Raw genomic sequence first — 57671 nt, 5'->3', positions numbered from 1 at the left:
CGCATGGAGCTGGCCGACCTGCCCGCCGACGAACTCGCCGCCGTGCTCGCCCCGCTGAAAAACCGCGACAAGATCATCGTGATTTCTTCGTGCTACTCCGGCGGGTTCATCCCGGCGCTGAAAGACGAGCGCACGCTGATCATGACCGCCTCGCGCGCAGACCGGGTGTCCTTCGGCTGCTCGGAAGAAGCCAACTTCACCTACTTCGGTGATGCGCTGTTCGCCCAGGCGCTGAACCAGACCGATGATCTGGAGCAAGCCTTCAAACTGGCCAAGGCCAACGTCGCCGAGCGTGAACTGGCGGACAATTTCGAGGCGTCAGAGCCGCAGATCTGGGCGCCGAAAACCGTGCTGGCGCACTGGCAACTGCTGCGCAAACAGCAAGCAAGAAAAGCTTTGCAAAGTGCTGCATTGAACGACGGGGCGATAAAGAGCAACTAAGCTGAACAGTATCAAGGGAGAGACACTATGTACTTGACGCCTCAGCACGTACTGCTTGCCGGAGCCACCGGTTTGACCGGTGAACATCTACTCGACCGTTTGCTCAACGAGCCAACGATTTCGCGCGTGCTCGCCCCTTCGCGTCGCCCCTTGGCGGAACATCCGCACCTGGAAAACCCGGTGGGAGATCCGCAGGCTTTTCTGCCGCAGCTCAGTGGTCGTGTCGATATCGCCTATTGCTGCCTCGGTACCACGATCAAGCAGGCCGGTTCGGAAGCGGCGTTTCGCGCGGTGGATCTGGACATGGTCGTGGCGTTCGCCAAACGCGCGCGGGAAATGGGCGCGCGGCATCTGATTGTGATCAGCGCGATTGGCGCCGATCCGAAATCGTCGGTTTTCTACAATCGGGTCAAAGGCGAAATGGAGCAAGCATTGCGTGCGCAGGACTGGCCGCAACTGACCATTTGCCGGCCATCGCTGTTGCTGGGTGAGCGGACTGAACCGCGTCTGGCCGAGCAACTGGCCGGGCCGTTGTCGAAGCTGATTCCGGGAAAATACCGGGGCATCGAAGCGTGCCAATTGGCACGGGCGATGTGGCGATTGGCGCTGGAAGAGCAGGATGGTGTGCGGGTGATCGAGTCGGATGAACTGCGCAAGCTCGGCAAATAATCTATAGCGCCCGGAAGAAAGCTTTCGCGAGCAGGCTCGCTCCCACATTTGCACCGCGTCCCCCTGTGGGAGCTAGCCTGCTCGCGAATGGAGTGCGCAGCGCTTCCCTACAATCCGCCAGTTGCCTGAAAACTCACGCCAATCACCGTGAGCAACGACAGCGGCAACAACAGCGTATCAAGCAAAGCACTCGCCGGCAGATCTACCCCCGGATAACTCGGCGCTTCAGCCCCGAACCGATCCATCGCGCAGCACCCGCCATTCATTGCGTACAAATCCAGCCGCGTCCCGGAGTACACCACTGGTGCCCCCGGTTTGGCCGCATCCAGCGTGCGTGCCGTGGCGCACCCGCTCAGCAACAACGCCAGCCCGATCAACAGCAGCTTATTCATCACTGCTCAGATGATGCTCGCCCCAACGCGGCAGCATGTCCTGAGGAATACCGAGCAGATTGAGAATTCGCGCCACGACGAAATCGATCAGGTCGTCGATGGTCTGCGGCTGGTGATAGAACCCCGGCGAGGCCGGCAGAATCGTCACGCCCATGTTCGACAGCTTGAGCATGTGCTCCAGATGAATGCTCGAATACGGCGCCTCGCGCGGCACCAGAATCAACTGGCGACGCTCCTTCAAAGTGACATCGGCGGCGCGTTCGATCAGGTTGTTGCAGGCGCCCGTGGCAATCGCCGATAGCGTGCCCGTGGAGCACGGCACCACGACCATCGCCGCCGGAGCGCCCGACCCCGAGGCGACCGGCGACATCCAGTCTTCCTTGCCGTACACGCGGATCTGCCCGGCGGCGGCCCCGGTGTATTCGGTCAGGAATGCCTGCATCATCTGCGGCTTGGCCGGCAGCGTGACATCGGTCTCCGTAGCCATGACCAGTTGTGCAGCTTTCGAAATCAGGAAATGCACTTCGCGGTCTTCCCGCACCAGACAATCGAGCAGGCGCAAACCGTACTGCGCACCGGACGCGCCGGTCATCGCCAGCGTGATGCGTTCGGGGCCATTGCTCTCAAAACGAGTGTTCATTGCAGCGCCTCGGCGAGTTTGCCGTGCAGGCCGCCGAAGCCGCCGTTGCTCATGATCACCACGTGCGTGCCTGGCTGCGCCTGGCTCTTCACGCGTTCGATGATGCCTTCCAGCGAGTCGCTGACAATCGACGGCACTTTGCACAGCGCGGCGGTGCCGGCGAGGTCCCAGCCGAGGTTGGCCGGGGCGTACCAGATTACCTGATCGGCATCGACCACACTGTCCGGCAAACCGTCACGGTGCGCGCCAAGCTTCATCGAGTTGGAGCGCGGTTCGATGATCGCGATCAGCGGTGCGTCGCCGATGCGTTTGCGCAGGCCGTCGAGGGTGGTGGCAATCGCAGTCGGGTGGTGGGCAAAGTCGTCGTAGATGGTGATGCCGCGGACTTCGGCGACTTTCTCCATGCGGCGTTTGACGTTCTTGAACGCACTCAACCCGGCGATGCCCATCGACGGCACCACACCAACATGACGCGCCGCCGCCAGAGCGGCCAATGCGTTGGCGACGTTGTGCTGACCGGTCAGCTCCCACTCGACGGTGCCTTGCGACACGCCTTCGAACATCACCTCAAACGCCGAACCGTCTTCGCTGAGCAGTTTGACTTGCCACTGACCGCCGGCACCGGTGGTTTGCACCGGGGTCCAGCAACCCATTTCGATCACACGTTGCAAGGCCGGCTCGGTAGTCGGGTGGATAACCAGGCCTTCACTCGGGATGGTGCGCACCAAGTGGTGGAATTGCCGCTCGATCGCCGGCAGATCCGGGAAGATGTCGGCATGATCGAACTCAAGGTTGTTGAGGATCGCGGTGCGCGGACGGTAGTGAACGAATTTCGAGCGCTTGTCGAAGAAGGCGCTGTCGTACTCGTCGGCCTCGATCACGAAGAACGGCGTGCCGCCCAGACGTGCCGATACCGAGAAATTCTGCGGCACGCCACCGATCAGGAAACCCGGGCTCATGCCAGCATGTTCCAGGACCCAGGCGAGCATGCTGCTGGTGGTGGTTTTGCCGTGCGTACCGGCAACCGCCAGCACCCAGCGACCTTGCAGCACGTGGTCAGCCAGCCACTGCGGGCCGGACACATACGGCAGGCCTTTGTTCAGCACATATTCCACCGCCGGATTGCCGCGCGACATGGCGTTGCCGATCACCACCAGATCCGGCGCCGGATCGAGCTGCGCCGGGTCATAACCCTGCGTCAGCTGAATGCCCTGGGCTTCAAGCTGTGTGCTCATCGGTGGATAGACGTTGGCGTCGGAGCCGGTCACGTGATGGCCCAGCTCTTTGGCCAACACCGCCATGGAGCCCATGAAAGTCCCGCAGATACCCAGAATATGAATGTGCATAGTCGACCTCGTAAAACATGGCCGCAGGTTAGCGTAGGGAGGGGGAAATCGCACTCTTTAGCTGAGGGGCGGGGCTGGTTTGGCCTGGCATTTGGGTTCGCCTGTAGATTGCGGCCCCTCACCCCAGCCCTCTCCCGAGGGAGAGGGAGCCGATCTGCGTCGTTTTCAAATCCTGAGTTCGGCTCGATATTTCAGGTCGGCGTAGATCAGTAGATCTGACTCGGCCAGTCCACTTTTCGGCGGGAGAGGGAGCCGATCTCGGTCGCGTTCAAATCCTTGAGTTCGGCTCTGTAACTCAGGTCGGCGTAGATCAGTAGAGCGACTCGGTCAGTCCCCTCTCCCTCTGGGAGAGGGCTAGGGTGAGGGCCTTCTAACTGACTCGCCGCTCAATCCCATGCTTACGCAGCTTTCTATAAAGGGTATTGCGGCTGACCCCAAGCTGCTCAGCCGTTTGCGTCATATGCCACCGCGTCTGCTCCAAAGTTTTAAGCAGGGCAATCCGCTCGGCGTCAGCCAGTGGGTGTTCGCCAGACTCGGTTGGCGGAAGGACTGGACGCCCCTGCCGAATCATCACCGGCAAATCCTCAATCCCGACCCGCCCTTCATCACACAACGCCGCCAACGTGCGCAGCACATTGCGCAACTGCCGCACATTGCCCGGCCAATTAAAGGCAAGCAAAGCCTGACGCGCCGGTTCCTCGATGACTATCGTTTCACCGCCCGCCTCCTCGGCCAGCAGAAAATCCAGCAACTGCGATTTATCACTACGCTCGCGTAATGCCGGCAACGCCACTTCCAGGCCGTTGAGCCGGTAATACAAATCCTCGCGGAAGCTGCCATCCGCGACCCGCTCCAGCAGATTGCGGTGGGTGGCACTGATGATCCGCACGTTGACCGACTCCGGCTCGCCGCCGATCGGCACCACCTGACGATCCTCCAGCACCCGCAACAGCCGAGTCTGCAAGGCCAGCGGCATGTCGCCGATTTCATCGAGGAACAACGTCCCGCCATCGGCCTGCTGCAGCTTGCCGCGCATGCCGTCCTTGCGCGCGCCGGTGAAGCTGCCGCCGCGATAGCCGAACAGTTCGCTCTCGATCAGGCTTTCAGGAATGGCCGCGCAGTTGAGCGCAACGAAGGCTTTGGCGGAGCGTTGGCTGGCCTGATGCACAGCCTTGGCGAAAGCTTCCTTGCCGGAGCCGGTTTCGCCGTTGATCAGCAGCGGTACATCACGTTCGAAGACGCGCAGGGCTTTGCAGAAGTCTGCCTGCAACGCCTCATCACCGAGACAGATACCCGACAGGCGCGGCGCCTGCGCCACAACCGGCCTCGCGGCCATCGGTACAGCTTTGCGCGACTCACCGCGCAGCACGGCAAACAAATGCCTCCCGTCACGAGTGCGCAGCGGCCAACTGGCACTGGCATGGGCACTGGCGCGGCCAAGCAACTCATCCAGCGAACAATCGAAGAACGCCTCGACCGGTTTACCGAGCAAGCCGCCACGAATATGCCCGAGCAGGTTTAGCGCACTCTGGTTGACCGCGCTGATCCGCCCTTCCCCGTCAAACGCCAGCAAGCCCTCGCTGAACAACCCGACCGATTCGGCTTGCAGATGAAAGCGCAGCAACCATTGGTTATCGAAACAGCGCAGGAAGTAGCAGCTCTCGATCATCTTCGCCGACAGATTGACCAGCGCCATAGTGTGGAACTGGCTCTGCCGCGAAACGTCGTGGCGCGCCGACGACACGTCGAGCACCGCCAGCAGTTCGCCATGCGGGTCGAACACCGGGCTCGCCGAGCAGGTCAGGCCGGTGTGGCGACCGCGAAAGTGTTCATCCTGATGAATGGTCAGGGCCTGACGTTCAACCAGGCAGGTGCCGATGCCGTTGGTGCCTTCGCAGGCTTCGCTCCAGTCGGCACCCAGCCAGAGACCGGCGCGTTCGAAGATCTTGCGTTCGGCCGGCGCGGTGACGCAGTTGAGGATCACCCCGCGCGCGTCGGTCAGCAATACCGCGTGGCCGGCGCCGGAGAGTTGTTGATGCAGGCTGCTCATTTCATTGCCGGCGATCTGTAGAACCTGCTGCAGACGTTCGCGGCTTTCCAGTACCCGGCCGTGTTCGAGCACGGTTGGCGCCATGCTCAGCGCCGGGTCGAGGTGGTAGTCCTCCAGACAGCGCAGCCACGAACGGGCAATCGACGGATCGGCACCGGGTCCGTACAGGTGCGGTTTGCCCTGGGTTGCGGTGAGAACCTGTCGGGCATGGCGACTCAAATGGTTGTCGTGCATTTCTTATTGTTCTCCCCGAGGCTCGACGGCCCAATGCTGAGGTGACGCCCAGCATCCTCCAGCCACCGACGCATTGCAATGCTGGCAAGACTGCCCGGTCATCAGCTGTACCGAAAGCGGTACAAACCGTCACCCCAACTGTACCGAAACCGTCACAGGCAAAATCCACTCGTCCGAGGAAAACCTGCCAAGCCCTTGATTTACCTGCGCTGCACGGCAGTGGCCCGACCTTTGCTCTACGCTTATAGCAAGCGCACTTGCGCGTTTCTCTAATAAGTACAAAGCCAAGGAGAACATCATCATGCGTTACGCTCACCCCGGTACTGAAGGCGCCAAAGTCTCGTTCAAAGCCAAGTACGGTAACTACATCGGCGGCGAGTTCGTCGCGCCTGTCAAAGGTCAGTACTTCACCAATACCTCGCCAGTGAATGGCCAGCCGATTGCCGAATTCCCCCGCTCCACTGCCGAAGACATCAACAAGGCACTGGACGCCGCCCACGCCGCTGCCGACGCGTGGGGCGCGACCTCCGTGCAGGCGCGCTCGCTGATCCTGCTGAAAATCGCCGATCGCATCGAACAGAACCTCGAACTGCTGGCGATCACCGAAACCTGGGACAACGGCAAAGCCATCCGCGAAACCCTTAACGCCGACATCCCCCTGGCCGCTGACCATTTCCGCTACTTCGCTGGCTGCCTGCGCGCCCAGGAAGGCAGCGCCGCCGAAATCGATGGCAACACCGTGGCGTATCACATTCATGAACCGCTGGGCGTGGTCGGTCAGATCATCCCGTGGAACTTCCCGATCCTGATGGCCGCGTGGAAACTCGCGCCAGCGCTGGCAGCGGGCAACTGCGTGGTGCTCAAGCCTGCCGAGCAAACCCCGCTGGGCATTACCGTGTTGCTGGAACTGATCGGTGATTTGCTGCCGCCAGGCGTGCTGAACATTGTTCAGGGCTATGGCAAAGAAGCCGGCGAAGCGCTCGCGACCAGCAAACGCATCGCCAAGATCGCCTTCACGGGCTCGACCCCGGTCGGCTCGCACATCATGAAATGCGCCGCCGAAAACATCATTCCGTCGACCGTGGAACTGGGCGGCAAATCGCCGAACATCTTTTTCGAAGACATCATGCAGGCTGAGCCGACCTTCATTGAGAAAGCCGCTGAAGGTCTGGTGCTGGCGTTCTTCAACCAGGGCGAAGTCTGCACCTGCCCCTCCCGCGCACTGGTACAGGAATCGATCTACGACGAGTTCATGGCCGTCGTGATGAAGAAAGTCCTGCAAATCAAACGTGGCGATCCGCTGGACACCGACACCATGGTCGGTGCGCAGGCGTCCGAGCAGCAATTCGACAAAATTCTTTCGTACCTGGAAATTGCCAAGGGTGAAGGCGCTGAGTTGCTGACCGGTGGCAAGGTAGAAAAACTCGAGGGCAATCTGTCGACCGGTTATTACATCCAGCCGACCCTGCTCAAGGGCACCAACAAGATGCGCGTGTTCCAGGAAGAAATCTTTGGCCCGGTGGTGAGCATCACCACGTTCAAGGACGAAGCCGAAGCGCTGGCGATCGCCAACGACACCGAGTTCGGCCTCGGCGCCGGTCTGTGGACCCGCGACATCAACCGCGCCTACCGCATGGGTCGCGCGATCAAGGCTGGCCGCGTGTGGACCAACTGCTACCACCTGTATCCGGCGCATGCCGCGTTTGGCGGATACAAAAAGTCTGGTGTTGGGCGTGAGACGCACAAGATGATGCTCGATCACTATCAGCAGACGAAAAACCTGCTGGTGAGCTACGACATCAATCCGTTGGGCTTCTTCTAAGCGGATCGGGGGCGAGGCAGTCGTTTCTGCATCGCCCCTCAGATAGCTTTCGCGAGCAGGCTCGCTCCCAAAGGGAACTGCGTGCACCTGCAATGTTCGACTCGACACAACGCCAATGTGGGAGCGAGCCTGCTCGCGAAAGCGGTGTGCCTTTCAACCCCATGATTCCTGACGGAATGATCGGGCCAATAAAACAATAAGAACGGTGAAACCTATGCCTAGCGAATCCCCGGCTGGCGCTCCGGCGACCGGCGCCTCCGTCGACTTTGAAAAAGTCGGATCGGATTACTTTCAACAACGCGAACTGAAAAAAGGTGCCGCCGGCTGGGTACTGCTAGTGGGCCTGGGCGTTGCCTACGTGATTTCCGGTGACTATGCCGGCTGGAACTTCGGCCTCGCACAGGGTGGCTGGGGCGGCATGTTCCTGGCGACGCTGCTGATGGCCACCATGTACCTGTGCATGTGCTTTTCTCTGGCCGAGTTGTCTTCGATGATCCCTACCGCTGGCGGTGGCTACGGTTTTGCCCGCAGTGCATTCGGGCCGTGGGGCGGGTTTCTCACCGGCACCGCGATTCTCATCGAATACGCCATTGCCCCTGCGGCTATCGCGGTGTTCATCGGTGCCTACTGCGAATCGCTGTTCGGCATCGGCGGCTGGATGATTTATCTGGCCTTCTACATCATTTTCATTGCCATCCACATTTTCGGGGTCGGCGAAGCGCTCAAGCTGATGTTTGTCATCACCGCCGTCGCCGCGCTGGCGCTGGGGGTGTTTCTGGTGGCGATGGTGCCGCATTTCGACGTCGCCAACCTGCTCGACATTCCGGTCACTGCCGCGGCGGGTGCCAGTCCGTTTCTGCCATTCGGTTATGTTGGCGTCTGGGCGGCGATTCCCTATGCGATCTGGTTCTTTCTTGCCGTTGAAGGCGTGCCGCTGGCCGCCGAAGAAACCAAAAACCCCAAACGTGACCTGCCGCGCGGCTTGATCGGCGCCATGTTGGTGCTTCTGATGTTTGCCCTGCTGATTCTGATCGTCGGTCCCGGCGGTGCGGGTGCCAATTCGTTGCTGACCTCCGGCAACCCGTTGGTCGAGGCGTTGAGCAGAGCCTATGGCGGCTCGACCTGGATGGGCAGTTTCGTCAACCTCGTGGGGCTGGCCGGACTGATCGCGAGTTTCTTCTCGATCATCTACGCGTACTCGCGGCAGATTTTCGCGCTGTCCCGGGCCGGCTACCTGCCACGCAAACTGTCCGAAACCAATAAAAGCAAGGCACCGGTCCTGGCGCTGGTGATTCCCGGCATCATCGGTTTCGGCCTGTCGCTGACCGGCCAGGGCGATCTGCTGATTCTGGTAGCGGTATTCGGCGCAACCATTTCCTACGTGCTGATGATGGCCGCGCACATCACCTTGCGGATTCGCCGCCCCAAAATGGACCGGCCGTACCGCACACCGGGCGGCATCTTCACCTCCGGCGTGGCCTTGGTGCTGGCGTGCATCGCCGTGGTCGCGGGCTTCCTGGTCGACCCACGGGTGGTAATCGGTGCCGCCGTCATCTATGGAGTGTTAATTGCTTACTTTGCGTTCTACAGTCGACATCACTTGGTAGCAGGCACGCCGGAGGAAGAGTTCGCGGCGATCCAGAAGGCTGAGCAAGCCTTGCACTGAGTGCCGACAATCCCGGCGCAGGCTCGGTCTGCGCCGTCACGGAGAATTGTGTATGGCCAGTTTCGCTCACACGGTCGGCGCCCAGACCTATCGCTTCGACAGCCTCAAGGACGTCATGGCCAAAGCCAGCCCGGCGCGTTCCGGGGACTTTCTCGCAGGCGTCGCCGCCCTAAACGACGGCGAACGCGTGGCCGCGCAAATGGCGCTGGCCGACATTCCGCTCACGCATTTCCTGCAAGAAGCGCTGATTCCCTATGAGACCGATGAAGTCACTCGGCTAATCATCGACACCCACGACAAACAAGCCTTTGCCGTGGTCAGCCACCTCACCGTGGGCGGCTTTCGTGACTGGCTGCTCAGCGACGCCGCCGACGAAACCAGCCTGCGCAACCTCGCCCCCGGCCTGACCCCGGAAATGGTCGCGGCGGTGTCGAAGATCATGCGCGTGCAGGATCTGGTGCTGGTGGCGCAAAAGATTCGCGTGGTGACAAAGTTTCGCGGCACCCTCGGTTTGCGCGGACGCCTATCGACCCGCCTGCAGCCGAATCACCCGACCGACGAACCGTCCGGCATCGCCGCGAGCATTCTCGACGGCCTGCTCTACGGCAACGGCGATGCGATGATCGGCATCAACCCGGCCACCGACAGCATCGCCTCAATCTGCGCAATGTTGGAAATGCTCGACGCGATCATCCAGCGCTACGACATCCCGACCCAGGCCTGCGTGCTGACCCACGTCACCACCTCCATCGAGGCGATCAACCGTGGCGTGCCGCTGGACCTGGTGTTCCAGTCGATTGCCGGTACCGAAGCGGCCAACGCCAGTTTCGGCATCAACCTGAATGTCTTGCAGGAAGGCTATGACGCCGGCCTGAGCCTGAATCGCGGCACTCTCGGGCAGAACCTGATGTATTTCGAGACGGGTCAGGGCAGCGCGCTGTCGGCCAACGCCCACCACGGCGTCGACCAACAGACCTGCGAGACCCGAGCCTACGCGGTGGCGCGACATTTCAAGCCGTTCCTGGTGAACACGGTCGTAGGATTTATCGGCCCGGAGTACTTGTACAACGGCAAACAGATCATCCGCGCCGGCCTCGAAGATCACTTCTGCGGCAAGCTGCTCGGCGTGCCGATGGGTTGCGATATCTGCTACACCAACCACGCTGAAGCCGATCAGGACGACATGGACACCTTGCTAACCCTCTTGGGTGTGGCCGGGATCAACTTCATCATGGGCATCCCCGGCTCCGACGACATCATGCTCAATTACCAGACCACTTCGTTCCACGACGCGCTCTACGCTCGGCAGACCCTGGGCCTGAAACCGGCGCCGGAGTTCGAACAATGGCTGGCCAACATGGGCATCTTCACGCAAGCGGACGGCAAGGTTCGCTTTGGCAACAACTTGCCGCCGGCCTTCCGCCAGGCGCTGGCGCAACTGGGATGAGTCACATGGAAAAACCGCCCGTGGACCCGCAAAACCCTTGGCTGGAACTGCGCCGCCTGACGCCTGCGCGGATCGCCCTCGGCCGCACCGGCACCAGCCTGCCGACCACTGCGCAACTGGATTTCCAGTTTGCCCATGCTCAGGCGCGGGATGCCGTGCATCTGCCGTTCGACCATGCCGGGCTCAGCGCGCAGCTGAGCGAGCGCGAGCGCGACTCCTTGTTGCTGCACAGCGCGGCAGTAGACCGCAACAGCTACCTGCAACGCCCGGATCTGGGGCGCAAACTGAGCGATGACTCGGCCCGGCAATTGCGCGATTACGCGGCCGCGCATCCGGGCGGCGTCGATCTGGCGATCGTCGTGGCTGACGGCTTGTCGGCGCTGGCGGTGCATCGGCATACATTGCCGTTTCTGACCCGACTGGAAGAGCAAATGAGCGCTGACGGCTGGTCGATGGCGCCCGTTATCCTGGTGGAACAGGGTCGCGTTGCCGTCGGTGATGAAATCGGCCAATTGCTCGGCGCAAAAATGCTGGTGATGCTGATCGGCGAACGCCCGGGACTCAGCTCGCCAGACAGCCTGGGTTTATATTTCACCTACAATCCAAAGATCGGCCTGACCGACGCCTACCGCAACTGCATTTCCAATGTGCGGCTCGAAGGCTTGAGCTACGGCATGGCGGCGCACCGCTTGCTGTACTTGATGCGGGAAGCGTGTCGCAGACAGCTGTCGGGCGTGAATCTGAAGGACGAAGCACAGGTTCAGACGCTGGAGTCGGACGCCGGTGCGGACATGAAAGGAAATTTCCTACTCAGCCCGCCCCCTACCTGAACCGTTTCCGCATTGCGTTTCTGCGCCGGTTTCAGGCAGGATCGATGCACGGCCGCACGGGTTTCCCATCGCCGTCAGAGCAGTTGAAGACAGCCACTTGAAGACGAGACCTATCATGCGGATTATTCAAGCGACCCTCGAACATCTGGATTTACTGACTCCGTTGTTCGTCAAATATCGCGAGTTCTACGGTTCCCTGCCTTACCCGGATTCCTCCCGCGCCTTTCTTGAAAAGCGTCTGCGTCGCAAGGAATCGGTGATCTATCTGGCCTTGGCCGATGATGACGACAAGAAACTCATGGGCTTCTGTCAGCTCTATCCAAGCTTCTCCTCGTTGTCACTCAAACGCGTGTGGATCCTAAATGACATCTATGTCGCCGAAGATGCACGCCGCCAACTGGTCGCCGACAACCTGATCCGCACTGCGAAGAAAATGGCCAAGGAAACCCAGGCCGTGCGCATGCGTGTTTCCACCAGCAGCAACAACGAAGTGGCGCAGAAAACCTATGAATCCATCGGATTCAAGGAAGACACCGAGTTCAAGAACTACGTGCTGCCGATCAGCGAAGAACTCTGACTGCAAGTGCAACGTGTGATGAGGGAGCCCGCTCCCTCAGGCACCCCGAATGCTTCCTGACAATTGTTCACACCTCGACATCCCTCGCTACAAAACCGACGCGCTTTTCATCCTTCAGACCGTATAATCCCGATCTTTCCGGCTTGTAAGAAAAACTACACCCCGCTGTAGGCTTACACGAAGTCATCCGCACATGCCTGCCGAGTCGGGCCGTCAAACAGGTGCCCCCATGGATTTCAACCCGCTCGACCTTATCCTGCATCTCGATGTATACCTCGATTTGCTGGTGAACAACTATGGGCCATGGATCTACGCCATCCTGTTTCTGGTGATCTTCTGTGAAACCGGACTGGTAGTGATGCCGTTCCTGCCGGGTGATTCGCTGCTGTTCATCGCCGGTGCCGTTGCGGCGGGCGGCGGTATGGATCCGGTGCTGCTGGGCGGACTGTTGATGCTCGCGGCCATACTGGGCGACAGCACCAACTACGTGATCGGACGAACGGCTGGCGAGAAACTGTTCAGCAACCCGAACTCGAAAATCTTCCGTCGCGATTACCTGCAAAAAACCCACGATTTCTATGACAAGCATGGCGGCAAGACCGTGACGCTGGCGCGCTTCCTGCCGATCATCCGTACCTTCGCGCCGTTCGTCGCCGGCGTAGCGAAGATGCCATACCCGCGTTTCTTCGGTTTCAGCGTGTTGGGCACCATCCTATGGGTCGGCGGTCTGGTGACGCTGGGTTACTTCTTCGGCAACGTGCCGTTCATCAAGAAAAACCTGTCGTTGCTGGTGGTGGCGATCATTCTGCTGTCGCTGGTGCCGATGATCCTTGGCGTGGTTCGCAGCCGTTTCGGCGGCACCAAAGCGCAATCGCACTAGGCCGATGTGGTCGCTGAGCGCCTGGCGTCGCCGGCGCATTCTGGCGAAGCACCCGATTGCCGACAACATGTGGCAACGGGTGCGGCATCACCTGAGCTTCCTTGATGGCATCAGCGCTGCCGAAGATCAGTGGCTGCGCGAAGCCTGCGTACTGTTCCTCGAAGACAAACACCTGAGCGCTCTGCCCGGCGTCGAACTGCATCAGGAACAACGCCTGCTGCTCGCCGCCCAGGCACAATTACCACTGCTCAATCTGGGCGATCTGAACTGGTATCAGGGTTTCCACGAGATCGTGCTCTACCCCGACGACTTTCTCAGCCCGCAACGTCATCGCGACGCCAGCGGTGTCGAGCACGAATGGGACGGCGAACACAGCGGCGAGGCTTGGCAGCAGGGGCCGATCATCCTCGCCTGGCCGGGCGTGATGGCCAGTGGTGGCTGGGAAGGCTATAACCTGGTCATCCACGAACTGGCGCACAAACTCGACATGCTTAACGGCGACGCCAACGGCCTGCCGCCACTGCACGCCGACATGCGTGTCAGCGACTGGGCAGACGTCATGCAAAAGGCTTACGACGATCTCAACCGTCAGCTCGACCATGACCCTGACGCCGAAACCGCCATTGATCCCTACGCCGCCGAGAACCCGGCCGAGTTCTTCGCCGTCACCAGCGAGTACTTTTTCAGCGCCCCGGATCTGTTGCACGAGGCTTATCCACAGGTGTATGCGCAGCTGCAGCTTTTCTACCGTCAGGACCCGTTGAGCCGGTTGCGGCAACTTCAGGCCACAGACCCGGTCTATCAGGCTCACGACTAAGGTCTGCACGACTTTCGGTACATGGCATCGACGGCAGAATATGCCTATAATCGCCGCCACTTTTTGGTCAATCCGGCCAAGTGTTTTTGGTCAACTACGGGGGCAACGCCCAATGAGCTACAGCAAGATTCCGGCTGGCAAAGACCTGCCGAACGACATCTACGTCGCGATCGAGATTCCGGCCAACCACGCGCCGATCAAATACGAAATCGACAAAGACAGCGATTGCCTGTTCGTTGACCGTTTCATGGCCACCCCAATGTTCTACCCGGCCAACTACGGTTACATCCCGAACACCCTGGCTGACGACGGTGATCCCCTCGACGTGCTGGTTGTGACCCCTTACCCGGTTGCTCCAGGCTCGGTGATCCGCGCGCGTCCAGTCGGCATCCTGAACATGACCGACGACGGCGGCGGCGATGCCAAAGTCATCGCAGTCCCACACGACAAGCTGTCCCAGCTGTACGTCGATGTGAAGGAATACACCGACCTGCCGCCACTGCTGATCCAGCAGATCGAGCACTTCTTCGCGAACTACAAAGATCTCGAAAAAGGCAAATGGGTCAAGATCGAAGGTTGGGCCGGTGCAGACGCCGCCCGCGAAGCGATCACCAAGTCGGTTGCCGCCTACAAAGGCTAAGCACCTGCGCCACGCGTGAGGCTTGAAGAAAACCCCGGTTGATCCGGGGTTTTTTGTGCTCGGGAAAAGTTGTCTTAAACAGAGTGTTTATGACGGACTACAGAAAAGTTTTAGCCTGTGTAATTTCCCACAAGATCGCCTTACATCCCGTCGCAAAATTCAGCCCGTTTTTGAACGTCCGGTTTATTCAAACCGCTCTGGCACGGCCGTAGACTCCGTGTTTATGAGAAAGAACACTAGCGGTCCAAGATTCAAGGCACTCCTGGAAGCTGCGAACATCTCGACGACGGGTTTCGCAAAGTTCTGGGGCACGGAAGCCCAAAATGTCCACAACTGGTACACCCGGGGCGTCCCGGCGTATCGCATGGAAGAAGTCTCACGCCTGCTGTCCGTCAACAGCGAATGGCTGAAAACCGGCCAAGGCACAAAAGAGCTGCCAAGCCTGACTCCGCCTGCCAGCAACGGCGACAGCTTTGACGCCCATGATCCACAGGGCGCGTATAGATTCATCCATCCCAACGACATCGAACTGGCCTTCTTCAAAGAAACGCCACTGACCAACGGTTCCGACAAAACCCACGTCATTCAGGACCCGGACCTGTCCATCCGCCTGCTGCGTGCACAGGTTGATCAACTGGAGATCCGCCCCGCCGATGCCATCTGCGCGCACATGATCGGCAACAGCATGGCCGAACGTATCGAGGACGGCTCCGTCGTCGCGATCGACCGCGGCCTGACCCAAGTCGTCGATGGCGAGATCTACGCTATCGAACACGACGGCATGCTGCGCATCAAATACCTGCACCGCATGCCCGGCAACGGCCTGCGCCTGCGCAGCCACAACAGCGCGGAATACCCGGACGAAGTGTTCCGCCCGGCGCAGATCGAAGAGCAACGGATTCATATATTGGGCTGGGTGTTCTGGTGGTCGACCGTGAGCAAGCGGCGGCCGGTGGTGCCGTTTCTCTGACTTGATGCGGTTTGTCGACCCTGCACAGAACCCTGTGGGAGCGAGCCTGCTCGCGAAGAGGCCCGGACAATCGGTACAAATCCCGGATTTCTGGCGTAGAAGTCGCTCTAAACCGCACTTCAGACTGGGAATCCCAAGCAAAACTCAGTATCCTGCGCCCCACATTTGCGCATCGACCCGCCCCGCGGCTCAGAGAGCGCCCGACGCGGCAGACCAACGTCTGACCAAGTCCCACAGCCGGACGCAGATCCGGATGTACGTTTTGAAGGCTGGCAAGGCTTACCAAAAATAGGCCAAGCCAGTCCCCGAGAAGCCGGCCACAAGCCGGCTTTTTAATGCCTGCAAAAAAACACGTTTACCTTGGCGAGCTTGACTCAACACTTGCCAACCCTAACCCCCTCAGTGCTAAATCCTGCCCAACACCCACCCCCTCTTTTTTTACCCGCATCCCCGACCCCGGCCGGATTCCGGTATTGAGCCTCACGGGAATCCATGGAATGGCCCTGCATATCCCGACCCTGCTGGTCGTTTCGGTCTTCGTCTTCTTTTTGATGGGGCTTTTGACGCTGCACGCCTGGTATCGCGAAACCCGCGAGCCGCCACTGGCGTACCTCGGCAGCATGATGCTGCTGGGCGCCTTGGGCGTGGTATTGGTCAGTTGGCGTGATCGAGGGGTCGACTTCATTCCCATTGTGTTCGGCAATGTTGTTCTATTGCTCAGTGCAGCGCTGAACTGGACGGCCATGCGCACGCTGGTCGGGCGCAGACCGTCAGTGTCCGGCATTCTGGCGGGGGCGTTCGCCTGGCTGACCTTGTGTCTGATTCCCGCCTTCTACGAGTCGATGCCAAATCGGGTTCTGATCTACTCCTTGCTGGCATTCGGTTACGGCGTGCTGACAACGCTGGAGCTCTGGCGCAGCCGCCACACTCTGAACGTCGCGTTTATGCCGGCGCTGGTGCTGACCGTTCTGCACACTGTGTTCTACGCCGTTCGCAGTGCGACCGATGAAGGGCTGCCGGTGACAAAGGCGCTGCTGGGCACTGGCGAGGGTGTGCCGTTTTTCTCGTTCATGCTGTTCGAGTCGATGCTGTATGTCATCGGCATTGCCTACATCACCCTGGCGATGGTCAAGGAACGTGCAGAGCTCAAGCTCAAAGCGGCGGCGTTCAGCGATCCGCTGACGGGCATTGGCAATCGTCGCGCGTTCATGATGAACGCCGGGCAGTTGCTTACTGAAAGCCAGCAACACGCAGAACCGGCGGCGTTGCTGCTTTGTGATCTGGATAACTTCAAGCGTCTGAATGACACCTATGGCCATCCCGTTGGGGATCAGGCGTTGATCGCGTTCGGCCGGATCGTGGCCGAGAGCCTGCGTAAGGAAGATGTTTGCGGGCGGATTGGCGGTGAGGAGTTTGCCTGCCTGCTCAACAATTGCGATGAGCAGACTGCACTGGAAATTGCCGAACGGATCCGCCGTTCGTTCTCGCAATTGTCGATTCTTGAGCCGGGGCTGCTCAGCGTCAGCATCGGAGTCGTGACTACCCGTGAATCCGGATACGACTTGTCACGCCTGCTATCGGAAGCGGATCAGGCGCTGTACGGCGCCAAGGATCAGGGGCGTAATCGTGTACAGACTTTGCGTTCGCTGTACTTGAGCCTTACCGATAATTAGTGCCCAACCACCGACCATTTCAATAAGCCATTAGCACATCCGCCCTAATTGCCCCTGCCGGCACCCGCCACTAAATTTCCATTCTGTTTTTGTGCACTACAAAAGCGCCAAGGAATGGAGCAGCACCATGTCATCGTTTTTCAAACCGAGTAAATCCCTCGCTCTACTGACTGCACTCTTGATGGCCACTTCAGCCTCAGCAGAAGAGCCTAACCCCGTCGGCGACTGGTGGATCATTTACGGCAACGGTGTCCCGCACAAAAACATCATGTATGTCGCCGACAAAACTTCTGTGGTGCCTTCGACACGCACCCAGGGCGCGCAGATGTTGGCAGTGACGCTGGTATATGAAGAGCCTGGCAAGCCAATGATCGATGCCTACAACCTGGAAGTGCAGTGCAAGACCAACAAGCTGCGGTTTGTGAATGGCCAGTCGGTGGATCGAATTGCCTACATGCTGCGGCACCTGAAAGTGAACGAGCAATGGCAGCAGCCGAAGGAGTTCTGGGTGCAGCGCGCTTTGGCTTTCGTTTGCACTCCGGAGAAAAAAGACATGATTGCCGTGGGCAAGATGGAGCATTTGCAGATGATCCAGGGCATGCAGCAAATGTTCTTCAAACTGGCACCGATTCAAGAGAAAGGTCAAATGATGGACAACCTTGACTCGATACTGGGCAACAAGTAACAGCCTGATTTCTGGGCGCTGCAGCGCGCTATTTCGTCTCGCACATGACACCGGGAGTCATGATGAATCAATGGACTAAAACGTTACTGACGTTGCTGATAACAGCCACAGTCTCAATGATTAATGGCTGCCACCTGATTGCACAGTCGCGCTGGGAAGGACGGGATGTTCAGGAAGCACTCGATCTGTTCGGCAAACCCGACTCAATGAAAAAACAGACCGGTGCCAACGGCGAAAATCTGGCCGTCCTGACCTGGTTCAAATCCTCCAGCTGGACCACCACCGAAGCTGCCGGCACGTCCATGAATCACACCGGCAACGGCATGGTGTACACCGAGTACTACGAGACGGTCGGACATAGCTCTGACTGCAAACTTGAAGCGACCGTCAATAAAGCCAAAAAGATCGTGCTGTTTCGTATCGAGGACGGAAAGATCATTCACGGCAAGTGCATCAACGTTCCGTTCGTACCCGGTTACATTCCGCCCGGCTTCTAGTGCTGTCCCTGAGCAAGTATTTGCTCAGGGATAACTGAATGACTTCACCAGCGTCAGCTCTCCCACCGCGCGCATAGGGATCAGAAACGTCTCCATCTTCTCGCTCGGCGTGCCCTCTTCGGTAATCACCGTCACCTGCGCCGTGGTCAGCGCCTGCACCGCCTCATCGCCGCCCTCGTCATCCCCACGATAGCCACCGCCGTAATAATTCACGTACACCAGATACTGGCCCTTGATCGGCGCCGGCATGGCGAAGATTTCCGGGCCGTAACCGGTGGTGACGTCGACGTCGAGCGCGGCGCCGTTGGCGGCGCTGCGGTTGCCGTACCAGATGTGTGCGCCGTCGGGGGTGACGAGGTGCAGGTCGAGGTCGGTGCCGTCGCTGTCCCACGCCAGCAGTACGCGCAGTTTGGCCGGGGTGGCGCCGCCGCTGGTGTTGAGGAATTGCGTGCGGTGGCGTTGTTGGCCGTCAGGGCTGCGCACTTCGACGCTGTTACTGCCGTTGGGGAACGAGAACGGGCGGTCGAAGTGGCCGCTGTCGTCGATTTTCAGCGGCATGCTCACGCCGTTGACGATCAGGCGGCCGGGGTCGTTGTCCTTCCGCGCCGCTTTGATCTCGCCGCTGATGCGCGCGGTGTTGGCCTGGCCGACCGGGGTGTTGACCGATGAGGCCGGGTAGTTGACGGTCTGGCGGAAGCTTTCGCCCTCGCCTTCCGGTGCGCCGCTGCGCCAGCCGCCGACCGGGGTGTCGAGTTTGACGCTGTCGGCGGCCATCGCCGGCGATAGCGCGGTCAAGGTGCAGAGCAGCAGCAAGACCTGTGGATAACGGAGTGTCATGGTCTATTCCAGCAAAAGGTGACGGGCAAGCCCTTCGATGTAGGTTTCATCCTGGCCGTTGGGATGCGCTTCAAAAGCCAGGTGCAGATATTCGTGGGTCAGGTCGAGGCGATCCTGCAAAGTCAGCACGCCGCGTACGTAAATGCGTTGGCGTTCACGGTCGACGAAGGGACGGCCGAAGGCGAGTTTGCACACGGCGAAGGTGCTGACTTCGTTGTAGCCGGTTTCGCTTTCCAGCTTCGGGCGCCAGCCACGTCGCTGTTTCTGCAGCCAGTCTTGCGCGGCGGGCAGCGCTTCGCAGGAAGCGACCGGGTTGTCCCAACGGCTAAGGCTGGCGCGCGGATAGGCATGTAGCAGAATCGCGTCGTAACGCTGACCGGCATTAGCTTGCGCGACGGCTTGTTGCCAGGCGAGTTTGTCCGGGCCGGGTTGATCGGAGTGATAGGTGACGGTGCTGCCGGCCAACACCAGATCCGCCGTCCACGCCGCGATGTTGCGTGATTCCACCGAAGCTGGCCGTGGTGCGACACGCTGGCGATTGCTGCTGTCATCGATGTTCAGGCAATCGCCGTTGCGCGTGGCGTTTTGCAGCAGATAGGTGCGGATTGCCACGGCCAGTGCTTTGGCCGCTTCGGCGGGTTCGGGTTTGGCTTCGCGCTCCAGTACGCGGGCGACGTACTCTTCGCGATCAAGCCTTGCGACGAGTTTGTCGTTGAGCAGAAACAGTTCGCCATCGCTGTGGATATCCAACGCGTTGCCGTTGGCGAACTCGACGCGGTAGTCGCCCTGCAACGGGCCGGATGTCGCGAGGCGATCACCCGCTAACACCTTCGAAACTGGGTACTTCGAAAACAGGCTGACTTCGACACAACGCCCCGCCTCCGCGGGCCAGGCTGCCGGCAACACGGTCGCCAATGCTTGGCCGTAATGCCGCAAGACCATCTGACTGGTGCCTCGCCCACCCGCCCATACCGGCGCGCCATCTGCCGTCCAGCCAGCAAACCCACCCTGCCGCGACTGCGGATCCTGATCGCCAAGCCAGCTCCAGGTTTTCACCCGCAAGCGCCCGCCCAGTTCACCAACGACATTGCCGTCCGCCGCGTTCAGCACCACGTCGAGTAGCACTCGACGCGCCTGATCCTGCGCCGGTAGCGAGGCCAGGACCTTCAGCAAATCAGCCACGGAAACCCGTTGAGCCGGTTGCACCGACGGCAAATCCAGCAACCACAATGGCGCTTGGCGCGCTTGCCAATACGCTCGCCAATCCGCCGCTGCAATCCCCAACCGCGCCGGCTCAAAATACAACCCGCAGGATTTCACCAGCGCCTGATCGCGCTCGATCTTGCCGCCCGACGAGCAGCAATAAACCTCTTCCTTCGACTGCCCGCGACACTCATACGCCGGCTCCCGCGCGCCGGTGTCCACCAGCCACGCGTAGACAAACAATTTCCACAGACTGCCCAACGGCGTATCCAGTGATGACGGCAACGGCTCACGCTTTATCAGTTGCGTCTGACTCAACGACAACAACTCGCCCTTATAGGCCACGCGCAACGGCTCATCCTGCGCCGTCGCCAGCGCAGGCATCACACACATCAGCAGCCACAGCAGCGGCCGGGTCATGTCAGTTGACCGTGACCTGACCGAGGGCGGCTTTCGCTTCCTGGGCCTGATGCTGCGGCGCGTAGACTTGCTTGAAACGCACCGGCGGCAGGTTGAACTGGCCCTTCTGCGAGAAGCGCACCAAGTGGCGCAGGCGCAACTCGCCGCTCAGCGCATCGACCGGCACCGCGTAGGCCAACTGGCCCGGTTCGAAACGCGCCTTCTCCAGCGCAGTCGGTTCGTTGCCGTCCTTGCCCTGCAACTTGATGCCCCACGTCGTGCGCTCAACATCAGCGCCCGGTGGCAGCGGCACTTCGAGCATGCCGTAGCGCAGTGGTTTCGGCGCTTTGCTGGTGAGGATCACTTCGTCCAGATACAGGCTGTCGCTGGACAGCGGCTTGGTGCCGACCGGCTCCAGTTTGAAGGTGAACGCTTCGTCGCCCGGCACCAGTCGCGACACGCGTCGGGTGATGGTCAGGGCCATTGGATCGACTGCCGGTTGCTGAGTCTGGAAGCTCAGCGCCGCGCGCAATGGACGCTCTTGCGTGCCGGACACTGTCAACACGCTCGGCACCGGAGTGGCGCCCTGCCAAGTCCAGTACATCTCACCGGTTGCACCGTAGTTTTTCTTCCAGCCTTCAGCCGGCGTCAAGGCAATGGTCGGCGAAGCCTGAGCGATACTGCGTTGCAGCCAAGTCAGTGCCAGCGCACGTTCGAGGGTCGATTGCTGCGGCAACAGTCGTTGCAACAGCACTTGCGCACGCGCCTGATCGAACGGTTGCAGCGACAGGTTCAGCGCCTCGGCAAACGGCTGCGAACTGACCGACAGACGCTGTTGTGCAGCGCCCACCTGACGATTGAACGCGTCAGGCAAGGCGACTTTCGACTGAGTGGCCAAAGAGGCGGTTAACACCCGTGCCGCTGCCAGACCGAGCGCCGAATCCGGATCACTCATCACCAGACTGTCTTCGCCATCGTCCATCAGCGTTTCAGCGTTGCCTTCGCCGGCCTTGGCCAGATCGTCCATCAAACCGCTGAGCAACGTGTTCACCGGCAAATGCATCTGCTTGGCGAACGACAGAATCAGCGCCCGTTGCAGCAACGGCGTGTTCGGCGCTTGCTTGGCGTAGACCTCCAGCACCCGCTGCCAGTGCTCCGGCGGCAGGGTCAGCTCCAACACTTGGCTGGCATTCCAGTCGGCGTAATAGGCGTAAGCGGTGAGGAACGCATCCGGCTCACCGTCGTAACCCCACCAAGTGAAACTCGCCGATGGCCCGGCCATTTGCACCAGACGCAGACGGCTGTTCTGCATGATCAGGCGCAAGCGATCACGGATCTGCGGATTCGACGCCAGCGACGGATAAGCGATGCTCAATGGCAGCAAACGACTGGCCGCCTGCTCGACGCCGCCGTACGGATAGCTGAGCAGATCATCGAGTGCCGAGCGGAACAACGCTTGCGGACTGTCATCCAGACGCAGGCGAATATCGGTGGCATCCGCCGGCAGACTCAGCGCAGTGTCGCCGCTGGCGACATCAAGGCTTTGCGTTTGCGTCACTTGCCAGCCATCACCGGTCGCACTCAGGCGCACGGCCAGAGAGTCCGCGGTTTTGCCGTCCTGAACCAGCTCCGCCGTCCACTCACCGGAGGCCAAGGCGAACGCCGGTAGCGGCAGGTAGTTGATGCCGTTGTTCAGGGTCACCGGCAGGCGATGTTCGATGCCAGCGTAGTGAGTGACCAGTTCAGCCTTGACCGGTTTCTCGGCCTGACTGAACGCGAACACGCCGAGTTGCGGCTGATCGCCCTTACGGAATTTACTCGGCCCACTCCACTTCAAGTACAGCGGTTTTTCCGAGCGGACGAACTGCTTCTTCTGCCCAACCTGACCGTCATCGGCGATCGCTCGGGCGGTAATGCGCCAGCGGGTCAGCGAGTCCGGCATCTTGAAAGTGAAGCGGGTTTTACCGTCGGCACCGGTCAACAACTCGGGTTGCCACGCGGCGGTATCGACGTCTTCACGACGCGGCCGCTCCAGCACTTTCACCCCGCGCTCGCTGCGGTTGGCTTTACCCGGTGCGCCGGGGCTACCCGGCAACGCGACGTCGTAACTGATGAACGACAGACTCGCGCTGGTGCGCACGTTGTTGCGGCGCGGGTGATAGAAGAACTGGTCGATGGTCGGCGCGACTTCCGGTTGCAGCGCATAAACCATTTCGTCAACGACGCTGATGGTCAGATGCGCCGGAACGGCTTTGCCGGCGAACTGCGTGGTCAGGTCAACCGTGACCGTGTCGCCCGGCAGATACACCGCTTTGTCGGTGTTGATCGCCACGTCGATTTGCGGCGCGACCACTTTGATCCCGGCGTTCTGAAAGCTGTACTGACCGCCCTTGGTGTACAGCACCGAGAAAGTCAGGTTCGGTGCGAAGTTGTCCTTTACCGGGATGCGCGCGCGGTATTGGGTGTCGCTGAGCTTTTCCAGTTTCAGCCAGTCGCCGCCCTTGGCCAGCAGCGCGGTGGCTTCGACCTTGTCGCGCTCCAGCGAGAGCAATGCATCGCTGACCGGTTCCGGGAAGGTGATCAGCGCCAGCGCTTCATCGCCAGCCTTGTACTCAGGCTTGTCGAGGACGATTTCCACAGTGCCCGGCACTGCTTTGACGCCATCGCCAGTGACCGAATGACCGGTGGCGCCGAGGACGCGACCGTGTTGATCTTTCAAGGTCAGGTTGTAAGTACCCGGACGCTCGAAAGCGAGACTGAAACCTTTATCCGTCGCTGCGAGTTTGCCTTCACCAGTGCTCTGGTCTTCCAGACGAACCCAGCCATAGGTGCTCGGCGTCACCGCTTTGCTTTGCTCGGTGCCGCCCTCGTTGGCGTAGCTGAACGCAACCTTGTCGCCGACTGCACTGAAGCGTTGCGGCGCGCTAACGCGGAAGCTCGCGGCGCCACGGTCGATGAGGACTTCCTTGGTGGTCTTGACCCGATACGCCGCGCCATCGCTGGCAAACACGGTGAGCATGTAGCGGCTCGGCTTGTCGGCGGCCGGCAGGTCGAGGGTCGCGTTGCCTTTGCTGTCGGTGGTCAGTTCGGTGCTGGTCAGTTCCACCGGGAATTGCCCGAGGTATTGCAGCTCGTTGTCGACCATCGACAGTTGTTGAGCGCGCAGGCTCAGGGTCAGTTTGGCGTTGGTCACCGGTTTGCCGTCCGGATAGAGCAACACCAGACTGCCTTTGACCGGCTCGCCGGTGCGGTAATCCTGCTTGGCCAGGTTCAGCGAAATTTCAAAATGCGGTTTGATGTATTCGGCCACACGGAAGGCGCTGCTGTAGGCCTGATCCTTATAGTTGAACCGAATCTCGTAACCGCCCGCCACCGCGTTGTCCGGCAACTGGAAACGGCCCTGAGTACCGGCCTTCGAATCGAGTTTCAGGTCAAGATGTTGCAGCTCGGTGCCGGTGGCGTCGAGCACGCTGACCGTGACATCCGCCGCGCCCGGCAACACCGAATCCCGCGCGTTCTTGAACTCACGACCGACGATTTTCAGCGACACCCAATCACCCGGGCGATACAGCGGCCGATCGGTGAAGGCATACAGTTTGGTGTCGTAGATTTCGCTGTCGTAATAGAAGTTTTCAGAAACAAAGACGCCGCCCTCTTCATCCTCGCCGATGACGAACGAACGCTCCGGGCTGACGTGTTTCAGGCGTAGCAAGCCATCGGCATCGGTCGCGCCACTGCTCATCACGCCGAGGCCGTCAGTCCACAGCACATTGACCTTCGGTACCGAATTGCCTTCGTGTTTGCGCGCGGCCCAGACCAGCAATTCGTCGCCGGCAATCTTGCTCACTGCGACGGTGTTGGAAACGAAAACCATGGTGGTCGCGCGGTACTTGCCGATCAATGCTTCGACCAGATACAGACCCGGCTTCAGATTGCCCAACGGGATGTAAACGTTGCCCGGCGCAACACTGACGAAATCGCTGGAGGAGCCGGCCAGATTGACCCCGGCCGGCGGCTGAATCGGCTTGGCCTGCCACAACGGATAACGGAACTGGCTGACCACCGGTAGACCCGGAATCAGCGCAAATTGCGGTTGCGCGTCGTACGGCGTCGGTGCGGCGATGGCATTGCCCATCTTCAGTTCCGGCACTTCTTCGGTGACCTGTTTGCGCGACTCATAGGAGAAAGCACGCTGCATCACCCGACGAGATTTGCGGTACCAGTTGTCCCACAAGTAAGCGAGGGTGTTGGACAGGCCTTCACCCTTGAATTGGCCGTCGCTGACCACGCGGTGCAGGTTCTTCTGGCGCTTGAGGAAATCCAGCGGTTTGTCGATGCGATACACGCGAATGTCGGCGCCGCCGTACGGTTCCATGCGAAAACGACGGTAGTCACGGCCCGGCGCTTCGAGGCGCACCATCGCCTGCTCGTCCGCCGCGAAACTACTGTCGGCGAGGAGGAAAAAGCTCTCACCGGACACCGGCGTATAGCCGCTCGGCTCAACCGAATCTTCGGCGTTAACGGTCGCCAATGGCAGCAACAGCGCCAGCAGCAAAGGAATTCGCGAGCAGATACGCAACATGCGGGCACCGGTCATTGGGAGAGAAAGTTCAGTCGATAGACGCCGATGAAGTTGGGGTTGGCTGCGTCGGGTATCCATCGGGTGTCCTTCCATGTCATGAGTTGCTGCAGGCTTGCCGAACGCATGCCGTTGTCAGTGGGGGTGGTGGTGCCAGTGTGATAGGCGATGTAGCGGCCCATCCAGATCATCAGGTGCTGGTCGTCGCCCTGATCGAAAAACATCAGATCACCGGGACGTGCTTGCGACACATCGCGGCTGACCAGGTGGCTGTTGAACTGAATCAATTTGATCGCGTTGACGTACGGCCCGACCTTGCCACCGCCCTGCTGCCATTGCTGGGCGAGCTTGCGTTGCTCATCACTGAGCGAAAGCTCCGGCGGCAGATAACGATTGGACAGGCCATTGCTACGCAGCCATTTGTCGTCGTGGACTTTCAGCGCTTCGTTGGCGGCAAAACGCACCAGCCCGGCACAGTCTTGCTGATACCAGCGCGGGCTCGGGCCTTGGCTCAGTTGCTCTTGGGCAATACGCACGAACCAGGCGCGAAACACCTGGGACTGCGCCGGATCCAGTGCCGGCGTTTCAACGGCGCGGGCGCCCGCGCTGAGTAACAGCGCGAGCAGGCCGAGGCTGCGGATCAGTGTCGTCACAGCGCTTTCCATTCCAGCGGCAACCACTGCCAGTGGCCGTCAGGCTCGCTGCCTTCAGGCAAAGTCAGGGCATATTTGCCGTAGCCGCCGAGGGTACGCAGTTTCGGAATCAGGTAGGTTTGCGCGGCGTTATAGAACACCGGTTCCATGTCCTGCGGCAGGCTATCGAGGGTTTCTTGCTGCATCAGTTGCGCCATCGAATCCGGACCGAAATAGATCGGCATCAGCACATCTTTGGGCAGCACGTCGGCCATCGGCGGGAAGCGTTTGTCGAGGGTGCCGAGGGCCTTGTCGACCAATTTGTCGTCGAGGGAAAACAGCAGTGTCGAGCCGTGACGGGCGAGGCTGACTTTCATGAACGCCTTGCCGCTGATTGCGTCCGGGTTCTCGGCAGTCTTCGCCGCATACGGGCCGAAGTTGGAACTGACCTGACGCTGCCAGACATGGTTCTGGCCTTCTTGTTTCTCGACCACGGGGAAGACGTTTTCTTCGACGTTGGCTTCGAATGCGCCGACCATCGAACCGAACAGTTTGCCGAGGTCGCCATCGAGTTTACTGCTGTCCTCGTCTTTCAGACTGGCCACCAACAATGGCGTGTACAAACGCGAATCGGCGTACCAGCACAGGCCTGCCGCGCCGGCCACATGTTCGGTGAGGGTCTGCGCTACGGCTTCTTCGGCGCCAAGTTTTACCAACAGCGGTTTTTGCGGTTCGGCCGCGACCGGCAGGGTTACGCAGGCACTGGCGCCCAGCGGCATTGCTTGCCAGACCGGTTTGAAATCGAAGTCGGGCTGATTGTCCAGCTCGTCCATGGCGAGGTAGCTGTGCCAGCCCTTGTCGTCCATGTCGAAGCGCAGCCCGGCGAAGTTCGGGATGAAACGCTGATAACCCATCGCCAGGACACTGGAGTTCACCGATAGGCGTTGCTTGGTTTCCGGGGCTTTCGCCGGCAGACCGAACGCTTCGGGGAACAGTTTTTCGCCACTGAGCAGCGCCGCCAGCGCTTGCGGGGAGACATGACCGGATTCTTCGGAAACGCCGCTTTCCGGGTCGTAATACTTGGCTGGATTGGACAGCACCACCAGTTTGTCGCCGTGGGAGGCGAACAACAGGGCTTTGCTGGCGTTGTAGGTCAGTTGGTACAGCGGCACGCTATCGCCGCCGACCTTGAGTTCGCCCATCTGGCTGAGCTGCGTGTCATCCAGCGCGACTTTCGCCAGCGGCTCAAGCAGTTTCGCCAGACCACCGCGATCCATCACCAACAGGAAATCCTTCAAGCGACCATCCGCGCCACGCCACAGCGCAACGTCGGCTGGCTGATCGAAAAGTTGCTCGATCAGGCTGTCCTGCAGTTTCAGGTCATGCTCGTAGATGATCCGGCGCAGACTGCCGATCAAGCCGAGGCGATCAGCATGGGTCTCGTAATAGAAGACGAAATCTTCGGTGAGCGTGGCCTTGAGGAACGGCACGCTCAGCAAGTCCTTGGGCAACTGACTCAGCGAGCGGGTTTCCAGCAACGCATCCGGACGGCTCAGGCCAAGCTTGTCACTGGCCAATTCTGCCGGCGGTGCCTTGGGCTTGAGCAGCAGCCAGCCAAAACCACCCGCCACGCCGGCCACCAGGCATAACCCGGCCAGGAGCAAAGGCCAGCGCCGCGAAGGTTTGGCCGCTGGCGTGTCGGCAGCCGGAGTAACAGTGTTATCGCTCATCTTCTCGCTCATTTCCCAAAGCTCAGGATTTCATCCGTGGCGGAATGCTTAATAGTTGAAAGTCTTGACCAGCAGCAGATCACCGATCGCCCGCAGGGGCACGATGAACGTTTCGCGTTTTTCGTCGACAGTGTTTTCGTTGAGCACCAGCGTGATTTGCGAGGTGATCACCTCGTTCTGGTTGCTGGTCTCCTCGAAGTTATAGCCGCCGTTGCCGAAGTTGCCCCAATAGTTGACGTAAACCAGATAGGTGCCGTGCAACGGCGCGGTCATGGTGAACATTTCCGGGCCCGGGCCATCGACGCCATCAGGGTCCAGACCACCGCCATTGCTCAGTGCCGGCTGCGCCCAGAACGCATGCTGACCGTCGGGCGTGACAATGTGCAGATCGAGCTCGGCTTTCGGATCGTCCCATCCCAAGACAAGACGAATACGCGCCGGCGTGCGCAAATTGTTTGCTTCATAAAATTGCACGCGCTTGAGCGACTGGCCCTCGGCGCTGATCACCTCGACACTGTTGGAGCCGGCGCCGAACGCGTACGGCCGGGCGAAACGGCCCTGGTCGTCGGTGTACAGATTCAGTGGATTGCCATTTACGGCGAGACTGTGCGGCGGGCGCATATGGCCGATGGCCTTGAGCTGGCCCTGGATCATCGTGCGATTGCGCTGGATGCCGCGATCGATCGGCGGCGTCGGGTAGGCGACTTGCGGGTTTTCCGTGCGGTCGAGCAAGCCCTGATAGCGCCAGCCGCCGACCGGCTCCGACAGCTCGGCCGTCGGCGCGGCCAGCAGCGCGGGCGCGCAGGCCAGGCCGATCAGCAGCCAAAGAAATGAACGCATGTGATGCCTCCTGCCATGCCTGAACGAAACCTTGCACCCGATCCTCGGTACTTCACAGCGGTGAAACTGCGTTTCGTCTGAAAGACCCGTGACTATGGGGTCGTAGAAGGCGCGAAGATTAGCGATTCGGCGGTTTTTTAACAATCAGATACATGTGCTGTTGCTGTAGGAAACCTGCTTTTTAAGGGGCGTGAGCCGAATAGAGAGATTATTCGGCTCACAAAATGAGCCGAATAGGTTTCAGCTTTCCAGAATCGCCTCAGGAAAAAGGGCCGGTCGCACCCCGCTCATTTGCCCATACCCCCCCTATCTGCTAGTGTCGCGCCGGTTTAACGTCAACCGGAAATCGCCGCCATGGCCCGCAAAAAAGCTGCACTGGATTTCGAACAGTCCCTCGCCGACCTGCAAACATTGGTCGAGCGTCTGGAGAACGGTGAATTGTCGCTGGAAGACTCGCTGACCGCTTTCGAGCAGGGCATCGGTCTGACCCGCGATTGCCAGGCAGCGCTGGCGCAGGCCGAGCAGAAGGTGCAAGTGCTGCTGGAGCGCGATGGCGAACTCGCCGAGGAACCCTTCGACGCGGAACAGCCAGAATGATTGCGGCGTATACGGCGACCAGCCAGACCCGGGTCAACGCAGCGCTGGAAACCCTTTTCAATGCGCCGCTGCCAGAGTTGGCGCGGCTTTACGAAGCCATGCGCTACAGCGTGATGAACGGCGGCAAACGCGTGCGCCCGCTGCTGGCCTACGCCGCGTGCGAAGCGCTCGGTGGCAGGGCTGAACAGGCCAACGGCGCAGCCTGCGCGGTTGAGCTGATCCACGCTTATTCGCTGGTGCACGACGATTTGCCGGCGATGGACGACGACGATCTGCGTCGCGGCCAGCCGACCACCCACAAGAAATTCGATGAAGCCTGCGCGATTCTGGCCGGCGACGGTTTGCAGAGTCTGGCGTTCAGCGCCCTGCTCGACCCGCGCCTGAGCGATTGCAGCAGTGACATCCGCCTGCAAATGGTCACCGCGCTGGCTAACGCCGCTGGTCCGGCAGGCATGGTCGGCGGTCAAGCCATCGACCTCGGTTCGGTCGGCCTCAAACTCGATCAGAAAGCCCTCGAACAGATGCATCGGCACAAGACCGGCGCGCTGATCGAAGTCAGCGTCAAACTCGGCGCCCTGGCCAGTGGTCGTGCCGAGCCGGATGAACTCAAAGCCCTGCAGACTTATGCACAGGCCATCGGCCTGGCCTTTCAGGTACAGGACGACATCCTCGACGTCGAAAGCGATACCGAAACCCTCGGCAAACGCCAGGGCGCCGATATCGCTCGGGACAAGCCGACCTACCCGGCGCTGCTCGGTCTCGACGCCGCCAAGGCCTACGCCCTGGAACTGCGCGATCAGGCCCTGCACGCCCTGCGACCGTTTGACGCGGCTGCCGAGCCATTGCGCGAACTGGCCCGGTATATCGTCGAGCGGCGCAACTGACGGCGTATCCGCCAAAAAAGACCAACGCGTGGGCAGGGGGCGATGCATCAGGTAAACTGCCGCATCTTCTATACCTATAACGATTCGCCTGATGCCCACGACGTTTCATGAGATTCCCCGCAAGCGCCCGACCACGCCCCTGCTCGACCGCGCGAACACGCCGGACGGCCTGCGCCGGTTAGGCGAAGCCGAGCTGGAAACCCTGGCCGATGAGTTGCGCCTGGAATTGCTCTACACGGTCGGTCAGACCGGTGGGCATTTCGGTGCCGGCCTGGGCGTGATCGAGCTGACCATTGCGTTGCATTACGTCTTCGACACGCCAGACGACCGTCTGCTGTGGGACGTCGGGCATCAGGCGTATCCGCACAAGATCCTCACCGGTCGCCGCGAGCGCATGGGCACCCTGCGCCAGAAGGACGGCATCGCCGCTTTCCCGCGTCGCGCCGAGAGCGAGTACGACACTTTTGGCGTCGGCCACTCCAGCACCTCGATCAGCGCAGCGCTGGGCATGGCCATTGCCGCCCGCCTGCAGAACAGTGATCGCAAGGCAATCGCAGTGATCGGCGACGGTGCGTTGACCGCCGGCATGGCTTTCGAGGCGCTGAACCATGCGCCGGAAGTCAACGCCAACATGCTGGTGATCCTCAACGACAACGACATGTCGATCTCGCGCAACGTCGGCGGTCTGTCGAATTATCTGGCGAAAATCCTTTCCAGCCGCACCTACGCAAGCATGCGAGAGGGCAGCAAGAAAGTCCTGTCGCGCCTGCCCGGCGCCTGGGAAATCGCTCGTCGCACCGAAGAATACGCCAAAGGCATGCTGGTTCCCGGCACGCTGTTCGAAGAGCTGGGCTGGAACTACATCGGCCCGATCGACGGCCACGACTTGCCAACGCTGATCGCCACGCTACGTAACATGCGTGATCTGAAAGGCCCGCAGTTCCTGCACATCGTCACCAAGAAAGGCAAAGGCTTCGCCCCGGCGGAAGTCGACCCGATCGGTTACCACGCCATCACCAAACTCGAACCGCTGGACGCTCCGGCCGCCGCGCCAAAGCAGGCCAGCGGGCCGAAATACTCGGCGGTGTTCGGCGAGTGGCTGTGCGACATGGCGGCGGCTGATCCACGTCTGGTCGGGATTACCCCGGCGATGAAGGAAGGCTCGGACCTGGTGGCGTTCAGCGAACGCTTCCCGCTGCGCTATTTCGACGTGGCGATTGCCGAGCAACATGCGGTGACGTTTGCGGCCGGCATGGCCTGCGAAGGCGCGAAACCGGTCGTGGCGATCTACTCGACATTCTTGCAGCGCGGTTATGACCAACTGGTGCATGACGTGGCGGTGCAAAATCTCGATGTGCTGTTCGCCATCGACCGTGCAGGTTTAGTCGGCGAAGACGGCCCGACCCACGCTGGCAGCTTCGATCTGTCGTACCTGCGCTGCATCCCGGGCATGGTCATCATGACCCCGAGCGATGAAAACGAACTGCGCAAGATGCTCACTACCGGCCACCTGTACAACGGCCCGGCGGCAGTGCGTTATCCGCGCGGCAGCGGTCCGAATGCGACCATTGAGAAAGACCTCGAGCCGATCGAAATCGGCAAGGGCATCGTCCGTCGCCAGGGCAGCAAAGTCGCCCTGCTGGTATTTGGTGTGCAACTAACCGAAGCGCTGAAAGTTGCCGAGAAGCTGGATGCCACCGTGGTCGACATGCGTTTCGTCAAACCGCTCGACGAAGAGCTGGTGCGCGAGACTGCCGACAGCCACGAATTGCTGGTGACCATCGAAGAGAACGCGATCATGGGCGGCGCTGGTGGCGCGGTCAGCGAGTTCCTCGCGCGCGAGAACATTCTCAAGTCGATGCTGCATCTGGGCTTGCCGGATATCTACGTTGAGCACGCCAAGCCTGCGCAGATGCTGGCCGAGTGCGGGCTGGATGAGGCCGGGATCGAAGCGTCGATTCGTCAGCGTCTGGCCTTACTCGACAAGTAAACGCAATACTCTTGTGGGAGCGAGCCTGCTCGCGAATGCGGACTGTCAGTCAAATCAGGGCTGACTGATACACCGCATTCGCGAGCAGGCTCGCTCCCACATTTGATTTGAGTACACCTGAAACACCAGTGGAACGTCCATGAAACTCTCGCGCCTCGCCCTGCCCTTCTTTCTGCTGCCAACCGCCAACGCCCTCGCCGACAGCTTCGAGCGTAACCAGGCACTGAAACTGCCGGACATGCTGATCTCAGCCAACCGTCAGGTCGAAGCCCGCAACGACAGCAGCGCCGCCAACACGGTGTTCACCCGCGAAGACATCGACCGCCTGCAACCGAGCGACGTGCCGGACTTGCTGCGTCGCGTGCCGGGCGTGCAAGTGGCGCAGGCCGGCGGGCGCGGCAGTCTGCCGGGAATCTACATTCGCGGCACGCAGTCGGCGCAGAGTCTGGTGCTGGTCGATGGCCAGCGTATCGGCAGTTCGACCTCTGGTGACAGCAACCTGCAGCACCTGAACATAGAGCAGATCGAACGGGTGGAAGTGCTGCGCGGTTCGCGTTCGGTGATTTACGGCAGCGATGCGATTGGCGGGGTGATTCAGATTTTCACTCGACGCGGCACTGAGCAAGGCTTGCAGCCACGGATGCACGTCGGTTTCGGCAGCAACCAGACTTGGGAACGCAGCCTCGGCTTGTCCGGTGGCGATGAGAAAACCCGCTTCAACCTCGGCGCCAGTCTGGATGAAACCGCGGGGATTGACCGTACTCATGAGTCGTACCCGAGCGATGGCGATCACGATGCCTATCGCAACAAATCCGTCAGCCTGAGCCTCAGCCATGCGCTGACCGATGACATCGAAATCGGCGCCAATCTGCTGGATAACCGTGGCAAGGGCGAGTTTGACAACCCGTTCGGTAGATACGACTTCGCGACGGATCAGTCCTACCAGCAGCAGCCCTACAGCGATTTCAACGTCAGCAGCGTCAGCAGTTACATCGATGCGCGGGTCAACGAGATCTGGAAAACCCGCGTCGAGTTCGGCCACACCGAAAACCGCGAAAAGACCCTCGACAAGCTCAGCGACGAACGCACGGTGTTCAACACGTACCGCGATTCGGTGAATTGGCAGAACGACCTGACACTGGACGCGCGCAACAGCCTGATCCTCGGCGGCGACTGGTACGAAGACCGGGTCAACAGCAGCACCGCGTTTGACGAGGACAGCCGCTGGAACCGCGCAGCATTCATCCAGCACCGTTATCAGGCCGACAGCTTCTCCACCGAACTGGGCTTGCGCCACGACGACAACCAGCAATTCGGCAGCCAGAACACCTGGAGCGGCACGTTCACTCTGCCGCTGAATCCGGACAACGACTTGCTGTTGAGTTACAGCGAAGGTTTCCGCGCGCCGACCTTCAACGACCTGTACTACCCGGACTTCAGCAACCCGGATCTGAAACCGGAAACCTCGAAAAGCTACGAGCTGCAATGGCGCAGTCAGTTGACCGACAGCAGTCGCCTGGAAGCGTCGATTTACCGTACCGACCTGGAAGACGCGATCATCTTCGGCAGCAATTCACGCCCGGAGAACGTCGCTTCGGCGCGAATCAACGGCTTTGAAGCAGCGCTGAAGCAGGAACTGTTCGGTTGGCAGAGCAACCTCGGCGTTTCGATCATCGATCCGCGTGATCGTGATAGCGGGCACACTTTGGCGCGTCGCGCACGGCGGACGTTGAGTTGGGATCTGGATCGCCAGTTGGATCAAGTCAGCCTCGGTGCCAGTTGGCAGGCGGTCAGCAGCAGTTATGACGACAAGGACAATACGCAGGCGCTGGGTGGTTATGCGCTGTTCGGCTTGCGCAGCAGTTGGGCGTTGAACCGCGAGATCAAGCTGGATCTGAAAATCGATAACGTTTTCGACAAGGGCTACAGCCGGGCGAATTACAGCTATGACGGCAGGCAGTATGGTTATCGCGAGGAAGGTCGGGTGTGGATGTTTGGGGTGACCTGGACTCCCGAAATCCACTGAAATCCACTGTAGGAGCTGCCGAAGGCTGCGATCTTTTGATCTTGATCTTCGGCGATTCCGACTCAGTCAAACAGCAAAATCAAAAGATCGCAGCCTTCGGCAGCTCCTACAGGGTTACCTGTCAGGCGCGATCAATTGGCAGAGTTTGGCGGTAGCGCTGATCATTTGGCCGCTTGGGCGTTCAAGGCCTTTGTCGGTGATCAGCAACAGATTACCTCGCTTCACCGCCGCCACCTGTGGCCAGGTTTTCCACGCATTCAACTGCGCCTGATCACTCGTCAGAATCACTTCCGGATCTCTCTGCAATACCGCTTCGATGCTGACTTGTGGCGCAGGTAAGGCCAGATCACTGAACACATTCCGCGCCCCGCACACTTCCAGCGCATCGCTGATGACTTGCCCGCCACCGACGGTGTACAGCGGCTTGTCCCAGACCTGATAAAACACCCGCAACGGCACGTCCCGGCGATAGCGCTGGCGCAGTTCTGCGAGTTGTTTACGCAACGCCGCCGCCCGTTTCACCCCACGTTCAGGTCGTCCCAACTGCGCAGCAATGGCTTCAATCTGGGTAGTGAGCTGCTCGAAGGAATGCGGTTCGGCGACGAAGGTCGGGATGCCCAGACGCTTCAACTGATCACGCTGCGCCGGGCCGACGCTGCCGGGCCACAGCAACAACAAATCAGGCTTGAGGCTCAGTAGCTGTTCCATGTCGAGTTGGCCATAGCGGCCGACAGAGGGGACGCTGGCAATTTCAGCCGGCCGCTCACCGGCATCGAGCACACCGACCAACAGATCAGCCGAATCCAGTTCAACGACGATTTCAGAAAGAGACGGCGCGAGGCTGACCACCCGCAGGCTCGCCAGCACCGGAGTCGAGACGGCCAGCAGCAGAACCGCCAGCCACAGACGGCGCATCAGCCGAGTTGACGCGGGATACGGTAGAGATAAAACAGTACCGCCGTGGACAACGCCAGCAGCATCAACGGAACGGCTTCAAGACCGACGAACACTGCCAGTGCGCCGATCCACGCCGGCAAGGCTGCCGCGAGAAAAGCCGCACGACGACGGGCTGCGAGGGCAATCCACGCGGCCGGTTCATCCGGGGTATCGAGGGCTTTTTGCGTGGCGATCAGCGCATGTTTATAGCGCCCGAAAAACTTCAGACTGACAAACATCGACGCGACGCCGGCAATGAAAAACGGCATCGCCAGTACTGGCAGAATCCCTTCGCCCTGACCAAACAGCGCGTTGAGCACGAACAACGGCACCAGCGCCAGCGCGAGGTATTTCCACCAATCGACCGACAATCGGCGCCGCACCTGACCGCGAGTCACGCGCGATCAACCTCGCCCTGATGCTCATTGCCCATCATGTGGTCGAGCTTGCTGGCCTTGGTTGCCAGGTAGAGTTTGTTGTGCGGGTTGTGGCCGGTGTGCAGCGGCACGCGCTCGGCAACGGTAATGCCCATGTCGGTCAAGGCTTTGACCTTGCGCGGGTTGTTGGTCATCAGGCGCAGGGATTTCACGCCCAGGTGCTCCAGCATCGGCAGGCACATGGCGTAGTCGCGCTGGTCAGCAGCAAAGCCCAGACGCTCGTTGGCTTCAACGGTGTCGGCGCCGCCGTCCTGCAGTTCGTAAGCACGGATCTTGTTCAGCAGACCAATACCGCGACCTTCCTGACGCAGGTACAGCAGCACGCCTCGGCCTTCGCGGGCGATGGCTTTAAGCGCGCCTTCCAGTTGCGAACCGCAGTCGCAGCGCTGGCTGAACAAGGCATCGCCCGTCAGGCATTCGGAGTGCAACCGGCCGAGTACCGGGGCACCGTCGGCAATTTCACCCAGGCTCAGTACGACGTGCTCGCGGCCGGTGGCTTCATCGAGAAAACCGTGCATGGTGAATTGCGCAAAAGGTGTTGGCAGCTTGGAAGCGGCGACAAAGACGACAGGCACCGGTGTGCTCCTGATCTAAAGAGTCTGAAAATTCGCAGGCCGGCATTGTAACAGCAGGTTCCTGCACACGCTTAGGCTGAATTATCGGGCATAACGATCAAAAAGTTTGATAACAACCCGGTCGACATGGATCCCTGTAGGAGCTGTCGAGTGAAACGAGGCTGCGATCTTTTGATCTGGTTTTTGAATCAAGATCAAAAGATCGCAGCGTGCCGCAGCTCCTACAGGGGATTCGTCGCGCCCGTAGTGAAGGGATAGGGCTGCTTCCACTTCTCGAAGATTGGCTTCAACTCGCCGCTCTTCATCAGTTGCTCCATACGCTGGTCATACAGCGCCATCAGCGCTCGCGCCTGTGGAGTGTCGGCAAAGCCGAGAAACAGCGGCAGCTCGGCCAAGTGTGAATGGCGATACTGCGCTGGATCGGCTGCGGTTTTCACCACCGCTTCAATCTCGGTCAGCGCATCGATGTAGTAATCCGCCCGCCCCTGCTTGAGCATCGACAAAATACCGGTACGCCGTTGGATCGGGTTGTAACGCTTGATATTCGGCAGGTAGTTTTCGTAACGATAACCGCGCACCCAGGCCAGACGATATTTGCCCAGCGTCGCCAGGGTCGGCACCGGATTGCTTGCCAGACCCAGCGCATAAATATGGTCGGAATCGAAATTCCAGTGCGGATACAGCACCTGATCGGCTTCGTCGCGGTAGGAGCCAACCAGCGCGTCAACCTCCTTCAACTGCACCAGCCCGACCGAACGGGTGTAAGGCACGCTGCGGATATCCAGCTTGACCCCGGCCGGTTCGAACACTTTGCGCAACACGTCCCAACCGAGGCCATGGCCATCGGCGGCGGTGTAGTCTTCCCAGTCTTCGCTGGCCAGATGGATGACCGCCGGCGTCGGCGCAACTTCCTGCGCACCGGCCACGGTACTCAGCAAAGCCAAAACCACTAACGCCAACCAGCGTCGAGCCATCCCTCGTCCCCTCACTTGACCCCGATATCCCTTGGAATCAGGCGAAAACCCACACCAGACCCTGCATCGCCAGCCAGGCAAACACACCGGCCAGCACGTCATCGAGCATGATCCCGACGCCGCCATGCACATGCCGGTCGATCCAGCGAATCGGCCATGGCTTGAGAATGTCGAAGAAGCGGAACACCAGAAAACCCGCGAGCAACCAGTACCAGCCTTCCGGTACCAGCCACAGGGTGATCCACATCCCGACCATTTCGTCCCAGACGATGCCTTCGTGGTCGTGTACCCGTAGATCGTCGGCGACCTTGCCGCACAGCCAGAAGCCGAACAGCATGGTGATCCCGAGCATCAGCCAGTACCCCCAGTCGGGCAGCATCTGCCACAACGGAATAAAGGGTAGCGCAACTAACGAACCCCACGTGCCCGGGGCTTTCGGCAGGGTGCCGGAACCAAAACCGAACGCGAGGAAATGCCAGGGATTGCGCCAGACCGACGGCGGAACGAATTCGGCCGGAACCTGTTTCGGGTGATCTGTCACGGTGTCTCCTGAAAATGTTGATAACCGCGGATTTGCGGGGTGATGTCGTGCCCTTCACGGTCCAGCAGGACCACGCCCTGACCTTCTGAAACACGACCGATCACGTGAATCGGCCAGCCATTGGCCAGCAGCACCGGCAACTCGACGGACGGCAGGGTGAACGCCAGCACGTAATCATCGCCACCGCTCAGCGCTGCACGCTCGGCGCCACGCTGACCGAGAAACGCCACTAAAGCATCCGACAGCGGTACGCGCTCGCGTTCAATCTCAAGTCGCACCTTCGATGCCAGTGCGATGTGGCCACAGTCGGCGAGCAGGCCGTCGGAGATGTCCAGCGCCGACGTGGCTTTGCCACGCAGGGCCTGGCCGAGGGCGAGTTGCGGTTGTGGCGACCAGTAATGATCGAGCAGCGGTTGGGCGATATGAGGTTCGGCGTCACGCTGACGCAACACCAGCGGCAGAGCGCCGGCGGCATTGCCCAGCTCACCGCCGACACAGAGCAAATCGCACGGTTGCGCACCGCTGCGGGTCAGCGCCTGACCCGCCGGCACTCGACCAAACACAGTCACCGTCAGACTCAACGGCCCGCGCGTGGTATCGCCGCCGACCAGCGCGACGCCGCAACTCTGCGCCATACGGTTCAAACCGTGGGCATAGGCTTGCAGCCAATCGGCAGTCACCGTCGGTACAGTCAGGGCAAGGGTAAAGGCAACGGGCGTGGCGCCCATGGCGGCCAGATCGCTGACCGCGACGGCCAGCGAGCGCTGACCGAGCAGAAACGGATCGCAGGGGTCGGCGAAATGCACACCGGCCACCAGCGTATCGGTAGAGATCGCCAACTGTTCCCCGGGGGGAACAGCAAGCAAGGCGCAATCGTCGCCGATCCCCAGAGCAACGCCTTCGCCGCCCTGCGCACAGGGCGCGGCGGCGAAGAAATTGCGGATCAGCTCGAATTCGCCCATTGAGGTTTCAAGCGCGTTTCAGCGCTTGAACGCCTTCACTTCAGCTTCACGCAGGCGCGGGGCCAGCTTGTCGAGCACGCCGTTGACGAACTTGTGACCGTCGGTGGAACCGTAGACTTTCGCCAGTTCGATCCCTTCGTTGATCACAACGCGGTACGGCACGTCGACACGCTTGAGCAGTTCCCAGGTCGACAGGCGCAGTACGCACAGTTCAACCGGGTCCAGCTCTTCGATGGTCAGGTCCAGGCACGGCGCCAACGCAGTGTCGATCTCGGTCAGACTGGCCGGAACACCGTGCAGGATGTCGTGGAAGTAGCTGGCATCGGCGAAGGTGAAATCGTTATCGACGCGGAACTGCGCTTCGATTTCGTTCAGCGAAGTACTGGCCATGTGGCGCTGGTACAACGCTTGCGTCGCCAACTGACGGGCAGCGCGGCGCTTTTCACTTTTCGAAGGCTTGCCGGCGTCAGTTGGACGCGGTTCGCGCGGGTTGAAACGATCGCTTTCGTCGCTAATCACTTGGCCTCCAACTGTGCCAGCAGGCTGACCATTTCCAGTGCGGACAGGGCAGCTTCGGCACCTTTGTTACCGGCCTTGGTGCCGGAACGTTCGATGGCTTGCTCGATGGAATCAACGGTCAGGACGCCGAAAGCGACCGGCACGCCGAACTCCATGGAGACCTGGGCCAGGCCCTTGGTGCACTCGCCTGCCACGTATTCGAAGTGCGGAGTACCGCCACGAATGACCGCGCCCAGTGCAATGATTGCAGCGAACTCGCCTTTCTGGGCGACTTTCTGCGCAACCAGCGGGATTTCGAAGGCGCCAGGTGCGCGGATGATGGTGATGTCGCTTTCGCTCACGCCGTGGCGAACCAGGGCATCAACTGCACCGCTGACCAGGCTTTCAACCACGAAGCTGTTGAAGCGGCCCACTACCAAAGCGTAGCGGCCTTTAGGGGCGATGAAGGTACCTTCGATGGTCTTCAGGGTCATTCGTCAGTTCTCTTAAAGAGCCGGGACGCGTCTGCTACGCGTCCCTCAGTGATTTATTTGCCGCGAATTCGGGTCCGGAAACAACCGGTCATTATTCGGAGGGCACGTATTCTACAACTTCCAGATCGAAACCGGATATCGCATTAAATTTCATTGGTGCAGACATCAGGCGCATTTTGCGTACACCGAGGTCACGCAGGATCTGCGAACCGGCACCGACGATGCTGTAAGTCGTCGGTTTTTTCGGCGCGGCCTGATCACCGGTTTCACGGATGTGCGCCAGCAACACGTCGCCATCGAGCGGGTGACCGAGCAACAGCACCACACCGCTGCCCGCCTCGGCAACCGCCGCCATGGCGGCGCGCAGGCTCCAGCGGCCGGGTTGTTTGACCATCAGCAAGTCACGCAGCGGATCCATATTGTGCACGCGAACCAGCGTTGGCTCTTCGGCGCAAACAGTGCCCAGGGTCAGCGCCATGTGCACGTCGCCTTCCACGGAATCACGATAGGTCACCAGGTTGAATTGGCCCAGTTCGCTGTCCAGCGGCTGCTCGGCAATCCGCTGAACGGTACGTTCGTGGATCATCCGGTAGTGAATCAGGTCGGCAATGGTGCCGATCTTGATGTTGTGCTCAGCGGCGAACGCTTCCAGCTCAGCGCGACGGGACATGGTGCCGTCGTCGTTCATCACTTCGCAGATCACCCCGCTCGGCTCGAAACCGGCCATGCGCGCGAGGTCGCAAGCGGCTTCGGTGTGACCGGCGCGAGCGAGGGTGCCGCCGGCCTGAGCCATCAACGGAAAGATGTGGCCCGGGCTGACGATGTCTTCAGCCTTGGCGTCTTTGGCGGCAGCCGCTTGCACAGTGCGCGCACGGTCGGCGGCGGAGATACCGGTTGTTACGCCTTCGGCCGCTTCGATCGAGACGGTGAACTTGGTGCCGAAGCCGGAACCGTTGCGCGGCGCCATCAGCGGCAGCTTCAACAGTTCGCAGCGCTCGCGGCTCATCGGCATGCAGATCAGGCCACGGGCGTGCTTGGCCATGAAGTTGATGTGCTCGGCCTGGCAGCATTCGGCGGCCATGATCAGGTCGCCTTCGTTCTCGCGGTCTTCGTCATCCATGAGGATGACCATCTTGCCTTGGCGGATGTCTTCAACCAGTTCTTCGATGCTATTGAGCGCCACAAGGCACCCCCTTCAGTCAGGATTTGAGATAGCCATTGGCGGCCAGAAAGCTTTCAGTAATGCCGCCAGCGCTCGGCTCTGCCGCCTTGTCACCGAGCAGGAGACGCTCCAGATAACGCGCCAGCAAATCGACTTCCAGATTCACCCGGCGACCTGGCTTGTAGGACGCCATGATGGTTTCGCTCAGGGTGTGCGGAATGATCGTCAGCATGAATTCGGCGCCATCGACTTCGTTCACGGTCAGGCTGGTGCCGTCGACGGTGATCGAGCCTTTATGGGCGATGTACTTGGCCAGTTCCTTCGGCGCGCGAATGCGAAATTCCACGGCGCGGGCATTGTCGCTGCGCGAGACGATTTCGCCGACACCGTCGACGTGGCCGCTGACCAGGTGCCCGCCGAGACGGGTGGTCGGGGTCAGGGCTTTTTCCAGATTGACCGGGCTGCCGCTTTTCAGGTCGTTCATGGCGGTGCAGTCGAGGGTTTCACGGCTGACGTCGGCGGCAAAGCCGTCGCCCGGCAGCTCAACAGCGGTGAGGCAGACGCCGTTGACCGCGATGCTGTCGCCGAGTTTGACGTCGCTCAGGTCGAGCTTGCCGGTGGCGACGTGGACCCGCACATCACCGCCCTTTGGGGTCAATGCGCGGATACTGCCGATGGATTCGATGATGCCGGTAAACATGGGGTTCTCCTTGAGAACTGGGCCAGCGCTAACGCGATGGCCGGGAATTATACGCTCGCCGAACGGACAGGGATGGCAGTGACTCGCCAGTCATCGCCGACCGCACGAATTTCAGTGATTTTCAGCTCCGGCGCATCCTTCATATGGGCCAGCGGCCAGTCCAGCAATGGACGCGCCGTGGAACCGAGAAACTTGCCGGCGATGAAGATCACGAATTCGTCGACCAGACCGAGCTGAGCAAAGGCGCCGGCCAAGCGTGGGCCGGCCTCGACCAGCACTTCGTTGGTGCCACGGTTGGCCAGTTCGATGAGTAATTGATGCAGATCGACCTGACCATCGTCACCCGGCACGATCAGGCACTCGGGGCCGTGAGCGTATTGCTCTTCGATCGCGACGCAGGTGGCGACCAACGCTGGGCCTGCCTTGAAGAACGGCGCATCCAGCGGCACCCGCAGGCGGCCGTCGATCAACACGCGCAGTGGCGGACGGCTCATGGCCAATGCGGTTTGTTCGGCATCCAGACCCAACTCATCGGCCCGCACAGTCAAACGCGCTCCATCGGCCAGCACGGTGTCGGCGCCGGTCAGGACCACGGCGGCCTGGGCGCGCAAACGCTGGACGGCCGAACGTGCGGCCGGGCCGGTGATCCATTGGCTCTCGCCATTTTCCATCGCCGTGCGACCATCGAGGCTCATGGCCAATTTGACCCGCACGAACGGCAAGCCGTGTTCCATGCGTTTTAGAAAACCTTGGTTGAGCTTGCGCGCTTCAGCTTCGAGCACACCACTTTCAGTGGCGATACCGGCATCGGCCAGACGCTGCAAACCACGACCGGCGACTTGCGGATTCGGATCGCGCATCGCCGCTACGACTCGGGCGACACCGGCATTCACCAGCGCATCGGCGCACGGCGGCGTACGCCCGTGGTGGCTGCACGGTTCTAAAGTCACGTAAGCGGTGGCCCCACGGGCCAGCTCACCGGCGGCGCGCAGGGCATGGACTTCAGCGTGCGGTTCGCCGGCGCGTTCATGCCAGCCTTCGCCGACAATCTGCCCGTCACGTACCACCACACAGCCAACCCGTGGATTGGGGTGGGTGGTGTAGTGGCCTTTGCGCGCCAGTTCCAGCGCACGCGCCATGAAGTGAGCGTCGAGGATGGCCTGCTCGGCGACGGTGGTCATTCTTTCACCGGTTCGCGAGCGAGGCGGTCGATTTCTTCGCGGAATTCGTTGAGATCCTGGAAGCGCTTGTATACCGAAGCGAAACGGATGTAGGCGACTTCATCAAGCTTTTGCAGCTCGGCCATGACCAGTTCGCCGACCACAAGGGATTTGACCTCGCGTTCGCCGGTGGCGCGCAGCTTGTGCTTGATGTGAACCAGAGAGGATTCGAGGCGCTCGACGCTCACCGGACGTTTCTCCAGCGCGCGTTGCATGCCGGCGCGGAGTTTTTCTTCGTCGAACGGTTGGCGGCTGCCGTCGGTTTTGATCAGGCGCGGCAACACCAGTTCGGCCGTCTCGAACGTCGTGAAACGCTCGCCGCAGGCCAGGCATTCACGCCGGCGGCGCACCTGTTCGCCCTCGGCGACCAGACGCGAGTCGATGACCTTGGTGTCGTTGGCACCGCAGAAGGGACAGTGCATGGTGGCTGGCAACAAAAAAAGGGAGGGCCATGGTAGCGCATCCCGGTGGCAAGACAAGCCATAGGCTTTGCGGTATACAGAACGGCATGATCGTTTGATCCATGGATTTCATTTTGCCGGAGCATCCAATGCCGTTACGTCCGCTCATTTTGCTCAGTCTTTTCAGCCTGCTGGTGGCCTGTGGCAGCGATGCACCCAAGCCCCAGCCGCCAACGCCAGGCCCGGCGCCGCAGCAAGCGCAGAAAAAAGCCAAGGAAGCCGCCGAGCTTGGCCCGCTGCCGGCCTATCAACGCGAACTGAGCGGCACCCTGCAAGGCGTGCCTGCCGGCGCCGAAGTCGAACTGGCGCTGCTGGTGATAGATGAAAAGGATCGCCCGCAACAGTTGCTCGCCAGTTCCAGCCTGATCGGCAATAACCAGATCCTGCCGTTCCGCCTGCGTTTCAACCCGGACGCATTTCCCGCCGGTGCGCGGGTTGAATTGCGTGGCCGCGCCAGCCAGTCCGGCCAGTTGATCCTGCACCTGCCGTCGCAAACCATCACCCAGCCGACCACTCAGGCGCTGGGCCAGCTGCAATTTGTCAAAGCACCATGACTGCACCGCTCGACCTGCAACAGGCGTTAGGTGAATTGCTCGGCGACGCCAGACTCAAGGTCTGTGCGTTGCCAGACGTTGATTTACAGCTATGGCTGATCGATGGCGACAACATGGATCGCCAATTCAGTCAGGAAGAAATTCAGCGAATTCTGCACGAGCCACCGTACTGGGGTTTCTGCTGGGCCAGCGGTCTGGCGGTGGCGCGCTATCTGGTGGAGTTTCCCGAGTGGGTGCGCGGCAAACGCGTGCTGGATTTTGGCGCCGGTTCCGGGATTGCCGGGATCGCGGCGGTGAAGGCCGGCGCGCTGGAAGTGGTGGCGTGCGATCTCGATCCGCTGGCGATTGCCGCGTGTCGGGCGAATGCCGAGCTGAATGATGTGCAGATGAGTTATTCGACGGATTTCTTTGCCGAGGCGGATCGCTTTGATCTGATTCTGGTGGCGGATGTGTTGTATGACCGGGCGAATCTGCCGTTGCTCGATGCGTTTTTGAGCCGTGGAAGAGAGGCGCTGGTGGCGGATTCGCGGGTTCGGGATTTTCACCATCCGTTGTATGAGCGCATCGAGATGCTTGAGGCGATGACGTTGCCGGATCTGGCTGAGCCGGAAGAGTTTCGGCATGTCAGCCTTTACCATGCGCGGCGTGATTGAAATCGTTAAAAGATCGCAGCCTTCGGCAACTCCTACAGGTGCAATGCGTGTCCGCGTGTAGGAGCTGCCGAAGGCTGCGATCTTTTGCGCCACCGCTTATAGTGCGTTCATTAACGTATTGACGAGATCCCCCATGAGTGAGCAAACGCCGTACATCTTCGACGCCACGACGGCCGATTTCGACCAGTCGGTGATCGAGGCTTCTTTCAACAAACCGGTGCTGGTGGACTTCTGGGCCGAATGGTGTGCGCCGTGCAAGGCGCTGATGCCGATGCTGCAAGGGATTGCCGAGAGCTATCAGGGCGAGTTGCTGCTGGCCAAGGTCAACTGCGACATCGAGCAGGACATCGTCGCCCGTTTCGGCATTCGCAGCCTGCCGACCGTAGTGCTGTTCAAGGACGGTCAACCGGTCGACGGTTTTGCCGGCGCACAACCGGAATCCGCCGTGCGCGCTCTGCTTGAACCGCACGTGCAGATGCCACCACCGGCCGCAGCCGATCCGTTCGAGCAGGCTCAGGCGTTGTTCGATGACGGCCGTTACGCCGACGCCGAAGCGGCGCTGGTGGTGATGCTCACTGAAGACAACACTAACGCCAAGGCGCTGATTCTCTACGCGCGTTGCCTGACCGAACGTGGCGAACTGGACGAAGCGCAAACCGTGCTCGACGCAGTCAAAAGCGATGAGCACAAGGCTGCACTGGCCGGGGCCAAGGCACAGATAAAGTTCCTCGGACTTGCTCGTGATCTGCCGGACGCCGCCGATCTGAAAGCACGCCTGGCGAAAGATCCGCAAGACGATGAGGCGGTGTATCAACTGGCGATTCAGCAACTCGCTCGCCAGCAGTATGAAGCGGCGCTGGATGCACTACTGAAGCTGTTCATCCGCAACCGCAGCTACAGCGAAGGCCTGCCGCACAAAACCTTGCTGCAGGTGTTCGAGCTGCTGGGCAATGATCACCCGCTGGTGACGGTGTACCGCCGCAAGATGTTTGCTGCGCTTTATTAAGATCAAAAGATCGCAGCCTGCGGCAGCTCCTACATTGGGATCGTGTACCCCTTGGAGCTGCCGCAGGCTGCGATCTTTTGCAACTCACTCGATCCAGCTGTAGAGCGGCGTATCCCCGCCGCTCACCACTTTCACGTCCGCACTATGGCGCAGGCGCACCAGCAAGCGCTTGCCTGCCACCGCGCTGCCGGTCAGCCCTTCCAGTTGATCAAGCAGATCCGGACCGCTGAGCTGCCCAGCCTTGCGCAAAAGGTCCTTGGCCAACTGCCACAAGGCATCGTCCTGATTCAGCGGTTTCGCTGCCGGAGCTGACGCGAGCGCTTCAGATTGCGCAAGCGGCGCCTGCCCATTCAGCGCCGAACCGAGCTTCGCCCAGTCGCCTTCATCCAGTTCCACCGTCAAGTCCACCGGCACGTCGCCGACGGTTCCGCGTATCCGCAACATTGAGTTCGCTCCCGCACTTTTCTGACCTGCATGCTCCCACGGGACTTGTGCAACGCCAAGCGCACGGGCAAACTCTGCGCACTTTCGTTATAAGATTACATAACAAACTCTTCACTTTACTTCCCGGAGACCGCCATGCGTCGTCTGCTGCTCGCTTTGCCGTTTGCCCTGTTGCCGCTGGCCATCGCCCATGCGGCTGATGAGCATGACCACGATCACGACCATGAACACGGCAGCCTCGGCGCGCATGAACATGGCGTGGGTCGCCTGAACGCTGCGCTCGACGGCCAGACCCTGGAGCTGGAGCTGGAAAGCCCGGCGATGAACCTCGTGGGTTTCGAACACATTGCGACCACGGATGCCGATAAAGCCAAAGTCGCTGCCGCCCGCGCGCAACTGGAAAAACCCTTGGCCCTGTTCAGCCTGCCTGCTGCTGCCGGTTGCAAAGTGGTCAGTCAGGAACTGGAAAGCCCGTTGTTCGGCGACAAGCCGGATGCCGATGACCATGACGACGATGAAGCGGACAAGGACGGTCACGAGCATCACCACGACCATAGCGAAATCCACGCGCACTATCAGTTCAACTGCGCCACACCGGGTGCGTTGAAGACTCTGGATCTGGCGAACGTCTTCAATACCTTCCCGGCGACGCAGAAAATTCAGGTACAACTGATCAGCGCCAGCGGCCAGCAAGGTACCGAAGTGACGGCCAAGGCTGCCGCCCTGAAATTCTGATCACACCGAAAAGTCCCCTGTGATCAACCGCGTTCCAATGTAGGAGCTGCCGAAGGCTGCGATCTTTTGATCTTGCTTTCAAGAAGATCAGGATCAAAAGATCGCAGCCTTCGGCAGCTCCTACAGGGGGTTCTGTTTACAACTTTGAAACTGGTGCCATGACCCAAGCACTCATCGAACTGTCCGACCTGGGCTTCAACTGGCCCGGTCACCCGCCGTTGCTGGACATCCCGGCGTTTCGTCTGGAAGCCGGCGAAAGCCTGTTCCTCAAAGGCCCCAGCGGCAGTGGCAAGACCACCCTGCTCGGTCTGCTCGGCGGCGTGCAGAAGCCCGGTCGCGGCAGCATTCGTCTGCTTGGCCAGGAACTCACCGAACTCTCCGCGGGCGCTCGCGACACTTTTCGCGTCGACCACACTGGCTACATTTTCCAGCAGTTCAACTTGCTGCCATTCCTCTCGGTGCGCGAGAACGTTGAACTGCCGTGTCACTTTTCCAAGCTGCGCGCGCAACGGGCGAAACAGCGTCACGGCAGCGTCGACCAAGCCGCTGCCACCCTCCTCTCCCACTTGGGCCTGAAGGATGAAAGCATCCTCAGTCGTCGTGCTGATTCACTGTCGATCGGCCAACAGCAACGGGTTGCCGCCGCACGCGCATTGATCGGCCAACCCGAGCTGGTGATCGCCGACGAACCGACTTCGGCACTGGATTACGACGCCCGGGAAAACTTCATTCGCCTGCTGTTCGCCGAATGCCGCGAGGCCGGATCGAGTCTGCTGTTCGTCAGCCATGACCAGAGCCTGGCGCCACTGTTCGACCGTCACCTGTCCCTGGCCGAACTCAATCGCGCCGCCACGTCTGCCGAGGTCTGAGATGTATCTGTTTCGTCTGGCCATGACCAGCCTGGCCAACCGCCGCTTTACTGCTCTGCTCACCGCATTTGCGATCGCTCTGTCGGTCTGTTTGCTGCTTGCCGTTGAACGGGTGCGCACCGAAGCCAAAGCCAGTTTCGCCAGCACCATCAGCGGCACTGACCTGATCGTCGGCGCGCGCTCCGGCTCGGTGAATCTGCTGCTGTACTCGGTATTCCGCATCGGCAACGCGACCAACAATATTCGCTGGGACAGCTTTGAACACTTCGCCAGCAATCCGAAAGTGAAGTGGGCGATCCCGATGTCCCTCGGCGACTCCCATCGCGGCTACCGGGTGATGGGTACCACTGAAGCCTATTTCGAGCATTACCAGTACGGTCGCCAGCAACACCTGGCACTGGCCGATGGTCGCGCGTTTGCAACCGATCCGTTTGAAGTGGTGCTGGGTGCCGAGGTCGCGGATGCGCTGCATTACAAACTCGGCGACCAACTGGTGCTGGTCCACGGCGTGGCGGCGATCAGTCTGGTCAAGCACGACGACAAACCGTTCACCGTGGTCGGTATTCTCAAGCGCACCGGCACCCCGGTCGATCGCACGCTGCACATCAGCCTCGGTGGTATGGAGGCAATTCACATCGACTGGCACAACGGTGTGCCGGCACGCGGCAATGGCCGGATCAGCGCCGATCAGGCACGCAACATGGACCTGACGCCGCAAGCGATCACCGCGTTCATGCTCGGCCTCAACAGCAAGATTTCCACCTTTGCGCTGCAACGCGAGATCAACGAATTCCGTGGCGAACCGATGCTGGCGATTCTGCCGGGCGTGGCGTTGCAGGAGTTGTGGAGTCTGATGAGCACCGCCGAAAAAGCGCTGTTCGTGGTCTCGTTGTTCGTGGTGCTGACCGGGTTGATCGGCATGCTCACGGCGATTCTCACCAGCCTCAACGAACGGCGCCGCGAGATGGCGATTCTGCGCTCAGTCGGGGCGCGACCGTGGCATATCGCGAGCCTGTTGGTGCTCGAGGCGTTCGCCCTGGCGCTGACCGGGGTGATTGCCGGGGTAGCTCTTTTGTACATCGGCATCGCTGCAGCGCAAGGTTACGTGCAGGCCAATTACGGTTTGTATCTGCCGCTGGCATGGCCGAGCGAGTATGAATGGACGCTGCTCGGTGGCATTCTGGCCGCCGCGCTGCTGATGGGCAGCGTGCCGGCTTGGCGCGCTTATCGCCAATCCCTGGCCGATGGCCTGTCGATCCGTTTATGAGGATGTTCACCATGCCCCGCGCTGCACTCGCGCTGCTGTTGTTGATCGCCCTGCCCGTGTGGGCAGCGGCGCCGAAAGACCTGACGTGGTCGGAAATGATCCCGCCGGACGCCGCGCCGGAAGTGCCGAACATGACCCCGCTGCATGACATGTCGAAGATGAGCGACGCGCTCTCCGCTGAATCCGCGCCTGCGGCGAAGCAGGACCTGCCGAATGCGCCGGTGGTGAAGGCACTCGACGGTCAGAATATTCGTTTGCCGGGCTACATCGTGCCGCTGGAAGTCAATGAAGAGGGGCGCACCACCGACTTCTTGCTGGTGCCGTATTTCGGCGCGTGCATCCATGTGCCGCCTCCGCCGTCGAACCAGATCGTGCATGTGAAAAGCGAGTTGGGCGTGAAGCTTGATGAGCTGTATCAGCCGTACTGGGTCGAGGGGCCGTTGCAGGTCAAAGCGTCGAGCAGCGAACTGGCGGATGCCGGGTATCAGATGGATGCCGACAAGATTTATGTGTATGAGCTGCCGGAGTGAATCCGGCGGTTTTGTGCTGCTTGATCCATCGTCTTCGCGAGCAGGCTCGCTCCCACAGGTGATCACATTCCAGGGTGGGAGCGAGCTTGCTCGCGAAGGGGCCCGCAAAGGTTCCGCAAAAGTCTGCCCCTTCACTGTTTCATTGAGCTGAGTCAAAAGACCGTATCAGTTGGCTTCGTACCATAGGACATCGAACATTTTTAACGTCCTTTCGGAGCCCCCATGAACAAGTCCTTGCTCAGCGTTTCGCTGTTTGCCCTCGCGCTCGCAGCCCCGCTCGCCCATGCCCACGAAGCCGGTGACATCCTCATTCGTGCCGGTGCGATCACCGTCAACCCGAAGGCCGACAGCTCCAGCGTCAAGGTCGATCAGGGCCCGTTGAGCGGCACCAATCTGGGCGGCAAGGCGACCATGAGCAGCGACACCCAACTGGGTCTGAACTTCGCCTACATGCTCACTGATCACGTCGGCCTCGAACTGCTCGCGGCAACGCCGTTCGAGCATGACGTCAAGCTCAAAGGCACTGCCCTGCCAGCGGCCAATGGCAAGCTCGGCACCCTGAAACACTTGCCGCCAACTCTCAGCGTTGTGTACTACCCGCTGGATTCGAAGTCGCCGTTCCAGCCGTATGTCGGTGGCGGTATCAACTACACTTGGATCTATGACGAACACGTCGGCAGCGAAGCCAGCGCCAACGGTTTCAGCAACTTCAAGGCGAAAAACTCCTGGGGTCTGGCTTGGCAGGTCGGTGCTGACTACATGCTGACCGACAACATCATGCTCAACGCCCAAGTGCGTTACATCGACATCGACACCCGCGCCACCGTCGAGAACAACGCCGTTGCACCAGGCACTCGCGCACGGGTCAACGTCGATGTGGATCCGTTCATCTACATGGTTGGCTTGGGCTATAAGTTCTAAGTCGAGTTATCGAACGTTCACGTGGTGGTGAATGAGGCTTGGTGGCGAGCAGGCATAGAACTGACGGCGACCGTACGCAGTTGATCGGGGGATAACATTCCCTCGCCACAGGAGTAGCGACATATTCCGGCCGTGAAAAAGGCGCCTGTCAAAGGGCGCCTTTTTCATGTCCGCTGGAAACCTGTGGCGTGAGTTGAATCTCCCCCCTCACCCCAGCCCTCTCCCTCAGGGAGAGGGGGAAAGGGAGCCGATTTGTGTGCTTTTCAAATACGAGTTCGACTCGATATTTCAGGTCGGTGCATTTCTCACAAACGCTACAGTCAGTCCCCTCTCCCTCTGGGAGAGGGCTAGGGTGAGGGGCTCTTTTCAGGAGCGCCCCAACAACCGCGCCAACCCCACACTCATCGGTGTCTGCTGCGGCAGCTTGAAGCGCTCCAGCAAACGAGCGTTGTTCGCCCGCGAATGCCGGATGTCACCGGAGCGCGCCGGGCCGTAGCTGACGGGCGGCAGTTCGCCGACCACCGCTTGCAATGCTTCAAGCATTTGCTTGAGGCTCATCGCCTGATTCCAGCCGACGTTCACCGGGCCGACTTCCACCTCAGGCTTTTCGATCGCCTGCACCAGCAGATCTACCAGATCCTCGACGTACAGGAAATCACGCGTCTGCTCACCATCACCGAACACCGTAATTGGCAGACCTTTCTGCGCGCGTTCGCTGAAGATGCTGATCACCCCGGAGTACGGCGAGGACGGATCCTGGCGCGGGCCGAAGATGTTGAAGAAGCGGAAAATCACCGGCTCCAGGCCATGCTGGCGGCGATAGAAGTCGAAATAGTGTTCGCCCGCCAGTTTGTCCGAGGCGTAAGGCGTCAGCGGGGCTTTGGGCGTGTCCTCATCTATCGACTCGCCCTCACCATTGTTCCCGTACACCGCTGCGCTTGAGGCATACACCACACGCTTGACCCCGGCCAGACGCATGGCTTCGCAGACGTTCAGCGTGCCGATGAAATTGCTCTGGTGAGTTTTCACCGGATCATCCACCGAGGCCTGCACCGAAGCCACGGCTGCCAGGTGAGCGACCGCACTGCAGCCTTGCATCGCCTTGGCCACCAGCGCCGCATCAGCGACGTCACCAACAATCAGTTCAACCTGTGGATTGTCCAGCGGCAGGTTGCTGCGTTTACCCGTCGACAAGTCGTCGAGGATGCGCACCGAATGCCCCTTGGCGAGCAAGGCATCGGTCAGGTGCGAGCCAATGAAGCCGGCTCCGCCGGTGATTAAAACAGTCCCTTCAGCCATGACGGTAGAACCTATCCAGTAAGCCCGGGAGTGCGGCACGCCAGGCGCGCGGCTTGATCCCGAAAGTGTGCAGAATTTTCTTGCAGGCCAGCACCGCGTGTTGCGGCTCTTCGGCAGCGTCCGGCCGCGCGGCGTGAGCCTGAGCGGTCGGCGCTTCGATCGCCAGCGCATGCAGGCTTCGTGCTTCAGTGAGAATCGCCTGGCCCAGTGCCAGCGGTGTGGTCGCTTCGTGGCCGGCGTAGTGGTAAGTGCCCCACAGCGGCGCGGCGCAATCGAGTTGCTTGAGTACCGAAATGATCACTCGCGCGGCATCATCGACTGGCGTGGGGTTGCCACGACGGTCATCGGCCAGGAGCAATTCCTCAGGTTGTTCGGCCCGTGCGAGGAAGCGCCCGAGCGTGCCATCGGGACTGTCATCGAGCAGCCAGCCGAACCGCAGCAGGACATGCTGCGGGCAAGTGGCGCGAACGCTTTGTTCGATGCGCCACAACGCCTGACCGCGCAGGCCGAGGGGCACCGGTTCGTCTTTTTCGCTGTACGCCGTGGCACGCGAACCATCGAACACCCGATAACTGGAGGGCTGGACGAGGACGATATTGTGGTGCTGGCACAGTTCGGCCAGACGCTCGATCGCCCGCTCCTGCCCGGCCATGCGGCTTTCGCTGACGGTTTCGGCCTGGAACCAGTCGAAATAGTAGGCGAGGTTGATCAACGCATCGGGACGGGTGTCGTCGAGCAGTTGCGTCAGGCTCGCGGCATCCCAGCCGTGTTCGGGCGGGCGGGGGGCGAGGAAACCGATGTCTTCCTCCGCACCGAGGCGAATCAGCGCCTGCCCAAGGGCATTTCCGCCGCCCAGTAACATAAGGCGCATTCGCATAGAGTCAGCAGGCCCAGTCTGATTGGAACGATGGCTTTAGCGACGGATCTCGTGGAACCGTCGTCGATAATTACCGGAATCGTTGCATTTTGCGGGTTTAGTGCGCAACCGTCATCCGTAAAGTGCAGATCGCCGGGATTTGTGTCGTCCCGACCGGCCCCTTCGCGAGCAGGCTCGCTCCCACATGGGATTTTGCGGTGCACAAAAATCCACTGTGGGAGCGAGCCTGCTCGCGAAGAGGTCCGGCCAGACGCTGAAGATCTCAGCGGTACTTGCATCTTCTCCCCAGCGCCCGCATAACTTAAGCCATGAATCTGCCCATCCCCACGGACGCGGCCCTGGCAGGCTTTCACCCCGCCGTCAGCGCCTGGTTCAGCAAAACCTTCCCGACGGTCACCGCCGCCCAGGCCCGCGCATGGCCATTGATCCGCCAGCGCCGCTCGACGCTGATCGCCGCCCCCACCGGCTCGGGCAAAACCCTCACCGCGTTTCTCGCTGTGCTCGACGACCTCGTGCACCGTGGCCTGGAAAATCCCGACGGCCTGCCCGATGAAACGCTGGTGGTCTATGTCTCGCCACTGAAGGCGCTGTCCAACGACATCCGCATCAACCTGCAAAACCCGCTGGCCGGAATTACCGGGCAACTACGGCAGATGAATCTGCCCGAACTGGAAATCACCACCGCCGTGCGCACCGGTGACACCCCGCAGAAAGAACGCGCGGCCATGCGCAAGTCGGCGCCGCACATTCTGGTGACCACGCCGGAATCACTCTATGTGCTGCTCGGATCCGAATCCGGGCGAAAAATGCTCGGCACCACGCGCACGGTGATCATCGATGAAATCCACGCGATGGCCGCCGGCAAGCGCGGCAGTCATCTGGCGCTGAGCCTTGAACGCCTGCAAGCGCTGTGCGCCGAACCGCTGACCCGCATCGGCCTCTCCGCCACCCAGAAACCGGTTGAAGCCGTAGCGCAATTCCTCGTCGGCCATGATCGCCCCTGCGAAATCATCGACATCGGCCACGCCCGGCCACGGGATCTTGGCATCGAAGTGCCGCCCGTGCCGTTGTCGGCCGTCATGACCAATGATGTCTGGGAATTGGTCTACGACCGCCTCGCCGAACTGGCCCGTGAGCACCGCACCACGCTGATTTTCGTCAACACCCGGCGACTGGCCGAGCGCCTCAGCCGGCACCTCAGCGAACGCCTCGGCAAGCACGCGGTGGCGGCGCACCACGGCAGTCTGGCCAAGGAGTTTCGCCTCGACGCCGAACAACGCCTCAAGCGCGGCGAACTGCAGGTGTTGATCGCCACCGCCTCGCTGGAATTGGGCATCGACATCGGCGAAGTCGATCTGGTCTGTCAGATCGCTTCACCGCGCTCCATTGCCGGATTTTTGCAACGGGTCGGTCGTTCCGGTCACCAGGTGGGCGGCACGCCCAAGGGTCGCCTGTTTGCCACCACCCGCGACGACCTGATCGAATGCACCGCCCTGCTCGACAGCGTGCGCCGCGGCGAACTCGATACCCTGCACATCCCGGTCGCGCCGCTGGACGTGCTGGCGCAGCAGATCATCGCCGAAGTCAGCTGTCAGGAATGGTCGGAGGACGCCTTGCTGGCGATGTTCCGCCAAGCCTCGCCCTACCGCGATCTCGACGAAAAACACTATCAAGCGCTGCTGAGCATGCTCGCCGAAGGCTACAACGGTCGCCAAGGCATCCGCAGCGCCTACCTGCACCGCGACGCCGTCAGCCGCACCTTGCGTGGCCGCCGTGGTGCGAAACTCGCTGCCGTGACCAGCGGCGGCACCATCCCCGACAACGCCGATTACAGCGTGATGCTTGAGCCGCAAGGCTTGAACATCGGCAGCGTCAACGAAGACTTCGCGGTGGAAAGCATTGCCGGCGATGTGTTTCAGCTCGGCAATACCTCCTACCGCATCCTGCGCGTGGAAACCGGCAAGGTACGGGTCGAAGATGCCCACGGCCAGCCGCCGACCATTCCATTCTGGCTCGGCGAAGCACCGGGGCGCAGCGATGAACTGTCGGCTGCCGTGGCGCGTCTGCAAGCGCAGCTCGACGAACTGCTCGGCGCCAGCCCCGGCGACCTGCAACCGGCGCTCGACTGGCTGATCGACACCCTCGGCCTCAACCGCGCCAGCGCCGAACAACTGGTCGAATACCTCGCCCGTGCCCGGCAAACTCTCGGCGCCCTGCCCTCGCAGGACACGCTGCTGATGGAGCGCTTTTTCGACGAGTCCGGCGGCACGCAATTGATCATCCATTCGCCGTTCGGCAGCCGCATCAACCGCGCCTGGGGTCTGGCCTTGCGCAAGCGGTTCTGCCGCACCTTCAACTTCGAATTGCAGGCTGCCGCCAGCGAGGACGCCATCGTGCTGTCCCTGTCCACCAGCCACAGTTTTGAACTCGATGACATCTGGCGCTACCTGCACAGCAACAGCGCCGAGCACATTTTGATCCAAGCGGTACTCGATGCGCCGCTGTTCGGCGTGCGCTGGCGCTGGAACGCCGGGGTAGCACTGGCGTTGCCGCGCTTCACCGGTGGGCGCAAAGTCGCCCCGCAGTTACAACGGATGAAAAGCGAGGACCTGATCGCCAGCGTGTTTCCCGACCAGATTGCCTGCCTGGAGAACCTCGCCGGTGAACGCGAAATTCCCGAGCACCCGTTGATCGAGCAAACCCTCGACGATTGCCTGCATGAGGCGATGGACAGCGAAGGCTGGCTCAATCTGCTGCGGCGAATGGAGCGTGGCGAGGTGCGTTTGATCAGCCGTGATTTACCGGCGCCCTCACCGCTCGCGGCAGAAATTCTCAGTGCGCGGCCGTACACCTTCCTCGACGATGCTCCGCTGGAAGAGCGTCGCACCCAAGCGGTGATCAACCGGCGCTGGAGCGATCCGCAATCGACCGATGATCTCGGTGCACTGGATGCCGACGCGATTGCCGCCGTGCGCGAAGAAGCCTGGCCGACGCCGAATGCTGTGGATGAAATGCATGAGGCGCTGATGAGCCTGGCGTGCATCAGCGAGGCTGAAGTGCAAGCGAACGAAGGCTGGCGTGCATGGCTGGAAACCTTGGCGAGCAGCGGGCGCGCCTGCCGTTTGCAGATCGACGCCGAGCATTGCTTGTGGCTGCCTCGCGAACGCCTGACTTGCCTGCAAGCACTTTATCCACAGGCTAGATTGCAACCCGAACTGGAGGCGTTACCGGGATTTGATGAAACCTGGACATTCGATGAGGCGGTGATCGAAGTGCTCCGCGCCCGTCTCGGTGCCTTCGGCCCGTTACCCATAACCGCAATTGCCGAACCTCTTGCGCTGCCAACCACTCAAGTAGCTCAAGCCCTCGCTCAACTGGAACGCGAAGGTTACGTGCTGCGTGGTCAGTTCACGCCCGGATTGGGGGTAGAAGAATGGTGCGAACGGCACCTGCTCGCGCGTATTCATCGCTACACGGTCAAGCGCCTGCGCCGGGAAATCGAACCGGTAGCGCTGCAGGATTTCATGCGTTTCCTGTTCGACTGGCAGCATCTGTCGCCCGCGACGCGCGGTCAGGGCAGTGCCGTGTTGCCGGCAATTGTCGGCCAGTTCGAAGGCTACGCAGCGGCCGCTTCGGCGTGGGACAGCGACATTCTCCCGGCGCGTTTGAAGGACTATTCGCCGAGCTGGCTGGATGAGTTGTGCCGCAACGGCAAACTGGTGTGGACGCGCCTCAGTGCCCGGCAGAAAGTCAGCGGCACGGCGTTGCGCAGCACGCCGATTGTATTGCTGCCGCGCAGTCAGGTCGGCTTATGGAGTGCGCTGGCGGAACAGACGCCGGTGAATGAACTGTCGCCGAAAACCCATAAGGTCTTTGAGGCCTTGAGCCAGCACGGCGCGTTGTTTTTCGATGAGCTGATCCATGAAGCGCACCTGCTGCGCACCGAACTGGAAATCGCCTTACAGGAACTGGTCGGCGCCGGCCTGGTGAACGCCGACAGCTTCGCCGGCCTGCGCGCGCTGATTACCCCGGCGAGCAAGCGCCAGCAGCACAGCAGTCGGCGTGGGCGTGGGGCGTTTATCGGTGGGATGGATGATGCCGGGCGCTGGGCCTTGCTGCGGCGCGGGGCGGCTGTGGATAACAACGAAACCCTTGAACATGTCGCGATGACACTGTTGCGGCGTTACGGCGTGGTGTTCTGGCGTTTGCTGGAGCGTGAGGCGGACTGGTTGCCGAGTTGGCGCGAGTTGCTGCGCACGTTTCATCGGCTGGAAGCGCGCGGCGAGATTCGCGGCGGGCGGTTTGTCAGTGGTTTGGCGGGGGAACAGTTTGCCTTGCCCGAGGCGATTCCGTTGTTGCGCGAAGTTCGACGGCGACCGCATGACGGCAGTCTGGTCGCGGTGTGCGGGGTAGATCCGCTGAACCTGGCCGGGACGTTGTTGCCGGGGGTAAAAGTGCCGGCGTTGGTGAGTAATCGGTTGGTGTATCGCGATGGTTTGCCGGCGGCGGCGGAGATTGCCGGCAAGACGCAGTTCTGGCTGGAGCTGGATCCGATCGCTATGGAGCAGGTGCGCGGCAAATTGATCCGGCATTGAGGGTGTTTGCGCTGAAGTCTTCGCGAGCAGGCTCGCTCCCACAGTTTGATCGCGTTCCCCCTGTGGGAGCGAGCCTGCTCGCGAAAGGGCCAGACCTCCCGCCACAATCCGGCAGTTAAGTCCGCGATTCCTGCGGCAACTCGCTCGCCACCACAGCCCCCTCTTGCTGCGACCGCTTCGGCAGCAAAACCTGCTGTGGATAAGTCTGCGCGAAATGCACGGTCGCGGTGTTATCCACAAGCTTCTTCAAACGCTGGTTGAACGCCCGGCTCACCGCATACTGCCCGCCCGACACCGTACGGAATTGCGCCGTCAGCACCACGCCATTCAAATCCATCTTGTCCACGCCAAACACATCCAGCGGCCCTTGCAGGTTGTACTTGAGGAACGGGTCTTCGCGGATCGAATCGCCGGTCTCGCGGATCAACTCGATGGCCTTATCCACGTCCGTGTCGTAGGTGAACTGCACCGAGAAAAACGCAAAGGCAAACTGCCGCGATTGGTTGGTCACTGCTTTGATCTGACCAAACGGCACCGAGTGCACAAAGCCCTTGCCGTCACGCAGACGCAGGGTGCGAATGGTCAGCCCTTCGACGGTGCCGGCATGGCCCGAGTCGAGCACCACCCAATCGCCAATCGACAGGGTGTCTTCAATGATGATGAACAGCCCGGTGATCACGTCCTGCACCAGTTGCTGCGATCCGAAACCGATGGCCAGACCGACCACTCCGGCACCGGCCAGCAGCGGCGCCACATTGATCCCCAGATTGGCCATGGTGGTGATTGCGCAGATCACCACAAGGATGATTTTGATCGCGTTGCGCAGCAGCGGCAGGATGGTTTTCACCCGCGTACTCGGCTGGCGCGCCGCGCGTTTGCTGAGCGGCGGTTTCAGTGCTTCCTGAATCGCCGTGTCGAGTACCACCCACAGTAACCACGTCACCAGGAAGATCAGACCGATGCTGCTC

Annotated in this window: 53 protein-coding genes (2 of these 53 running past the window's edge); 27 read left to right on the top strand and 26 right to left on the bottom strand. The window is 60.8% G+C overall.

Annotation, left to right across the window (positions count from 1 at the left end; all coding sequences use genetic code 11):
• Both ACOYXE_RS26240 and ACOYXE_RS26235 read left to right on the top strand, forming a co-directional pair.
• On the top strand, positions 1-441 hold the 3' portion of the coding sequence (locus ACOYXE_RS26240) for a C13 family peptidase (RefSeq protein WP_160059558.1). 1287 nt of this gene lie to the left of the window's left edge; only the last 441 of its 1728 coding nucleotides appear in the window; its start codon lies off the left edge, out of view; it ends in the stop codon at positions 439-441.
• Between the two features lie 27 nt (positions 442-468).
• On the top strand, positions 469-1110 hold the full coding sequence (locus ACOYXE_RS26235) for an oxidoreductase (RefSeq protein ID WP_034153753.1): 642 nt from the start codon (positions 469-471) through the stop codon (positions 1108-1110).
• Between the two features lie 107 nt (positions 1111-1217).
• On the opposite strand, the gene ACOYXE_RS26230 is transcribed toward ACOYXE_RS26235, so the two are convergent.
• From ACOYXE_RS26230 to ACOYXE_RS26215, 4 genes are all read right to left on the bottom strand, one after another.
• The gene (locus tag ACOYXE_RS26230; RefSeq protein WP_160059560.1) at positions 1218-1502 is read right to left on the bottom strand and encodes a YceK/YidQ family lipoprotein; all 285 of its coding nucleotides are present in this window, start codon (positions 1500-1502) and stop codon (positions 1218-1220) included.
• Entirely contained in the window at positions 1495-2142 is a 648-nt protein-coding gene (ubiX, locus tag ACOYXE_RS26225; protein ID WP_034153751.1) for a flavin prenyltransferase UbiX, read from the bottom strand. The genes ACOYXE_RS26230 and ubiX overlap by 8 nt, the downstream gene beginning before the upstream one ends.
• Entirely contained in the window at positions 2139-3488 is a 1350-nt protein-coding gene (gene mpl, locus ACOYXE_RS26220) for a UDP-N-acetylmuramate:L-alanyl-gamma-D-glutamyl-meso-diaminopimelate ligase (RefSeq protein WP_077574683.1), read from the bottom strand. Before mpl ends, ubiX begins: the two co-directional genes overlap by 4 nt.
• A gap of 370 nt (positions 3489-3858) precedes the next feature.
• Positions 3859-5772, bottom strand: a complete 1914-nt coding sequence (locus tag ACOYXE_RS26215; protein WP_460926847.1) for a sigma-54-dependent Fis family transcriptional regulator — start codon at positions 5770-5772, stop codon at positions 3859-3861.
• Between the two features lie 301 nt (positions 5773-6073).
• Between ACOYXE_RS26215 and exaC the strand changes: the two genes are divergently transcribed.
• From exaC to ACOYXE_RS26155, 12 genes are all read left to right on the top strand, one after another.
• Positions 6074-7594: an acetaldehyde dehydrogenase ExaC gene (exaC, locus tag ACOYXE_RS26210; protein WP_405122803.1), complete on the top strand. Its 1521-nt coding sequence runs from the start codon at positions 6074-6076 to the stop codon at positions 7592-7594.
• A 214-nt stretch (positions 7595-7808) separates the two neighbouring features.
• Positions 7809-9260 (top strand): ethanolamine permease, encoded by a 1452-nt coding sequence (gene eat / locus ACOYXE_RS26205; RefSeq protein ID WP_160059562.1) that lies wholly within the window; start codon positions 7809-7811, stop codon positions 9258-9260.
• Between the two features lie 52 nt (positions 9261-9312).
• Complete coding sequence (locus tag ACOYXE_RS26200; protein ID WP_160059563.1) at positions 9313-10707, top strand: ethanolamine ammonia-lyase subunit EutB; 1395 nt, start codon at positions 9313-9315, stop codon at positions 10705-10707.
• The gene (gene eutC, locus ACOYXE_RS26195) at positions 10704-11537 is read left to right on the top strand and encodes an ethanolamine ammonia-lyase subunit EutC (protein WP_460926846.1); all 834 of its coding nucleotides are present in this window, start codon (positions 10704-10706) and stop codon (positions 11535-11537) included. Before ACOYXE_RS26200 ends, eutC begins: the two co-directional genes overlap by 4 nt.
• Before the next feature lie 115 nt (positions 11538-11652).
• Positions 11653-12114: a GNAT family N-acetyltransferase gene (locus ACOYXE_RS26190; protein ID WP_007910890.1), complete on the top strand. Its 462-nt coding sequence runs from the start codon at positions 11653-11655 to the stop codon at positions 12112-12114.
• A gap of 229 nt (positions 12115-12343) precedes the next feature.
• Positions 12344-12994 (top strand): DedA family protein, encoded by a 651-nt coding sequence (locus ACOYXE_RS26185; protein WP_007910892.1) that lies wholly within the window; start codon positions 12344-12346, stop codon positions 12992-12994.
• Positions 12995-12998: 4 nt separating this feature from the next.
• A complete protein-coding gene (locus ACOYXE_RS26180; protein WP_405122801.1) occupies positions 12999-13811 on the top strand; it encodes a M90 family metallopeptidase in 813 nt (270 codons plus the stop codon).
• A gap of 112 nt (positions 13812-13923) precedes the next feature.
• Positions 13924-14451 (top strand): inorganic diphosphatase, encoded by a 528-nt coding sequence (gene ppa / locus ACOYXE_RS26175; protein ID WP_003205933.1) that lies wholly within the window; start codon positions 13924-13926, stop codon positions 14449-14451.
• A 223-nt stretch (positions 14452-14674) separates the two neighbouring features.
• Positions 14675-15421 (top strand): S24 family peptidase, encoded by a 747-nt coding sequence (locus ACOYXE_RS26170; RefSeq protein WP_405122800.1) that lies wholly within the window; start codon positions 14675-14677, stop codon positions 15419-15421.
• Positions 15422-15918: 497 nt separating this feature from the next.
• Positions 15919-17094 (top strand): GGDEF domain-containing protein, encoded by a 1176-nt coding sequence (locus tag ACOYXE_RS26165; RefSeq protein WP_460926845.1) that lies wholly within the window; start codon positions 15919-15921, stop codon positions 17092-17094.
• Positions 17095-17221: 127 nt separating this feature from the next.
• Positions 17222-17779 carry a hypothetical protein gene (locus tag ACOYXE_RS26160; RefSeq protein WP_460926844.1) on the top strand — a complete coding sequence of 186 codons (558 nt, stop codon included), beginning with the start codon at positions 17222-17224 and terminating at the stop codon, positions 17777-17779.
• Positions 17780-17841: 62 nt separating this feature from the next.
• Positions 17842-18276 (top strand): hypothetical protein, encoded by a 435-nt coding sequence (locus ACOYXE_RS26155; RefSeq protein WP_007910907.1) that lies wholly within the window; start codon positions 17842-17844, stop codon positions 18274-18276.
• Between the two features lie 24 nt (positions 18277-18300).
• Here ACOYXE_RS26155 and ACOYXE_RS26150 read toward each other — a convergent pair whose 3' ends face one another.
• The 6 genes from ACOYXE_RS26150 to ACOYXE_RS26125 are packed head-to-tail and all read right to left on the bottom strand — an operon-like array spanning position 18301 to position 28496.
• A complete protein-coding gene (locus ACOYXE_RS26150) occupies positions 18301-19113 on the bottom strand; it encodes a YfaP family protein (RefSeq protein ID WP_405122798.1) in 813 nt (270 codons plus the stop codon).
• A 3-nt stretch (positions 19114-19116) separates the two neighbouring features.
• Positions 19117-20736, bottom strand: a complete 1620-nt coding sequence (locus ACOYXE_RS26145; RefSeq protein ID WP_460926843.1) for a DUF2300 domain-containing protein — start codon at positions 20734-20736, stop codon at positions 19117-19119.
• 1 nt (position 20737) lies between these two features.
• The gene (locus tag ACOYXE_RS26140) at positions 20738-25312 is read right to left on the bottom strand and encodes an alpha-2-macroglobulin family protein (RefSeq protein WP_460926842.1); all 4575 of its coding nucleotides are present in this window, start codon (positions 25310-25312) and stop codon (positions 20738-20740) included.
• A complete protein-coding gene (locus ACOYXE_RS26135) occupies positions 25309-25959 on the bottom strand; it encodes a DUF1175 domain-containing protein (protein ID WP_405122795.1) in 651 nt (216 codons plus the stop codon). Before ACOYXE_RS26135 ends, ACOYXE_RS26140 begins: the two co-directional genes overlap by 4 nt.
• The gene (locus ACOYXE_RS26130) at positions 25944-27656 is read right to left on the bottom strand and encodes a DUF2138 domain-containing protein (RefSeq protein WP_460926841.1); all 1713 of its coding nucleotides are present in this window, start codon (positions 27654-27656) and stop codon (positions 25944-25946) included. Before ACOYXE_RS26130 ends, ACOYXE_RS26135 begins: the two co-directional genes overlap by 16 nt.
• Positions 27657-27704: 48 nt before the next feature.
• A complete protein-coding gene (locus ACOYXE_RS26125; RefSeq protein WP_160059587.1) occupies positions 27705-28496 on the bottom strand; it encodes a YfaP family protein in 792 nt (263 codons plus the stop codon).
• A gap of 354 nt (positions 28497-28850) precedes the next feature.
• Here ACOYXE_RS26125 and ACOYXE_RS26120 point away from each other — a divergent pair, with 354 nt between their 5' ends.
• The 4 genes from ACOYXE_RS26120 to ACOYXE_RS26105 all read left to right on the top strand — a co-directional run bounded on the left by ACOYXE_RS26120 (position 28851) and on the right by ACOYXE_RS26105 (position 33993).
• Positions 28851-29093 (top strand): exodeoxyribonuclease VII small subunit, encoded by a 243-nt coding sequence (locus tag ACOYXE_RS26120; protein WP_003228627.1) that lies wholly within the window; start codon positions 28851-28853, stop codon positions 29091-29093.
• Positions 29090-29977 carry a (2E,6E)-farnesyl diphosphate synthase gene (ispA, locus tag ACOYXE_RS26115; protein WP_160059588.1) on the top strand — a complete coding sequence of 296 codons (888 nt, stop codon included), beginning with the start codon at positions 29090-29092 and terminating at the stop codon, positions 29975-29977. The genes ACOYXE_RS26120 and ispA overlap by 4 nt, the downstream gene beginning before the upstream one ends.
• A gap of 91 nt (positions 29978-30068) precedes the next feature.
• The gene (dxs, locus tag ACOYXE_RS26110) at positions 30069-31967 is read left to right on the top strand and encodes a 1-deoxy-D-xylulose-5-phosphate synthase (RefSeq protein WP_460926840.1); all 1899 of its coding nucleotides are present in this window, start codon (positions 30069-30071) and stop codon (positions 31965-31967) included.
• Between the two features lie 139 nt (positions 31968-32106).
• Positions 32107-33993, top strand: a complete 1887-nt coding sequence (locus tag ACOYXE_RS26105; RefSeq protein WP_405122792.1) for a TonB-dependent receptor domain-containing protein — start codon at positions 32107-32109, stop codon at positions 33991-33993.
• Between the two features lie 114 nt (positions 33994-34107).
• Here the strand turns inward: ACOYXE_RS26105 and ACOYXE_RS26100 are convergent, their stop codons facing one another.
• The 12 genes from ACOYXE_RS26100 to nrdR all read right to left on the bottom strand — a co-directional run bounded on the left by ACOYXE_RS26100 (position 34108) and on the right by nrdR (position 42914).
• Positions 34108-34908, bottom strand: a complete 801-nt coding sequence (locus tag ACOYXE_RS26100; protein ID WP_160059591.1) for a cobalamin-binding protein — start codon at positions 34906-34908, stop codon at positions 34108-34110.
• Entirely contained in the window at positions 34908-35327 is a 420-nt protein-coding gene (locus ACOYXE_RS26095) for an MFS transporter (RefSeq protein ID WP_122661425.1), read from the bottom strand. Before ACOYXE_RS26095 ends, ACOYXE_RS26100 begins: the two co-directional genes overlap by 1 nt.
• On the bottom strand, positions 35324-35941 hold the full coding sequence (ribA, locus tag ACOYXE_RS26090) for a GTP cyclohydrolase II (protein ID WP_016984117.1): 618 nt from the start codon (positions 35939-35941) through the stop codon (positions 35324-35326). Before ribA ends, ACOYXE_RS26095 begins: the two co-directional genes overlap by 4 nt.
• Positions 35942-36162: 221 nt before the next feature.
• Positions 36163-36915 (bottom strand): substrate-binding periplasmic protein, encoded by a 753-nt coding sequence (locus ACOYXE_RS26085; RefSeq protein WP_160059593.1) that lies wholly within the window; start codon positions 36913-36915, stop codon positions 36163-36165.
• A gap of 37 nt (positions 36916-36952) precedes the next feature.
• Entirely contained in the window at positions 36953-37456 is a 504-nt protein-coding gene (locus tag ACOYXE_RS26080) for a phosphatidylglycerophosphatase A family protein (protein ID WP_011336134.1), read from the bottom strand.
• A complete protein-coding gene (gene thiL, locus ACOYXE_RS26075; RefSeq protein WP_460926839.1) occupies positions 37453-38418 on the bottom strand; it encodes a thiamine-phosphate kinase in 966 nt (321 codons plus the stop codon). The genes ACOYXE_RS26080 and thiL overlap by 4 nt, the downstream gene beginning before the upstream one ends.
• Positions 38419-38436: 18 nt before the next feature.
• Positions 38437-38937 carry a transcription antitermination factor NusB gene (gene nusB, locus ACOYXE_RS26070; RefSeq protein ID WP_034153728.1) on the bottom strand — a complete coding sequence of 167 codons (501 nt, stop codon included), beginning with the start codon at positions 38935-38937 and terminating at the stop codon, positions 38437-38439.
• Entirely contained in the window at positions 38934-39410 is a 477-nt protein-coding gene (ribH, locus tag ACOYXE_RS26065; protein ID WP_003228649.1) for a 6,7-dimethyl-8-ribityllumazine synthase, read from the bottom strand. Before ribH ends, nusB begins: the two co-directional genes overlap by 4 nt.
• 91 nt (positions 39411-39501) lie before the next feature.
• The gene (ribBA, locus tag ACOYXE_RS26060) at positions 39502-40593 is read right to left on the bottom strand and encodes a bifunctional 3,4-dihydroxy-2-butanone-4-phosphate synthase/GTP cyclohydrolase II (protein WP_034153727.1); all 1092 of its coding nucleotides are present in this window, start codon (positions 40591-40593) and stop codon (positions 39502-39504) included.
• Positions 40594-40609: 16 nt separating this feature from the next.
• Complete coding sequence (locus ACOYXE_RS26055) at positions 40610-41272, bottom strand: riboflavin synthase (RefSeq protein WP_150694725.1); 663 nt, start codon at positions 41270-41272, stop codon at positions 40610-40612.
• A gap of 47 nt (positions 41273-41319) precedes the next feature.
• Complete coding sequence (ribD, locus tag ACOYXE_RS26050; RefSeq protein WP_460926838.1) at positions 41320-42453, bottom strand: bifunctional diaminohydroxyphosphoribosylaminopyrimidine deaminase/5-amino-6-(5-phosphoribosylamino)uracil reductase RibD; 1134 nt, start codon at positions 42451-42453, stop codon at positions 41320-41322.
• Entirely contained in the window at positions 42450-42914 is a 465-nt protein-coding gene (gene nrdR / locus ACOYXE_RS26045) for a transcriptional regulator NrdR (protein ID WP_007910946.1), read from the bottom strand. Before nrdR ends, ribD begins: the two co-directional genes overlap by 4 nt.
• Before the next feature lie 128 nt (positions 42915-43042).
• Here nrdR and ACOYXE_RS26040 point away from each other — a divergent pair, with 128 nt between their 5' ends.
• The 3 genes from ACOYXE_RS26040 (at position 43043) to trxA (ending at position 45166) form a co-directional block, all read left to right on the top strand.
• Positions 43043-43507 carry a YbaY family lipoprotein gene (locus tag ACOYXE_RS26040; RefSeq protein WP_460926837.1) on the top strand — a complete coding sequence of 155 codons (465 nt, stop codon included), beginning with the start codon at positions 43043-43045 and terminating at the stop codon, positions 43505-43507.
• The gene (locus ACOYXE_RS26035) at positions 43504-44160 is read left to right on the top strand and encodes a class I SAM-dependent methyltransferase (protein WP_460926836.1); all 657 of its coding nucleotides are present in this window, start codon (positions 43504-43506) and stop codon (positions 44158-44160) included. The genes ACOYXE_RS26040 and ACOYXE_RS26035 overlap by 4 nt, the downstream gene beginning before the upstream one ends.
• 133 nt (positions 44161-44293) lie before the next feature.
• Positions 44294-45166: a thioredoxin gene (gene trxA / locus ACOYXE_RS26030; protein WP_160059597.1), complete on the top strand. Its 873-nt coding sequence runs from the start codon at positions 44294-44296 to the stop codon at positions 45164-45166.
• An 84-nt stretch (positions 45167-45250) separates the two neighbouring features.
• On the opposite strand, the gene ACOYXE_RS26025 is transcribed toward trxA, so the two are convergent.
• Entirely contained in the window at positions 45251-45610 is a 360-nt protein-coding gene (locus ACOYXE_RS26025; protein WP_160059598.1) for a hypothetical protein, read from the bottom strand.
• Between the two features lie 135 nt (positions 45611-45745).
• Between ACOYXE_RS26025 and ACOYXE_RS26020 the strand changes: the two genes are divergently transcribed.
• From ACOYXE_RS26020 to ACOYXE_RS26000, 5 genes are all read left to right on the top strand, one after another.
• Positions 45746-46345, top strand: coding sequence for a DUF2796 domain-containing protein (locus tag ACOYXE_RS26020; RefSeq protein WP_405122788.1), 600 nt, complete (start codon positions 45746-45748; stop codon positions 46343-46345).
• A gap of 158 nt (positions 46346-46503) precedes the next feature.
• The gene (locus ACOYXE_RS26015; RefSeq protein ID WP_460926835.1) at positions 46504-47214 is read left to right on the top strand and encodes an ABC transporter ATP-binding protein; all 711 of its coding nucleotides are present in this window, start codon (positions 46504-46506) and stop codon (positions 47212-47214) included.
• A 1-nt stretch (position 47215) separates the two neighbouring features.
• Entirely contained in the window at positions 47216-48481 is a 1266-nt protein-coding gene (locus ACOYXE_RS26010; protein ID WP_460926834.1) for an ABC transporter permease, read from the top strand.
• An 11-nt stretch (positions 48482-48492) separates the two neighbouring features.
• A complete protein-coding gene (locus ACOYXE_RS26005) occupies positions 48493-49011 on the top strand; it encodes a DUF3299 domain-containing protein (protein WP_095122223.1) in 519 nt (172 codons plus the stop codon).
• A 222-nt stretch (positions 49012-49233) separates the two neighbouring features.
• Positions 49234-49932, top strand: a complete 699-nt coding sequence (locus ACOYXE_RS26000; RefSeq protein WP_460926833.1) for an OmpW/AlkL family protein — start codon at positions 49234-49236, stop codon at positions 49930-49932.
• A 366-nt stretch (positions 49933-50298) separates the two neighbouring features.
• On the opposite strand, the gene ACOYXE_RS25995 is transcribed toward ACOYXE_RS26000, so the two are convergent.
• Positions 50299-51231 (bottom strand): NAD-dependent epimerase/dehydratase family protein, encoded by a 933-nt coding sequence (locus tag ACOYXE_RS25995; RefSeq protein ID WP_160059602.1) that lies wholly within the window; start codon positions 51229-51231, stop codon positions 50299-50301.
• Positions 51224-52108, bottom strand: a complete 885-nt coding sequence (locus tag ACOYXE_RS25990; protein ID WP_160059603.1) for a sugar nucleotide-binding protein — start codon at positions 52106-52108, stop codon at positions 51224-51226. The genes ACOYXE_RS25995 and ACOYXE_RS25990 overlap by 8 nt, the downstream gene beginning before the upstream one ends.
• Before the next feature lie 308 nt (positions 52109-52416).
• Here ACOYXE_RS25990 and ACOYXE_RS25985 point away from each other — a divergent pair, with 308 nt between their 5' ends.
• Positions 52417-56703, top strand: a complete 4287-nt coding sequence (locus tag ACOYXE_RS25985; RefSeq protein WP_460926832.1) for a DEAD/DEAH box helicase — start codon at positions 52417-52419, stop codon at positions 56701-56703.
• A gap of 115 nt (positions 56704-56818) precedes the next feature.
• Here the strand turns inward: ACOYXE_RS25985 and ACOYXE_RS25980 are convergent, their stop codons facing one another.
• Positions 56819-57671, bottom strand: the 3' portion of a protein-coding gene (locus ACOYXE_RS25980) for a mechanosensitive ion channel family protein (RefSeq protein WP_460926831.1). The gene runs 1244 nt beyond the window's last position; the window shows 853 of its 2097 coding nt (coding positions 1245-2097); its start codon lies beyond the right edge, outside the window; it ends in the stop codon at positions 56819-56821.

The sequence above is a fragment of the Pseudomonas sp. MC6 genome (genome assembly GCF_054790575.1).
The sequence above is the reverse complement of the archived record's forward strand: the minus strand, read 5'-3'. Positions and strand labels throughout refer to the sequence as shown.

Bases quoted from the DNA above. Each gene is read 5' to 3' on its own strand.
- ACOYXE_RS26015 (WP_460926835.1), top strand. From the start codon at position 46,504: ATGACCCAAGCACTCATCGAACTGTCCGACCTGGGCTTCAACTGGCCC.
- eutC (WP_460926846.1), top strand. From the start codon at position 10,704: ATGAGTCACATGGAAAAACCGCCCGTGGACCCGCAAAACCCTTGGCTG.
- ppa (WP_003205933.1), top strand. From the start codon at position 13,924: ATGAGCTACAGCAAGATTCCGGCTGGCAAAGACCTGCCGAACGACATC.
- ACOYXE_RS26055 (WP_150694725.1), bottom strand. From the start codon at position 41,272: ATGTTTACCGGCATCATCGAATCCATCGGCAGTATCCGCGCATTGACC.
- ACOYXE_RS25990 (WP_160059603.1), bottom strand. From the start codon at position 52,108: ATGCGAATGCGCCTTATGTTACTGGGCGGCGGAAATGCCCTTGGGCAG.
- ubiX (WP_034153751.1), bottom strand. From the start codon at position 2,142: ATGAACACTCGTTTTGAGAGCAATGGCCCCGAACGCATCACGCTGGCG.
- ACOYXE_RS26160 (WP_460926844.1), top strand. From the start codon at position 17,222: ATGTCATCGTTTTTCAAACCGAGTAAATCCCTCGCTCTACTGACTGCA.
- ACOYXE_RS26100 (WP_160059591.1), bottom strand. From the start codon at position 34,908: ATGCGCCGTCTGTGGCTGGCGGTTCTGCTGCTGGCCGTCTCGACTCCG.
- ACOYXE_RS26135 (WP_405122795.1), bottom strand. From the start codon at position 25,959: ATGGAAAGCGCTGTGACGACACTGATCCGCAGCCTCGGCCTGCTCGCG.
- exaC (WP_405122803.1), top strand. From the start codon at position 6,074: ATGCGTTACGCTCACCCCGGTACTGAAGGCGCCAAAGTCTCGTTCAAA.
- ribH (WP_003228649.1), bottom strand. From the start codon at position 39,410: ATGACCCTGAAGACCATCGAAGGTACCTTCATCGCCCCTAAAGGCCGC.
- ACOYXE_RS26035 (WP_460926836.1), top strand. From the start codon at position 43,504: ATGACTGCACCGCTCGACCTGCAACAGGCGTTAGGTGAATTGCTCGGC.
- ACOYXE_RS26180 (WP_405122801.1), top strand. From the start codon at position 12,999: ATGTGGTCGCTGAGCGCCTGGCGTCGCCGGCGCATTCTGGCGAAGCAC.
- ACOYXE_RS26040 (WP_460926837.1), top strand. From the start codon at position 43,043: ATGCCGTTACGTCCGCTCATTTTGCTCAGTCTTTTCAGCCTGCTGGTG.
- ACOYXE_RS26235 (WP_034153753.1), top strand. From the start codon at position 469: ATGTACTTGACGCCTCAGCACGTACTGCTTGCCGGAGCCACCGGTTTG.
- ACOYXE_RS26230 (WP_160059560.1), bottom strand. From the start codon at position 1,502: ATGAATAAGCTGCTGTTGATCGGGCTGGCGTTGTTGCTGAGCGGGTGC.
- ACOYXE_RS25985 (WP_460926832.1), top strand. From the start codon at position 52,417: ATGAATCTGCCCATCCCCACGGACGCGGCCCTGGCAGGCTTTCACCCC.
- ACOYXE_RS26200 (WP_160059563.1), top strand. From the start codon at position 9,313: ATGGCCAGTTTCGCTCACACGGTCGGCGCCCAGACCTATCGCTTCGAC.
- ribD (WP_460926838.1), bottom strand. From the start codon at position 42,453: ATGACCACCGTCGCCGAGCAGGCCATCCTCGACGCTCACTTCATGGCG.
- ACOYXE_RS26125 (WP_160059587.1), bottom strand. From the start codon at position 28,496: ATGCGTTCATTTCTTTGGCTGCTGATCGGCCTGGCCTGCGCGCCCGCG.
- ACOYXE_RS26150 (WP_405122798.1), bottom strand. From the start codon at position 19,113: ATGACACTCCGTTATCCACAGGTCTTGCTGCTGCTCTGCACCTTGACC.
- ACOYXE_RS26145 (WP_460926843.1), bottom strand. From the start codon at position 20,736: ATGACCCGGCCGCTGCTGTGGCTGCTGATGTGTGTGATGCCTGCGCTG.
- ACOYXE_RS26155 (WP_007910907.1), top strand. From the start codon at position 17,842: ATGAATCAATGGACTAAAACGTTACTGACGTTGCTGATAACAGCCACA.
- ACOYXE_RS26185 (WP_007910892.1), top strand. From the start codon at position 12,344: ATGGATTTCAACCCGCTCGACCTTATCCTGCATCTCGATGTATACCTC.
- ACOYXE_RS26010 (WP_460926834.1), top strand. From the start codon at position 47,216: ATGTATCTGTTTCGTCTGGCCATGACCAGCCTGGCCAACCGCCGCTTT.
- ACOYXE_RS26170 (WP_405122800.1), top strand. From the start codon at position 14,675: ATGAGAAAGAACACTAGCGGTCCAAGATTCAAGGCACTCCTGGAAGCT.
- ACOYXE_RS26140 (WP_460926842.1), bottom strand. From the start codon at position 25,312: ATGACCGGTGCCCGCATGTTGCGTATCTGCTCGCGAATTCCTTTGCTG.
- eat (WP_160059562.1), top strand. From the start codon at position 7,809: ATGCCTAGCGAATCCCCGGCTGGCGCTCCGGCGACCGGCGCCTCCGTC.
- dxs (WP_460926840.1), top strand. From the start codon at position 30,069: ATGCCCACGACGTTTCATGAGATTCCCCGCAAGCGCCCGACCACGCCC.
- nrdR (WP_007910946.1), bottom strand. From the start codon at position 42,914: ATGCACTGTCCCTTCTGCGGTGCCAACGACACCAAGGTCATCGACTCG.
- ACOYXE_RS26215 (WP_460926847.1), bottom strand. From the start codon at position 5,772: ATGCACGACAACCATTTGAGTCGCCATGCCCGACAGGTTCTCACCGCA.
- ACOYXE_RS26005 (WP_095122223.1), top strand. From the start codon at position 48,493: ATGCCCCGCGCTGCACTCGCGCTGCTGTTGTTGATCGCCCTGCCCGTG.
- ACOYXE_RS26025 (WP_160059598.1), bottom strand. From the start codon at position 45,610: ATGTTGCGGATACGCGGAACCGTCGGCGACGTGCCGGTGGACTTGACG.
- ACOYXE_RS26190 (WP_007910890.1), top strand. From the start codon at position 11,653: ATGCGGATTATTCAAGCGACCCTCGAACATCTGGATTTACTGACTCCG.
- ACOYXE_RS26105 (WP_405122792.1), top strand. From the start codon at position 32,107: ATGAAACTCTCGCGCCTCGCCCTGCCCTTCTTTCTGCTGCCAACCGCC.
- ACOYXE_RS25995 (WP_160059602.1), bottom strand. From the start codon at position 51,231: ATGGCTGAAGGGACTGTTTTAATCACCGGCGGAGCCGGCTTCATTGGC.
- ACOYXE_RS26085 (WP_160059593.1), bottom strand. From the start codon at position 36,915: ATGGCTCGACGCTGGTTGGCGTTAGTGGTTTTGGCTTTGCTGAGTACC.
- ACOYXE_RS26020 (WP_405122788.1), top strand. From the start codon at position 45,746: ATGCGTCGTCTGCTGCTCGCTTTGCCGTTTGCCCTGTTGCCGCTGGCC.
- mpl (WP_077574683.1), bottom strand. From the start codon at position 3,488: ATGCACATTCATATTCTGGGTATCTGCGGGACTTTCATGGGCTCCATG.
- ACOYXE_RS26120 (WP_003228627.1), top strand. From the start codon at position 28,851: ATGGCCCGCAAAAAAGCTGCACTGGATTTCGAACAGTCCCTCGCCGAC.
- ACOYXE_RS26130 (WP_460926841.1), bottom strand. From the start codon at position 27,656: ATGAGCGATAACACTGTTACTCCGGCTGCCGACACGCCAGCGGCCAAA.
- ACOYXE_RS26165 (WP_460926845.1), top strand. From the start codon at position 15,919: ATGGCCCTGCATATCCCGACCCTGCTGGTCGTTTCGGTCTTCGTCTTC.
- trxA (WP_160059597.1), top strand. From the start codon at position 44,294: ATGAGTGAGCAAACGCCGTACATCTTCGACGCCACGACGGCCGATTTC.
- thiL (WP_460926839.1), bottom strand. From the start codon at position 38,418: ATGGGCGAATTCGAGCTGATCCGCAATTTCTTCGCCGCCGCGCCCTGT.
- ispA (WP_160059588.1), top strand. From the start codon at position 29,090: ATGATTGCGGCGTATACGGCGACCAGCCAGACCCGGGTCAACGCAGCG.
- ACOYXE_RS26000 (WP_460926833.1), top strand. From the start codon at position 49,234: ATGAACAAGTCCTTGCTCAGCGTTTCGCTGTTTGCCCTCGCGCTCGCA.